Here is a 57671-nt window from a genome sequence, read left to right as displayed (position 1 = left end):
TTGAGGTATTCGCCGCTGGCCTGGCGCACCGGGGCGCCTTCGCGGCTGCCGATACCCAGCATCAGCAAGCTCGGGCCCTGGCGGCCGAGTGCCTGGCTGATGCCTTGGCGTTCCGGGGCGCTCAGCGACGAGCCGATCAGCAGCAAGCGGCCTTGGCCCAGGCCACTCTGGGCCAGCAGGGCCAGGCCCTTTTGCACGGCCAGGTCGGCGCGCTGGCCGGGTTTTGGCATGATCGACGGGTCGATGGACTCCAGCAGGTTGCGGGTGGTGGCCAGGTCATCGGACAGCGGCACCAGGGTGTGCGCCGAGCCGGCGTACACCACCAGCGCGGTCTGGCTGTCGCGGCGGTGTTCGAGCAGGTCGAGGACCTTGCGCCGGGCCTGTTCCAGGCGGTTGGGCGGGCTGTCTTCGGCGAGCATCTGTGGGGTCAGCTCCAGCAAGATCACCAGCGGGTCGGCCGGGCGTTGGCGGCTTTCTTCCACGCGTTGCCAGCTGGGCCCGAGCAGGGCCAGGACCACCAGCGCCCAGGCCAGGCCCAGTGCTATCCACGGCAGCTTGCTGGTGCTGCCGCTGCCACCGCCCAGCAATACGCCATGGAAGGCGGGCGGCAAGATCATCTGCCAGCGCCCGGCGCGCTTGCGCCTGTGCCACAGCTTGTACAGCAGCCAGCCGAGCAGGGGCACGGCCAGCAACCACAGTGGGCGCAGCCATTGGGGCCACAGATCGATCATCGCCGCCTCCTCAGGCGCAGGCGCTTCAGGCGCTGGCGCCATTCCGGGTGCGGCTGCAGGAACCGCGGCTTGCGCAGCAGCCGTTGTAGCAGGTTGTCGGGCCATTGCACGGCCACCACCAGCAGCACGCTGAGCAGCAGGGCCAGGGCCAGGGGCCAGGCGTAGAGGGCCTGGGCCGTGCGTGCCGGGGTCGGTTGCTGGGCTACCGGCTCCAACTGATCAAGGGCGTCGCCGATGGCGTCCAGCTCGGCGCCGTCATGGGCACGGAAATAGGCACCGTGGGTGATGTCGGCGATTTCCTTGAGTGAGGCTTCATCCAGGTCCAGGCTCGGGTTGAGGCCAAGCAGGCCAGGTGTGCCACTGGCGTCGGGGTTGGCGCCGATGCCGATGGTGTAGATGCGTACCCCTTCCTGGGCGGCCAGGCGAGCAGCGGTCAGCGGGTGGATTTGCCCACCGTTGTTGGCGCCGTCGGTGATCAGCACCAGCACCCGGCTTTGGGCCGGCCGTTGGCGCAGGCGCTTGACCGCCAGGCCAATGGCGTCACCGATGGCAGTATTTTTGCCGGCGATGCCGATCTGCGCTTCGTCAAGGAAGGTGCGCACGGTGCGCCGGTCGAAGGTGAGTGGTGCCTGCAGGTACGCCTGGCTGCCGAACAGGATCAGGCCCACGCGGTCGCCTTCACGGTCTTGCAGAAAGTCGCCCATCAGTGCCTTGACCAGATCGAGCCGGCTGATGTCTTCGTTTTGCCACTGCATGTCGGGGAAGTCCATCGACCCGGACACGTCCACCGCCACCAGCAGGTCGCGGCCACTGGCAGCCACCGGTACCGGTTCGCCCAGCCACTGCGGGCGGGCGGCGGCGCATAGCAGCAACAGCCAGATGACCACGAACGGCGCTTGCTGGCGCCAGGTGGGCAGGTTGAGGCGTGCGCGGCGCCCGGCCAGGCTTTCCAGTTCGTTGAGGAAGCCGACCTTGAGCACCGGCTCGCCGCTGTCGGCGGCTGGCAACAGCAGGCGCGCCAGCCAAGGCAGCGGCAACAGGGCGAAGACCCACGGCCAGGCCAGTTCAAACATGCTTGCGGATCCAGGTTTCGACGGCCTGGCTGAGCCCGACAATGGCCTTGTCGTCGAGCTTGCACTCGGGCTTGTAGGCGCCCTCGACCAGCACCATCCAGCGGGTCAGGCCGGCGGCCGGGCAGCGGTTGTCGAGAAATGCCAGCCATTGGCGGCCGTTGAGGGTGTGGCTGTTGGCACCCGGATAATGGCTGCGGCACAGGCGCTTGAGCAGGGCATTGATCTGTTGCAGCCAAGCGCCGGCCGGGGCGCCGTCGTACGGGCGCGGCAGGCGTGCCAGCTCGGCCAGGGCTTCCACACGCACCGGGTCCAGGGGTTGTTCGGCCCGCACGATGCGGCGTTTGCCCGGGCGCCAGCGGCGCAGCCGCCACAGCCCCCAACCCAGCAATGGCAGCACGGCCAGCAGCAGCCACCAGCCGGGTGCCGGCGGCCATAGGCCGACAGGCGTCGGGTCGATCAGCGGATGCAACTGGTCGAGCGGGTTCATGACGCGCTCCGTGGCCGCTGGGCGTTCAGGTATTCGCGCAACTGCTCGATCATGTCGCTTTGGGTGCTAAGTGGCATCAGCACGACGCGCAGCTTCTGGGCCATCAGCTCCCAGCGCTCGATGCGTGCCTCGGCCTGCTTGCGATAAGCCTGGCGCAGGTTGGCGTCCAGGGTGTCGAGCTCCAGCTGCGCACCGCGCTGGGCGAAACGTAACAGGCCGGCGGCGGGCAGGGCGTGGTCGAGCGGGTCGGATACGGGCAATAGCAGCAGGTCGCAGTGACGCGAGAGCATGGCCAGGTGCTGCTCGCACTGTGCGCTCAACGAACGCTCGTCACATATGACAATGGCCAGGCTGCCCGGGCGCAGTACTTCGCGGGCCCGGCGCAAGGCCAGGCCAAGGCTGTCGGCCTGTGGCACGGCTTCGGTGTGCAGCGACTGGTTGACCTTGGCCAGGCGGTTGAGCAGTTGCAGCAGGCTCTGTTTGCTGCGCCGAGGCTTGATCTCGTGGGGGTCGTTGTCGCCGAATACCAGCCCGCCGATGCGGTCGTTGTGCCCCAGTGCGGCCCAGCCGAACAGGGCCGCGGCCTGGGCCGCCAGTACCGACTTGAACAGCAGGCCCGAACCGAAGAACAGCCGCTGGCTTTGCTCGACAAGGATGAAGATCGGCCGCTCGCGCTCTTCGTGGAACAGCTTGGTGTGCGGTTCCTGGGTGCGTGCAGTGACCCGCCAGTCGATGTTGCGCACATCGTCGCCGGCCTGATACACGCGCACCTGGTCGAAGTCCACTCCGCGTCCACGCAGCTTGGAGTGGTGCAGGCCCACCAGCGGGCTGCGTTGGCCGGGCTTGGAAAACAGCTGGATTTCGCGCACGCGGTGGCGCATGTCGATCAGTTCGGCAAGGCCTATGCGGATGCCGGGTTCGGCCAGCTGCGCGGTGGGCATGGGCTCAGGCAACGGCGACGACGTCGAGGATGCGCTGGACCACGCGGTCCTGGTCAATCCCCGCCGCCTCGGCCTCGAACGAGAGGATGATGCGGTGGCGCAGCACGTCGAACAGCACGGCCTGGATGTCTTCCGGGCTGACGAAGTCGCGCCCGGCCAGCCAGGCGTGGGCACGCGCACAGCGGTCCAGCGAGATGGAACCGCGTGGGCTGGCGCCGTAGGCGATCCAGTCGGCCAGCTCGGTGTCGAACTTGGCCGGGGTGCGGGTGGCCATCACCAGTTGCACCAGGTATTCCTCCACCGCGTCGGCCATGTACAGGCCGAGGATTTCCTTGCGCGCGGCAAAGATGGCCTGCTGGCTGACCCGGCGCTCGGGCTTGGTTTCGCCGCCCAGCGCTTCGCCACGGGCCTGCGCCAGGATACGCCGCTCCACGGCTGCGTCGGGGAAGCCGATTTTTACGTGCATCAGGAAGCGGTCGAGCTGGGCTTCGGGCAGGGGGTAGGTACCTTCCTGCTCGATCGGGTTCTGCGTGGCCATGACCAGGAACAGCGGCGACAGGTCGTAGGTGCTGCGGCCCACACTGACCTGGCGTTCGGCCATGGCTTCGAGCAGTGCCGACTGCACCTTGGCCGGGGCGCGGTTGATTTCGTCGGCCAGTACCAGGTTATGGAATATCGGCCCCTGCTGGAACACGAAGCTGCCGGTTTCCGGGCGGTAGATTTCCGTGCCGGTGATGTCGGCCGGGAGCAGGTCGGGGGTGAACTGGATGCGATGGAACTGCGCCTCGATGCCTTCGGCGAGTTCTTTGATAGCCTTGGTCTTGGCCAGGCCCGGGGCACCTTCGACCAGCATGTGGCCGTCGGCCAGCAGCACGATCAACAGCCGTTCGACCAGTTTCTCCTGGCCTAGGATCTGGGAAGAAAGAAAGGTGCGCAGCGCGGTCAGCGCTTCACGGTGTTCCATCGGCGACGGTTCCTGGTATGGGGCCGCAGGCGGGGCTGGAGGCAGCTGCCCTGGCAAGGGGTGATACTTTAATCCATCCGGGGGGGTGGCGACCAATGGCGGCTTGGAAATTTATCCAGCCCTGGGCCATGCAAGTACAGAAATGTCCTGCAAATGGCTGGCCATAGGCTGATGTTCAGCGTCGGCGCCCTGGCGCCTGCTTGTGTTTTTGACGCAAGCAGGCGCACAACGATGATCTTGAGATTTGGCGTGTTTTTCGATGGCACCGGTAATAATCAGCACAATGTGATGCCCACAGAGTCGAACGGCGGCAAGGGCGCCAGTTATACCAACGCCTTGAGCAATGTGGCCCTGTTGCACGCGCTTTATCCGGCAGAGGGGGCGAGCGGCGACGGTGCAATGGCGTTTCTCAGCCGTTATGTCGAGGGGGTGGGCACCCTGGAGGGCGCTGAGGATCATGCGTATGCCTCGGCCACCGGGCGCGGGCGCACCGGCGTCGAAGCGCGAGTCACCGAGGCATTGGAGGGTATCGCCGGCCAGCTGCGGGATTGGGCGCACGCCCATCCGCTCGCAAGACTCGAGGGGGTCGAGTTCGACCTGTTCGGCTTCAGCCGCGGTGCCGCGGCGGTGCGTCACTTGGCAAATCTGCTGCACGCTGACGGGGGCCGGGTGCTGGCCGTCACTTGCGGCATCACGATCAATTTCATAGGTCTGTTCGACACCGTAGCGGCGATCGTTGCGCCGTTGCAGGGCGATTTCGACCCTGCCGACGACCGCCATGGCGGCTTGCGCCTGGGCCTGGGTGAGGGTATTGCCCGGCACGTGGTGCAATTGGTGGCCGGGGATGAGCAGCGGCACAACTTCCCATTGGTGAGCAGTGGTCACGACATCGTGTTGCCGGGTGTGCATTCGAATATTGGTGGTGGTTACCCGAACAGTACGCAAGAGCAGGTACTGCTGTGCAAACCGCAGTCACAGCGTGTGCCGCTGCGCATCCGCGCTGAACAGACCCGCGTGTACAGCACAGTCAGCGCCTTGGTGGCGTCGGCGTTTGGCGGCCTTGGCGCGCGGGTGATTACCTGGGAAGAACCGATTGCCGGTGGGCGGCCTTATGAGGCGCAAAAGCAGGTGTATGCGGCGGTGTACCGGGAGCGGGAGGTGGCGGGTCAGCTTTCACGGGTTTACCTGAGTGTCATGCGCGCGCTGGCGGTGCGTGCGGGGGTGCCGTTTGGGCCGTTGGGCGGGCAGGCTGAGCATGGGTTGCCGTTTGAATTGCTGGAGATCAGCCGCAAGTTGCATGCGTTTGCCCTGGGTGAATGTGAGCAGCCGCGGTTGACCGAGAAGGAGCAGCGGTTGTTGCGTGACAGGTATGTGCACGCCTCGGCGAACTGGAATGCGCTGAAGGGGTTGCGTAACAGTGTGCTGGATGTGCTGTTCATCAATCGGCCAGCGGCAGGCGGTCGAGTGGTGCATCCGAACCCGGTAGCTTTATCAACCTGAACCGGCCTCATCGCCGGCAAGCCGGCTCCCACACGGATCGCGCCGCACTCAAGAAGTGTGGAGTCCTGTGGGAGCTTGCCGGCGAAAGGGCTGCAAGGCAGCCCTAGGGTCTAAGCCAGCTGGCGACGCTTACTGGCTAAATACGCCTCCTGCGCCAGGGTCAGCAGCACGGTCAGCAGCATGAACACCACCGAAGCGATGAAGATGCCCTCAGGCAGGCGCTGGTCGAGCATCCAGCCGAACGCAACCGGCCCGATGGCGCCGCCGATATTGAAGCCGGTCGAGACCAGCCCGAAGGTTTTGCCCTCGGCACCACGTGGTGCTGCTGCCTTGACCAGCATGTCCCGCGATGGTGCGATGACCCCGGTCAGCAAGCCGATGGCCCCGAGCACCACCACCAATGCCCAGCCTTGCACCAGCCCCAGCGCCACCAGCGTCGTCAGCGCCGCCGCCAGGGCAAAGGCCATGGCGGCCACCAGGCCATGGCGGCGGGTGCGGTCAGCCAAGGCCCCGCCGCACAAGACGCCCACTGCACTGCACAGCAGAAAGGCCGTGAGCGCCGTATTCGCCCAGGCCAGGGTCAGGCCTTGGCCCTGGACCAGGGCGGCTACGGAGAACTTCTCGATGGCACTGGTACTCAGGTTCAGCAGGACGAACAGCACCGTCAACACGCCGATCATCGGCGTGAGCAAGCGCACGCGGCCCGGCGCAGCGGCAGCCCCGGCGCCACTTGTGCGGCCATGCCCGGGTACCTGATAGACACCGCTGCCTGGCACCGAGATCAGCAGCAGAGCGGCAACACCCATCACTGCACCCGCTGCCAAGGCTGCCTGTGTACCGAACGCGGCGGCAATGCCGAGAAACACCGCTGGCGTTACCGCCGAACCGAGGAAACCGGCGAACGTATGGATCGAAAACGAGCGCCCCAGGCGGCCTTGCTCGATGCCGTTGGCCAGCAACGCGTAATCGGCAGGGTGGTACACGCCATTGGCGAGGCCCGCCATGGCCATCGTTACCAGCAACACCGCATAGCCGGGGCTGACCGCCAGCAGCAGGAAACTGAGGCTGCCCAGCAACAACCCTGCCTTGAGCACCTTGCGCGCACCGTAGTGGTCGACGGCATAGCCCAGCGGTGCCTGCACCAGGGCAGAGACGATGTTGAACACCGCCAGGGCTACGCCAAGCTCGACGAACCCCACGCCCAGCAGGCCAGGGAGTACGGGTAGCAATGCCGGGATCAGCATGATGTGCACATGGCTGACGAAGTGCACGGCAGCAATTTGTGTAAGTAGCTTGGGGCCAGCGTGGGGCATGCGATACCTGTCGAACGGCGTGGGCACATGGCGCAGGGTAGGGGGGGTGGCAAGCTTTTACCGGGGTGAACGGTTGACGCGAGGCAGGCGCCCGTTCAGCACGGCATAGGCCAGCAGGCCAATGACCAGCCCCCAGAAGGCTCCGCCAATGCCGAACAGGCTGATGTTGGCCGCCGCCGCCAGGAAGGTGATCAGTGCGGCTTCGCGCGAGCGGGCATCGGCCATTGCACTGGCCAGGCTGCCTCCGATGGTGCCCAGCAGGGCGAGGCCGGCCAGGGTGGTGATGAAGGTACCCGGCAGGGCCATGAATACACTCGCCAAGGTGACCCCGAACACCCCCACGAGGATGTAGCAGGCACCGGCAGCAATCCCCGCAACCCAACGCTTGCCCGGGTCCTCATGGGCTTCCTTGCCGGTGCAGATGGCCGCGGTGATGGCGGCGATGTTGAAAGCGTGTGAACCGAATGGCGCCATCAGCAACGAGCCCAGGCCGGTGACCGCGACAATCGGGTTGGCGCTGGTCTTGAAGCCGTCGTTGCGCAGCACCAGCATGCCGGGCATGTACTGGCCGGTGAGGGTGATCAGGAACAATGGCAGGGCCACGCTGAGGGCAGCGTTGAGGGAGAAGGTAGGCGCCGTGAACACCGGTGCGGCGAACTCCAGGCGCAGCGTCGCCAGGCCTGCTTGCCCCTGCAGCAGCAGGTAGCCCAGCCCCAGTATCAGAATGCCCACCACGGCGTAGCGGGCGGTGAAGCGTTTGAAGGCCACGTAGGCCACAATCAGCAGCCCTGCCAGGGCCGGGTCAACCGACAGGCCGGCAAAGGCGCCGATGCCGAACTGCAGCAGGATACCCGCCAGCAGTCCTGCCGCAACGCCTCCGGGGATGACCCGCACCAGGCGCTCGAAGCACCCGGTCAGCCCTAGCACCACGAAGCCGGCGGCCGACAACAAGTAGGCACCGATGGCTTCGCTGTAAGGCACGGTGGCCAGGGCCGTGACCAAAAATGCGGCTGCCGGCGTGGACCAGGCGGTGATCACCGGTTCGCGGCTGTACCAGGACAGCAGCAGGCCGCTGAGGCCGACACCGATCGACACGGCCCAGACCCAGGATGAAGTCAGTTCCGGGCTCAGCCCGGCAACCTTGGCGGCCTGGAACACCAGGATGAAGGTGCCGCCATAGTTGACGATGACTGAAACGAGCCCCGCCACCACGGGGTGGAGGATGTCTGTCAGCCGCAATGGCGTTGAAGGTGTGTGTGCAGGCGCGTCCATGGTTGCCTCTGGTCAAAAGTCAGGTACAGGCACAGCACCAGGCTGTTCCTGCAAAAAAACGCTGCCCGGCAGCGTTATGCCGCCGGGCGGGTTTCACGGTTAATTGGCCAGTTCGGCCAGCAGGCCTTTCAGGTAAGTGCTGCCCTGGGCATCCAGCGGCTGCAGGGGCAGGCGTGGGGCGCCGACATCCTGGCCGAGCATTTTCAGGCCGGCCTTGATGGTGGTGGGCAGGCCGCGGCGGGTGATGTACTCCAGCAGCTCGTACTGGCGGTAGAACAGCGCGCGGGCTTTGCCCAGGTCGCCTTGCTGCACGGCATCCCACAGCGCCAGGTTCAGTGCCGGGATCAGGTTGGGTGCGGCGGTGCACCAGCCTGTGGCGCCGGCCACCAGCGCTTCCAGGGTCAGCGGGTTGCAGCCGTTGTAGAACGCCACCTGGCCAGCGGTGGCCTTGTACAGGCGGTGCATGCGCTGAATGTCACCGGTGCTTTCCTTGACCATGGTCACATTGGGCACCTCGCCGAGGATGCGCAGGATCAGTTCAACCGACAGGTCAGTGCCGCTGGTGCCTGGGTTGTTGTAGAGCATGATCGGGATGTCGATGGCCGCGCCGACAGCCTTGTAGTGGGCGATCACTTCGGCTTCGGTTAGCTTCCAGTAGGAAATGGGCAGCACCATCACTGCCGTGGCGCCGCAGGCCTGCGCCAGGCGCGCGCGCTGCACGGTACGGGCGGTGGTCAGGTCGGAAACGCTGACCACGCTGGGCACGCGGCCGGCAATGCGTGCCTGGCTGAAGCGCACCACGGTTTCCCATTCGCTGTCGGACAGGTAGGCCCCTTCGCCGGTGCTGCCCAGCGGTGCGATGGCGTGCACGCCGTCTGCGATCAGGCTGTCGATGGATGTACCCAGGGCATCCAGGTCGAGCGTGCCGTCAGCCGTGAAGGGAGTGATGGTGTAACCGATAACGCCGCGAATTACAGGTGTAGACATGACCAGGCACCTCTGCCGTTGTTGAGGAAAGAGTACAGCTTCGATCAGCCCAGGCAGTCGCCGTGGGCACGCAAGGCCCGGCGTGCGTAGTAGCTGAACGCGGCGCCGTGACGTTTGGGGGTGGAGATCCAGTCGTGGGCTTCTTTGCCCAGTGCTTCGGGGATGGGGCGGATGTCACCGGCGCCCATGGCCAGCAATTGCATCTTTGCTGCGCGCTCGAACAGCAGGGCAAGTACGCAGGCTTCTTCGATCGAGCCACCGGCAATCAACAGGCCGTGGTGCGAAAGCAGGATCGCACGCTTGTCACCGATCGCCTTCGCGATGATTTCACCTTCCTCGTTGCCCACCGGCACCCCTGGCCATTCCTTGAGGAATGCGCAATCGTCAAATAGCGGGCACAGGTCCATGTGCGAGATGGCCAGCGGCACCTCCAGCATCGACAGGGCAGCGCTGTGCAGCGGGTGGGTGTGGATGATGCAGTTGACGTCGGGGCGGGCCCGGTACAGCCAGCTGTGGAAACGGTTGGCCGGATTGGCCATGCCGCGGCCTTGCAGCACGGTGAGGTCTTCGTCCACCACCAGCAGGTTTGAGGCGGCGATTTCATCGAAGCCCAGGCCCAGTTGCTGGGTGTAGTAGGTGCCAGGTTCCTGCGCACGTGCGGTGATCTGCCCGGCAAGGCCAGAGTCGTGGCCGCCGTCGAACAGGATGCGGCAGGTAAGGGCAAGTTTTTGCCGGGCCGTGTAGGTGTTGTCGGCCAGGGCCGTCAGCATCTGCTGCTGGGCGAGTTTGACCAACTGGTCCTTGGGGGTATGCATGGTGGTCGTCATGGGCGGTACCTGCTTGGAAAAGGGCGGGTACTGGCTGATCGTCGTAGTGGCGCTGCCAGGACACATGGCGATCTTAATGACACATTGTGTCATTTGCAAGCTTTGTGTCATTCCCACGGTGAAGCCCGCAGGCATGCGTGGTACGTTCCGATAGCAAATTCTTCGAGGGGAGTCGCGCAGGCTTCAGGCAGTACCTGTGGGGACAACTGTCTTGCCCAGCAGTTGAAATCGGCGCGATCACTGTGGGAGCGGGCTTGCCCCGCGAACACCGGCGGTGCCGGTGCCATCCACCGCACTGGATTCTTCGCGGGCATGCCCGCTCCCACAGGTAATCGCGCAGGCCTCAGGCATATGCAGTACCCCTGGAGGCAGCTGTCTTGCACAACACCTGAAGGCTGGCGCGATCACTGTGGGAGCGGCTTTAGCCGCGAACACCGGCGGAGCCGGTGCCATTCACCGTGTTGGATTCTTCGCGGGTAAACCCACTCCCACAGGTAGTCGCGCAGGCCTCAGGCATATGCAATACCTGTGGACGCTACTGTCTTGCACAACACCTGAAAGCTAGCGCGGTCATTGTGGGAGCGGGCACGCCCGCGAACACCGGCGGAGCCGGTGCCATTCACCGCGCTGGCTTCAGGCTAATGCAGTACCTCATGCGCCTATGCAAAGGTCGCCCAGCCTGCTTGCCACATCCCTTGGCGGGTACTGCCGGAAAGCATCTGAAATGGCAGTGATCAGCTGCGTGTCCCTGATCGGGTCCAGCCCTGGAAAACGCTTGCCATTACAGTCACCGTCATGGGTAAGCACGGCCTCGACGCTGGCGTTGTTATCCCGATAAACCTGTCTGATCGCCTGGGCTTCCTGGTCTTTGCTGTCTACGCAGCGCAGGGCATGGTGAATGGCCAGTGCCGCGCCAAACGCCAGCGACGGGGTTTCAATACCATGCTTGCGTGCAAGGTCGATGCTGCTGAGGATGCGTTCGTTGCGCTGAAGCTTGCGCAACGGGTCGCGCCCCACCCGGGCACAAGGGTCTTTGAAGGAGGTTGCACAGCGCTCCAGGAAGGTATCGGCAAAACGGCTGACCACTTCTGCCATCTGCGGGTACTCCGCCACCAGTGCTGGCCCGACTTCCTGGCGAATCAGGCGTTCGGCCAGTTCGCTGACACGCGCATCGCCCATACCCTGGCCCACCGAGTCATGGCCCAACAGGCTCGCGTACCAGGCAACGATGGCATGCGGGCCGTTCCACAGGCGGTTCTTTATGACCTGGATCTGGGTGATGTCCGGCACCGTCTTCACCTGGCGCAGGCGTTCGAGCAGCTCGCTGCCGTGCTCTACATACAGCGGCATGTCGGGTTCGCTGTTGAACAGGATCAGGTGCAGCTGGCTCATCGCGCTGCTGGGCTGGGCAAAGGGCCTGAAGCGCCCGATCAGTCGTTCGTATTCAGGCACTGGCGTGGATGCCTTGGTGGCGACTGCCGGCTCGTCTTCCAGGCTGTTCTGGAACATCTGCGACTTGATGCGCAGTTGCCGCACCAGTGCGTCGTTGCTGAGCTTGGAGACGATGCGGCTGACGACTGTTTCGGCGAAATGGGTCTTTTCCAGCACTTGCTCGCTAATTGCCGGCGGGCACAGCAATGCCAGCTCTGCCTGCACATGGCGGCGCACGAACGCGGCGCCGCCCACCTTGTTCAGCACGATCAGCAGCGTCAGGTCACGGCCACGTCGTTCGAAACGTTGCAGCAGCCCTTTGGCAATCACCTTCGCCTGGTTGCGGATGGCCTGCTCGGGCAGGCTCAGGCCGATAATTTCGGCAGTGGTGTACATGCCGATGACTGCGTCGTCATCGTCCATGTCGATCATGCGCACATTGTCGATGGTCTGGTCGAATGATGTAGCACCGTAGCGCACGCTGTAGCGGCCAAAGGCATTGACGCTTTCGCGCAGCATGCGCGAGCGGGTCGCGGCGATGATTTCACGAGGCCGGGTGTAGCCATCCCAATGGGAAAACACCTGTGTCAGGTAACCACCGCCGATGGCGCCGAAGCCGTGAATGCCTACGCTGAACTGGTTCAACGAAGCCGGGAACGGCTCGCTCAATGCCGGCATGCCCAAGTCAGGTACGCACTCGCTAAGGTCGGCGAGAAACTCATGCATGCTGCGGTAGGCTTTGAGCGCGCCAGCCTTGATCTCGGCAGCGGGCGGCTTGATGTCTTCGATCAGGATCGCCTGGCCTTCGGCACGTATGGCTGACAGCATGCCGTTCTCCGAATCCTCGACCATGAAGCATTGGCCCGGCTCGCAATTGAGCGCGCGAGCGGCTTTCAGGAAAATCTCGGGGTGGGGTTTGCCCTGGCTGACTTCATCGCCACAGACAGTGATGTCGAAATACTTCAGCACATTGGCATTGATCAGGTATTCCTCGGCAATGGCACGGCGGCTGGAGGTGGCCACTGCCATGGTCAAGCCCGACTTGCGCAGGCGCTCCAGCACTTCCAGCAAGCCGGCCTTGATGGGTACGCCGTGATTGCGCACATAGTCGAGCTCAAGTTCATCCGCGCGCTTGCGGATCTCGGCGTACGGGAAGTCTTCACCGTTATGCGCCTTGGCCAGGGCTTCGGCCTTGGTCGCGCTCAGGCCCAGCGAGCCGATCAATGTGTCCTCGCTCAGCGCTTTGCCGAAGATTTCCAGCGAGGCTTGCTTCAGTGTCTTGAAGCGCAAGCGTTCGGTGTCGAAGAGGGTGCCATCCATATCGAAGATGGCGCTGAGAATCTGTTTACCTTGAAAGAAAAGCATTGGGTGTTGCCCCTTGTTGTTGCGTCAGACATCCCGCCTGTCACAGGCGAATACGGTGTGAGAGCTGCAGCGTGGGCAGTCAGGTCGGAGGCACACGGTCGACAGGGGGGCGCTCAGGGGTAACGCAGAAGTAAGGCGGGGCGGAGCGGGGAGTGCAGAGGAGGTTTGCAACCTTTGAGGCGAGGCGGGCGGCTGGTTTGGCCTTGAGGTCACGCCCACTGGCTGCAGTCGGTTTTGCAGGCAGTGGGCGCAAATAGCGATGGATACGTGTGATTCCAAGCATAAGGTGCTTTGCTTCCTTTTCGTCATGAGTGATCCTTTTTCAGCCTTGCACGTATGCGCGCCGCCATGCAAGGCTTGGGCTTCCGTTACAAGGTGAACCGCAATGACCCAAGCTACCGATCAGGCCTTTTATGACCGCGCCGATGCGCACATCGACCTGGCCAACCAGCAGATTGAAAAATTCGAAGACCTGGGCAAGGTGAGTGCCTCGCTGACCTTCGGCGCCACGCGTTTCAGCGCCTGGATGAGCGCCCGCAGCTTCAAGAGCGGCGCGGAACTGGCGGCAGCCCGGGAGGAGATTCTGAAGTACTTCTGCGAGCAGTACCGGATGATGCTCGAAGACAACCTGGATGAGCACATCGAGCATTTTGACCACCTGGTACTCGGCAAGGACGCCTGACCTCACCTGCCTGCGCAGCGGCGACTCAACGGTTGGGCCACTGCTGCAAAAGGATCGAAACGAACTTCTCCGCCGCAGGCGACAACGACGCGCCGCGCCGGTACACCAGCCCCAGGGTGCGTGTGACTTGCGGCTCGATCAACGGCACGCTCACCAGCGTCGGGTGATCAGCGTTGGGCATGGCCAGGCTGGGCATGGCCGACACGCCCAGCCCGGCCTCGACCATGCCCAGCGACGTCGACAGGTGTTGCACTTCGTAGAACCATTTGGGCCGCAGGTTGAGCCCGGACAACGCATGGTCCAGCAGCATGCGGTTGCCGCTCAGGCGGCCGACGCCGATCAGGCGGTAATCCGCCAGCTCTGTCCAGGTAACGGAGGCCCGGTTTGCCAGTGGGTGGTCGCGCCTGCAGGCCAGCACAAAGTGCTCTTGCACCAGCGTGACAAACTCGATGTCCGGGTGCTGGCCGCTCATCATGTTGATACCGAAGTCGGCCTCGCCGCGCAACACGGCTTCGAGCCCGTCGTTGGCACTAAGGTCCAGCAGGCGAATGCGGATTTTCGGGTACTGCTCGTTGTAATCGCGGATCACCGACGGCAGGAAGTAGAACGCTGCGGTGGGGATGCAGGCGAGGGTGACCTGGCCGGTCTGGCGCTCGGCCAGCTCGCGGATGCTGAGGATGGAGTCTTCAAAATCATCCAGCAGGCGCCTGGCCTTGGGCAGGAAGTCGCGCCCCACGCTGGTCAGGCTGACCCGGCGGGTGGTGCGCTCCAGTAGCGAGGTGCCCAGGCCTTCCTCAAGCTTCTTGATCCGCCGACTCAAGGCCGGCTGGGACAGGTGAAGCGCCTCGGCGGCCTCGTGGAAACTACCGAGTTCGGCGATTTTCACGAAAGATCTGATGTCTTGCAGCTCATATTCCATAAGAAAGCCCGCTACTGTCGCCGTGCATGATTAATGTTTGAATCGCAATAATGGCTACGATATTTGCATTGGATTGATTTATCCATGCCTGTCACTCTTTTGCTCACAGCATCAATGATGTCCATTGATCAACAAGGGTGCAAAATCATGCAGCGAATTCCTTGCGTACTCATGCGCGGTGGTACCTCTAAAGGGCCGTTCTTCCACGCCTGGGACCTGCCTGCCAATGTGGTCGAACGTGACGAGTTGCTGATCAACCTGATGGGCTCCGGCCACGAACTTGAAATCGATGGCATCGGTGGCGGCAGCCCGCAAACCAGCAAGGTGGCGATCGTCAGCCCTTCGTTGCATCCCGAGGCTGACGTCGATTACCTGTTCGTGCAGGTGATGGTTGCCCAACGCCGCGTCGACACCGCGCCCAATTGCGGCAACATGCTGTGCGCCGTGGGCCCGTTCGCCATCGAACAAGGCCTGGTGAAAGGCCAGGATGGCAAGACGTTGGTCCGCATCCGCAACCTGAACACCGGCACCTTGGTCAATTCGCTGGTGGAAACCCCCGGCGGTATCGTGCGCTACGAAGGCCGCACGGCAATCGATGGCGTACCGGGCACTGCCGCCCCGGTGCACCTGACTTTCCTCGATGCAGTCGGCAGCAAAACCGGCAAGCTGTTCCCTACCGGCAAGGCCACGGATGTGATCGATGGCGTACCGGTAACCTGCATCGACATGGCCATGCCCATGATGGTCGTGCAGGCCAGTCAACTCGGGGTGACCGGATCGGAAACCCCTGCAGAACTCGATGCCAATCACTCGCTGCTCAAGCGCCTTGAAGCGCTGCGGCTGAAAGCTGGCAAAGCCATGGGTCTTGGCGACGTCAGTGGCATGGTAATCCCCAAGCCGGTGCTGGTGTCTGCGCCACGGTACGGCGGCACGTTGCAGGTGCGTTACTTCATGCCGCACAACTGTCACCGTGCGTTGGCCATCACCGGGGCGGTAGGGCTGGCGACTGCCTGCGTCAGCCCGGGCACGGTGATCGCCGACCTGCTTGGCGAGGATGCCCGGCAGTTGACCGAAGTGCGCCTGGAGCACCCGAGCGGCGGCATCGATGTGGCGCTGTCGCGCAGCGGTGTCGACGGCAAGACAACCCAGGTGTCTGTGGTACGAACCGCCCGGCGGCTATTCTCGGGTTTCGTCTATGCCCCTACCTTGCGCAGGCTGGCAGGGTAGCTAGAGGCGGCCCTGCCACCTGCTTTACACATGCACCAAGCGCATCCGCACAATTTCAACAATGGTGATGCCCCATGAAACTCGCCAAATCGCTGTACTTTCAGATCCTCTGCGCCGTCCTGCTGGGCGTAGTGGTCGGCCACTTCTGGGCGCAACAGGCCGTTGCGCTCAAGCCCTTGGGTGATGCCTTCATCAAGCTGATCAAGATGATGATCGCCCCGGTGGTGTTCTGCACCATCGTCACCGGCATTGCCGGGATGACCGACAAGCGCTCGCTGGGGCGCCTGATGAGCAAGACGTTGCTGCTGTTCCTGGGCCTGACGGTGGTGAGCCTGGCGATTGGCCTGGCGGCGGTCTACCTGTTCAAACCCGGTGTGGGCATGAACATCGACCCCGCAACCCTCAGCACCGAAGGCCTCAGCCAGTACACCGCCTCGGCCGCCAAGCTGGGCGTGGTCGATTTCTTCATGCACATCATTCCCGATACGTTCATCGGTGCCTTCAACAAGGGCGAAGTATTGCCGGTTCTGTTCATCGCCGTACTCAGCGGCTTTGCCCTGTCGTCCATGGGGGACAAGGGCAAGCCAGTGCTGGATGTGCTGGAGTCTGCCTCGACCATGGTGTTCCGCATTTTTGGTTACCTGATGCGCTTTGCGCCGGTGGGTGCCTTTGGTGCGCTGGCTTTTACCGTCGGGCAGTACGGCATCACCTCGCTCGGTGCCCTGGCCAAGCTGGTAGGTACGCTGTACATCGCCTGTGCGTTCTTCGTACTGGTCGTACTGGGTAGCATCTGCCGTGCCCATGGTTTCAGCCTGTGGAAACTGCTGCGCTATTTCCGTGAGGAATTCCTGGTGGTGCTTGGGACTTCGTCCACCGAACCGGTGCTACCGCGCATGCTGGAAAAGCTCGAGAAGCTGGGCTGCAAGAAGGGTGTAGTAGGCCTGGTGTTGCCAACCGGGTACTCGTTCAACCTTGACGGCACAGCCATCTACCTGTCGCTGGCAGCCATCTTCATCGCCCAGGCCTGCAACATCGACATCACCCTGGGGCAGACGCTGACCATGCTGGCGATCATGTTGCTGTCGTCCAAGGGCGCCGCCGGGGTGACAGGCAGTGGTTTCGTTGCCCTGGCCTCGACCCTGACCGTGATCCACGATATTCCGCTGGCTGGCCTGGCGCTGCTGATCGGTATTGACCGCTTCATGTCCGAAGCCCGGGCCCTCACCAGCCTTGCCAGCAATGCGGTGGCCACGGTGGTGATCTCGCTGTCAGAGAATGCCTGTGAGCGGGAGACCCTGTTGCGCGCACTCAATGGTGAGCAACCGGTACAGCCAGACTGTGCTGCACCCGAACCGGCCGCCTGGCCCGCCGAGCCAAGCCGCCACGGCTGAACCCCGTTCGCACTACTGAACATTGACTTAAAATTCCACTCAGCGTCGCAGCGATACCGAGTGGGGTTGGAGGCTGCCTGCCCGGCGGGCGGCCACGCACAATAAAAACAAGAGAGAAAGACCATGCTCGCACTCCTGGGCCTGATCATGGTGGTGACGTTCACCTACCTGATCATGAGCAAGCGCCTGTCGCCTATCGTTGCGTTGACCGTTGTCCCGATCGTCTTCGCCGTCATCGGCGGCTTTGCCCCCGAACTGGGCAAGATGATGCTCGACGGCCTGAAGATGGTCGCCCCATCGGCAGCCTTGCTACTGTTCGCCATCCTGTTCTTCGGCCTGATGATCGATGCCGGCCTGTTCGACCCGCTGATCCGCAAGATCCTCAAGCGGGTGAACGGCGACCCGGTCAAGATCGCCATCGGCACTGCACTGCTGTCGCTTCTGGTGGCGCTGGACGGTGACGGCACGACCACCTACATGATCACCTGTGCCGCCATGCTGCCACTCTACAAACGTATCGGCATGAACCCGATGATCCTGGCCACGGTGTCGATGCTGTCGCTGAGCATCATGAGCGGCTTGAGCCCCTGGGGCGGGCCAGCCACGCGGGCCATCGCCGCGCTTGGGCTGGACGCCAGCGAGTACTTCATCCCGATGCTGCCGACCATGATCGGCGGTGCGGCCTGGGTGGTGTTCACGGCCTTCCTGCTGGGGCGTACCGAACGCCGCCGTATCGGCAACATCGCCCTGCAGGCCGGCGGTGGCAACTGCTACATCAAGGAGATCCTCGGCGACAACCCGTACAAACGCCCGCGGCTGGCCTATGTAAACCTGTTGCTGGTAATCGCCGTCATGACCGCGCTGGTGATGGGGCTGATGCATGCCGCCATCCTGTTCATGATCGGCTTCGTCGCCGCGCTGATGATCAACTACCCGCAGCTGGAACTGCAGAAGGAGCGCATTCTGGCGCATTCAGGTAACGCCATGACCGTGGTGCTGCTGGTGTTCGCCGCGGGTATCTTTGCCGGGATCTTCTCGGGCACCAAGATGGTCGACGCCCTGGCGCAAACCCTGGTGGACTGGATTCCCGAAGAATGGAGCCACTGGTTCCCGCTGGTGGTGGCGCTGACCAGCATGCCGCTGACCTTTGTGTTGTCCAACGACGCCTACTACTTCGGCGTGGTGCCGATCCTGGCAAACGCCGCCGCAGCTTACGGCATCGACCCGCTGGAAATTGCCCGCGCCTCGGTCCTCGGCCAGCCGGTGCACCTGATGAGCCCGCTGGTGGCTTCGACGTTGCTGCTGGTGGGCATGGTCGACCGTGACATCGGTGACTTCCAGAAGGCCACCTTCAAGTGGGCCGTGCTCACGTCGCTGGTGATCACCGCGCTGGCCTTGCTCACAGGGGCTTTGTCCTTCTTCGTCTGAGCCCTGCCTGCACGCATTCAAATAACAACAATAGAGTACCGATCATGTCCCGAGCCATGTTCCGTGGGGCCACTTGTGGCCTGCTCTGCGGCTGCTTACCTGTTGCCGGCGCCGCTGGTTTCGTCGATGACAGCAAGCTCAAGCTGCAACTGCGCAACGTCTCCTTCAACGAGAATTTCCGTGACGAGCAGGGCATGAGTGCGCGTGCTGCCGCCACTGCAAAAAGCGAGCGGGTGGAGTGGGCCCAGGGTTTTCTGCTCGACTACCAGTCGGGCTTTACCGCCGGCACGCTCGGGGTCGGGCTCGACGCACTGGGTCTGGTCGGCATAAGGCTCGACTCGGGCCGCGGGCGTAGCGGTACCGGGCTGCTGCCGGTGCATGACGACGGCCGAGCGGCGGACGAATTCGCCAGCGCAGGGGTCACGGCGAAGGCCCGCATCGGGCAGACTGTGGTCAAGCACGGCACCTTGCTGCCCAAGACGCCGGTGCTGGTCTATAACGATGCCCGGCTGTTGCCGCAGACGTACCAGGGCACGCAGCTGACCAGCACGGATATCGAAGGGCTGACACTGACGGCGGGGCACCTGGACCGCTTCAAACAGCGTGATTCATCGGACAGCACTGGCCTGTACCTGGATGGCTATGCGGGCGGCATGTCCGGTGACTTCAACTTCGCCGGCGCCGACTATGCCGTCAGCAAACAACTGCGCCTGAGCTATTTCCATGGCCAGCTCGAGCACTTCTACCGCCAGGACTTCGCCGGCCTGCTACATGAGCTGCCGCTGGCCGGTGGCGTGCTGAGCACTGACCTGCGCTATTTCAAGAGCCGTGACAGCGGTGCCGCCTACGGCGGCGCCATCAATAACGACATGATCAGCGGGCAGGTGGCCTATGCCCATTCCGGCCATGCCCTTGGTGCCGGCTACCAAGTGCTCGACGGTGAGGCAGGGCTGCCCTATATCAGCGGAGCGACGGTGTACTCGTTCAGCAACGTCGGCATCGGCAAGTTTATCGAGCAAGACGAAAAGACCTGGATGGCAAGCTACGCCTACAACTTTGCGGCAGCAGGCGTGCCGGGCCTGACCTTCATGGCGCGATACCTGAGTGGCGAAAATAGCCGCTCCGGTGCCGGGGGCATCAAGGAGTGGGAGCGTGACGCCGAGCTTGCCTACGTGGTGCAGGGCGGGCCGTTGAAAGGGCTGGGTGTGAAGCTGCGTAACTATGTCTATCGTTCGGATTTTGCCCGCGGGCGCGACAGCAACCGCCTTTACCTTACCTACGATATCGCCATCTGGTGATGGCGCGGGCCGGATGGCGTACCCGGCCCTGGCCCTGCTTGCGCAGCCCTGTTCAGCGGCGCAGCAGGCGAGAGACCACCAGCGTGACGGCGGCGGTGATGGCCAGCGCGGCGAACGGTTTTTCCTTCACGAACGAAGACACCGTATCCAGCGTGTCACCATAGGTCTTGGTCAGCTGGCCTGCTGCCTGACGCCCATCGCCTTCGGCTTCCAGCGCAGGATCCTCGATCAGTCGGCCTACAGCGCTCTGCGCCTTGCCTGCCAGGTTCTCTGCTACACCTTCGATCTGTTCACGTTTCATGATGGCTTTGTTCCTTCCTGTGATCGGCTTTGGGTTAACAGCACAGGGTTAGGGCGGTGAAGGGCCGCAATGGTTCCAAGCGTCTGCGTGTCACCTGCAGATCACGCATCGCACATGGCTTGGGAGCGCGAGGCTAACGCGCTTTCTTCTCGAGGATCCGCGCCCCGGTACCTTCCTTGCCCAGCACATCCTCGGGGTTGCGCAGCGGGCAGTCTTCCAGCGACAGGCAACCGCAACCGATGCAGTTGTCCAGGCTGTCGCGCAGCGCCTCCAGCGTGCGGATTCGGGCGTTCAGGTCTTCGCGCCATGCGGTGGACATCTCGCCCCATTGCGCCGCCGTAAGCTTGCTGTTTGGCGCATAGCGGCTGAACGCCTGCTTGATTTCCTCCAGCGGAATACCCGTGCGCTGCGCCACCTTGATGATCGCCAGTGTACGCAGCACCAGCGAGGGATAGCGCCGCTGGTTGCCGGCCGTGCGGACGCTGGCGATCAGCCCCTTGGTCTCGTAGAAGTGCAGCGCAGACACCGCCACGCCGCTGCGCTTGGCCACTTCACCCACTGTGAGCATCCGCGTGTTGTCCGCTGCCATGTCTGTTGACCTCAAGTTAAGTTGAGCTCTTATAGTCCTGCCCGATCTTCCCCGCAACCGCTTTCCCTGTGATCGGAGCTGTGCATGAACAAACGGACGTTACTGGCCTGGGCTGGCGCTGTAGCCGGTGTGCTGGCTGCTTGCTATGCGTTAGTGGGTAGCGGTTCGGCGCCACCCGCTGCGGCGGCGTGGCCGGCGACCAAGGTGGCGCTTGCCACGGCCGAGCAGGTGCCGTTGGCGCGGCAGAACTTTGCTTCAGGGGAACTGGAAGCGGTCAACCAGGTACAGGTGGCGGCCGAGACGGCGGGGCGCGTTACCCGCATCGCCTTCGAGTCGGGGCAGGCGGTCACTGCCGGGCAGTTGCTGGTGCAGCTCAACGACGCACCGGAGCAGGCCCAGCGGGTGCAGTTGCGGGCCAGGCTGCGTAACGCCGAAGTGGTGCTGCAGCGCAGCCGCAAGCTGCGGGCGATGAATGCCGTGTCGCAAGAGCTGCTGGACAACGCCGCCACCGCCGTGGACGTGGCCAGCGGGGAGTTGCAGCATGTCGAAGCGCTGATCGCGCAGAAGGCCATTCGCGCACCGTTTACCGGCAAGCTGGGCATTCGGCGGGTGCATCAGGGCCAATACCTGGGCGCCGGCGAGGCCATCGTCAGCCTGGCCGACATCAGCCAGTTGCATGTGAATTTTGCCTTGGGCGAGCAGGCCGCCCCCGAAGTGCACGTCGGGCAAGTGCTGGCACTGACGCTGGACGCAGTACGCGGGCAAGGCTTCAAGGCCCGGGTGGTGGCGGTGGATCCGGTGGTCAGCAAGGCGCGCCTGGTGCAGGTGCAGGCAGCCTTGCCGAACCCGGACGGGCAGTTGCAGCCGGGCATGTACGCTGGCGTGCGCCTGGATGCTGTGCAGCCGTCGACTGTATTGGCTGTGCCAGAAACCGCGATCACCTACGCCGCCTATGGCCAGACAGTATTCGTTGCCACTCAGGACTCGGCGCATGGTACCCGGGTCAGCAGGGTGCGGGTCACCACTGGTGAGCGCTGGGAGGGGCGGGTGGAGGTTACCTCCGGCCTGGCGCCCGGTGACCGGGTGGTGGTGTCTGGCCAGTTGAAGCTCAGCGACGGCATGTCGGTCGAGCCGGTGGCGCAGGACAGCTTGCAGGCAAACCTCGGAGGGGGGCAGCCATGAAGTTTACCGACCTCTTCGTGCGCCGCCCGGTGCTGGCGCTGGTGGTCAGCAGCCTGATCATCCTGATGGGGCTGTTTGCCATGGGCAAGTTGCCGATCCGTCAGTACCCGTTGCTGGCAAGCTCCACCATTACCATCAGCACCGAGTACCCCGGCGCTTCGGCCGAGCTGATGCAGGGCTTTGTGACCCAGCCGATCACCCAGGCGGTGTCGTCGGTGGAGGGCATCGACTACCTGTCCTCGTCGTCGCAGCAGGGGCACAGCCTGATCACCTTGCGCATGGTGCTCAACCGCGACTCGACCCAGGCGCTGGCCGAGACCATGGCCAAGGTCAATCAGGTGCGCTACCGCCTGCCGGAAAAGGCTTACGACCCGGTGGTGGAGCTGTCGGCAGGCGACTCCACCGCCGTGGCTTATGTGGGTTTTGCCAGTGACAGCCTGTCGATCCCGGAGCTGAGCGATTACCTGTCGCGGGTGGTGGAGCCGCAGTTCTCAGGCATCGACGGCGTGGCCAAGGTGCAGTCGTTCGGTGGGCAGCGGCTGGCCATGCGCCTGTGGCTGGACAGCGAACAGATGGCCGGGCGCGGGGTGACGGCAGCGGACGTGGCGCAGGCGGTGCGGGCCAACAACTACCAGGCGACGCCGGGCCAGGTGCGTGGGCAGTACGTGCTGGCCGATATCCAGGTGGACACCGACCTGACCCGGGTCGAGGACTTCCGCGAGCTGATCATCCGCAACGATGGCACCGACCTGGTGCGCCTGCGCGATGTCGGCACTGTCGAGCTGAGCGCGGCTGCCACCCAGACCAGCGCTACCATGGACGGCAAGCCTGCCGTGCACCTGGGGCTGTTTCCCACGCCGGCCGGCAACCCGCTGGTGATTGTCGAAGGCATTCGCCAGCTGCTGCCGCAAATCCAGCAGACCCTGCCGCCTGGGGTGAAGGTGGCGCTGGCCTATGAGACTGCGCGCTTCATCGATGCTTCGATCCATGAGGTGCTGCGCACCCTGGTGGAGGCGATGCTGATCGTGGTGCTGGTGATCTGGCTGTGCCTGGGTTCGCTGCGCAGTGTGCTGATCGCAGTGGTGGCCATCCCGCTGTCGATGCTCGGTGCCGCAGGCCTGATGCTGATGTTCGGCTTCAGCCTCAATCTGCTGACCTTGCTGGCGATGGTGCTGGCCATCGGCCTGGTGGTGGACGATGCCATCGTGGTGGTGGAGAACGTGCACCGGCATATCGAAGAGGGCAAGTCGCCGGTTGCTGCGGCATTGGCCGGGGCGCGGGAAATCGCCGGGCCGGTCATTGCCATGACCCTTACCCTGGCGGCTGTGTATGCGCCGATCGGGCTGATGGGCGGGCTGACCGGCACGCTGTTCCGCGAATTTGCCCTGACCTTGGCGGGGGCGGTGATCGTGTCCGGCATCGTGGCGCTGACCCTGTCGCCGGTGATGAGCTCGTTGCTGTTGCAACCCGGGCAACAGCATGGCGCGATGGCCAACATGGCTGATCGGTTGTTTGCTGCGTTGACCGCGGCCTATGGACGAGTGCTGGCCTACTCCCTGGCGCATCGCTGGATCAGCGCGGGTGTGGCGCTGCTGGTGTGCCTGAGCCTGCCCTGGCTTTACCTGCTGCCCCAACGCGAGCTGGCGCCGCCCGAGGACCAGGCGGCGGTGCTTACCGCCATCAAGTCGCCGCAGCATGCCAGCCTCGAATATGCGGAACGCTTTGCGCTGAAGCTTGACCAGGTGATGAAGTCCATCGCCGAAACCACCGACACCTGGATCATCAACGGCACCGACGGCCCGGCCGCCAGTTTCGGGGGTATCAACCTCAGCGCCTGGCAGGCGCGCGAGCGTTCCGCCGCACAGGTGCAGGCGCAGTTGCAGCAGGCCGTGGCGGATATCGAAGGCAGCAGCATCTTCGCCTTCCAGGTCGCTTCGCTGCCGGGCTCCAGTGGCGGCCTGCCGGTGCAGATGGTGCTGCGCAGCGCCCAGGATTACCCCGAGCTGTACCAGACCATGGAAGTGCTCAAGCAACGCGCCCGCGACAGCGGCCTGTTTGCCGTGGTGGACAGCGACCTCGACTACAACAACCCGGTGGTCAAGGTGCGCGTCGACCGGGCCAAGGCGGCCAGCCTGGGCATCAGCATGCAGGCCATTGGCGAGTCGCTGGGTGTGCTGGTGGGCGAGCAATACCTCAACCGCTTTGCGTTGTTCGGGCGCTCCTATGATGTGATCCCGCAGAGTATCCAGGACCAGCGCCTGACGCCTGCGGCGCTGAACCGCCAGTATGTGCGCGCCAAAGATGGCAGCCTGGTGCCGCTGGCCACGGTGGTGCACCTAAAGATCGAAGTGGCGCCCAACCGCCTGCTGCAGTTCGATCAGCAGAACGCCAGTACCCTGCAGGCCATCCCGGCGCCGGGGGTGTCGATGGGCAACGCCGTGGCCTTTCTCGAACAGCTCACCGCCGAACTGCCGCCGGGCTTCAGCCACGACTGGCAATCGGAATCTCGGCAGTATGTGCAGGAGGGCTTTGCCTTGATGTGGGCGTTTCTTGCTGCCCTGGTGGTGATCTACCTGGTGCTGGCGGCGCAGTACGAAAGCCTGGTTGACCCACTGATCATCCTGGTGACTGTGCCGCTGTCGATCTGCGGTGCGCTGCTGCCGCTGGCGCTGGGCTGGGCCACGCTGAACATTTACACGCAGATTGGCCTGGTGACCCTGATCGGCCTGATCAGCAAGCACGGCATCCTGATGGTGGAGTTCGCCAACGAGATCCAGGTGCGCGACAACCTCGACCGTGCTGCCGCCATTGTCCGTGCCGCGCAGATACGTTTGCGGCCGGTGCTGATGACCACTGCGGCGATGACCTTTGGTGTGCTGCCGCTGCTGTTCGCCAGCGGCGCCGGGGCCAACAGCCGCTTCGGGCTGGGGGTGGTGATCGTGTGCGGGATGCTGGTGGGCACCTTGTTTACCTTGTTCGTGCTACCGACCATCTATGCCTGGCTGGCGCGCGATCACCGGGTGACCACGGTGCGGGGGCAGCAGTTGCTGGAGGCCGATCGGGTGTTGGGCATGTGAAGTGAGGGAACAGGAATATCGGGGCTGCTTCGCAGCCCATCGCCGGCAAGCCAGCTCCCACACGGGTTGTGCCGGGCTTGAAGGCTGTGCAGTCCTGTGTGAGGGGGCCCCTCAGGGACCGCGCTATATTTGAGACAAATGCTGTACCTGTGGGAGCTGGCTTGCCGGCGATGGGCCGCATAGCGGCCCCGGTTGCACGATCAGGACGGTGAGCGATCCCGGCGAATCTGGGTCACCAGGGTGAAGCGATCATCCGGGTGCACGGTTTCGGAAACCGCCATCAAATCACCGTTTTCCTCGCGGTACTGGCGGATGATTTTCAACCCCGGTGAACCCGCCTCGGCCTTCAGCGCTTTGGCCATCTCTGTCGTCAGCAGCACTGCCCGCACCTGCTGGTCGACCACCGCGATCGCCCGGCCATAGTGCTGCTCGATCAACCCGGCAATCAGCTGGTCGGGGTGCTCGCGGGCCCGTTCGATGACCTCGGCATAGTCGCGCTGTGCGTACACATCGGTCCAGCACAGCGGCGCGGCATTGTGCAGGCGGTCGACGCGGATGCTCGACACGCAGAAGTAATGCTCGCCCGGTACCAGCCCCAGCCGCGCCGCTTCGCTCAGTTCGGCGACGAAATGGCGCACGTTCTGGATTTCCCGCTGCTGGGTTTCGGCCAGGTGGGCCAGGTCGGCCACGCTGGCCAGCGACTGCGAGTAGCCGCCGCGCGGGCTGCTGGCCTCCACCCGGGTGCCCACGCGCTTGCGCCGTGACACCAGCCCCTGGTTGAGCAGCTGGTCGATCGCGGCGCGCACCGTGTGCCGGCTCACATTGTAAAGGTCGCACAGCTCGAACTCGGTCGGCAGCAGGCTGCCCACCGGGTAGCGGCCGTTGGCGATGCCTTCCATCAAGTCCTTTGCCACGGTGGAGTAGCGCGTCGGGTTCATGCCTCTGGTCTGTCTCGCACATTTCATCGGTAGGCAGTGTAACAGCGGCAGGGACATGTTCGGCACCGCCGAAATGCGTGCGGTGCCGGGCCTTGCGCCGGGTGCGGCGCTCTAAGCGCATGCTCCTGCAGGGAGATGTGTCGGCATCACAGTTGGTGTTTTGACCGTAACAGCAATGCCGCTACTGCACACCCGACCAACGCCAGGCACGCCAGGTAGAACGCATCACTGTAAGCCATCAGGTAAGCCTCCCGCCGAATCGTCCCGGCCAGCCCCTCCAGCATCTGCTGCTGGTGCGGCAACCAGCTCTGTACCGTCTGGTTGATGCGCTCTTGCACGCCAGGCTCGAACACTGTCACCTGCTCGTGAATACGCTCACTGTGAAAGCGCTCACGGGTGGCAACCAGTTGCGTCAACCCGGCCGTGCCTATGGCTCCCCCCAGGTTGCGCAGCATGGAGAACACCGCCGAGGCCGAGCCGGCTTCACGCTTGTCCAGCCCGGCCACCGCCAGCACCGACAACGCCACCATGATGAATGGCTGGCCAATTCCGCGCACCACCGTGGACGGGATGATCACGTTGTCGGCGCTGTCGGCGCTCAGGCTCGCCCCCAGCCAGCAGCCCAGGGCCATGATCAGAAAGCCGCTGGCGACCATGAATTTGGCGCTGGTCCAGCCCATCAGCCGGGGCATCAACGGCGCCAGCAGTAGTTGCACCACGCCATAGGCGATCAGCGCCACGCCGACATCGTGCGCGCTGAAACCCTGCAGCTGCGACAGGTAGTTGGGCACCAGGAATACCAGGCCGAACGTTGCGGCGCCAAAGATGAACATGGCCACGCTGGCGACGCCGAAGTTGTAGCGCCCGAGCAAGCGCAGGTTGATGAACGCGCGCTGGCCGAACAGCTGGGTCACCACGAACACCACCAGGGCAATGGCGGCGACTACACTCATGGCGACGATGAATGGCGAGCCGAACCAGTCCAGCCGGCCGCCTTCTTCCAGCACGATCTGCAAGCCACCCAAGCCGATCACCATGGCGGCGATACCCAGCCAGTCACCTTTGCGTAGCGGCTCAAGCTTCATGGGCTTGGCCTCGATCGACCAGGCGATGGCGAACAGCAGCGCAATGCCGGGGAACAGTTGCAGATAAAAGATCCAGCGCCACGAATAGGCATCGGTCAGCCAGCCACCAATCGAGGGCCCGGCCGCCTGCGCCACGCTGTTGGCCAGGCTGAAAAGCGCCATGCCCATGGCCATCTTGCTGGCCGGCAGTTCGGTGATGATCAGCTGGAACGACAGGGGAATCAGCACCGCGCCCGCAGCACCCTGGATCACCCGGATGGCAATCATCGCCTCCAGGTTGGGCGCCCAGGAACAGGCCACCGAAGCTATCAGGAATATGAGTGAGCCGGTCCACATCACCCGCCGCAGCGAGAACACCTCCACCAGCCAGGCCGTCAGCGGAATCATCACGATTTCCGCCACCAGGTAGGAGGTGGAAATCCATGAACCTTCCTCGAAGCTGGCACCCAGCGAGCCGCGGATTTCCGGCAGCGCGGCGCTGGTGACATGCACGTTCATGCCGGCCATGAAACAGCCGAACAAGCCGCCGAGCACCGCCACCCAGGCGCGCAGCGAGACGGGTTGTTCAGTGCGCATCGGCCACCTCTGCGGGGCGGGTGTCGACCGTGCTCACCACCGACATGCCGGGCAGTACCTGCGGGCCATCCAGCGGTGTGTCCAGCAGAATGCGAACCGGGAAGCGCTGGACAATCTTGGTGAAGTTGCCGGTGGCATTGTCCGACGGCAGCAATGCGAAGACATTGCCAGAGGCCGGCGAGAAGCTGGCCACATGGCCGTGCAGTGGCTGGCTGGCGAAGCTGTCGACGCGGATTTCTACCGGCTGCCCCGGGCGCATGTTGGCCAACTGGGTTTCCTTGAAGTTGGCCACCACATAGGCCTGCTGCAGGGGCACCACGGCCAGCAGCGGCTGGCCCGGCACCACGTACTGGCCGGCGCGTACGCGGCGTTGGCCGACCACGCCCGTGATCGGTGCGCGGATCACGGTGTCCTGTTCGTCCTGCTCGGCCAACTGTTGGCGGGCCTGCGCGCGGGTCAACGCTGCCGCGCGCTGTTGCAGTTCGGCGTCAGCCTGCGCTGATCGGGCCTTTGCCATGGCCAGTTGTGACCGTTGTTGGCGCAGCGCGGCCTGGGCACCTTGCAGCGCGGCTTGCGCCTGGGTGGCATGGGCGCTGGCGGTTTCCAGGCGCTGCACGGTCGCGGCGTCGTCTCGCACAAGGCCACGGTAGCGTTGCATGTCCAAGTCACTGCGCCGCTGTTCGGCAATGGCACTGCGCATGGCAGCTTCAGCCTGCAGGATGGCTTGTTGTTGCAGGTTGATACGCTCGCTGGCCACCTGCTGGCGGGCCTGGGCGGCCACCAGTGTCGCCTGCGCCTCGGCCACACCTGCCCGGGCCTGGTCAAGGCGGGCGCGGTAGTCGCGGCTTTGCAGGCGTACCAGTACATCGCCGGCTTTCACGGGCTGGTCGTCAGCCACTGCTACCTCGGCCACGTAACCGGCCACGCGTGGGCTCAGGGCCACCCAGTCGGCGCGGACGTAGGCGTCGTCGGTGGTCTCCAGGTAGCGGCCGGTGGTGAGCCAGTAGCTGGTGAAGGCCAGCAGGGCGATTGCTGCCAGGCTACCGCTGGCGGTGCAGGCCAGGCGACGACGGGCTTTGGCCCGCTGTTCACTTTCGACGGGTGCGGTTCGTTCTACGGCAACATTCATGTCCGGTTTCCATGCTTGATTTTTGGGGCTGCTGTGCAGCCCTTCGCGGGCACGCCCGCTCCCACAGGGATGGCGTTTTCTTCGGGCGCTGCGCAGTTCCTGTGGGAGCAGGCGTGCCCGCGGAGGGGCCGCTAAGCGGCCGCATTTGTTATTACCTCGAGCTACCATCGCCCGCCCAAGGCGCGGAACAGGTTGACCTGCGCCTGCGCCAGGCGCCCTCGGGCTTCTACGTGGCTGCCCCGCAGGCGGATCAGTTCTCGCTCGCTGTCCAGCAACGCCAGCCCGTCTACGGTGCCGGCGCGGTAGTTGCCCTGGGCCAGGGCATAACCGCGCTGGCTGTGCGCCAGGGCTGCATCCAGTGCCTGCAAGCGTTGCTGTTCGCCGTCGTAGCGGGCCAGCGCCTGGCGCACGTCCTTGAGCGCGCTCAGCGCCATGCCGCGATAATGGGCAACCTGCGCCTGCTGCAAGGCCTCGGCTTTGTCGACCCTTGCGCGGTTGGCTTTGATATTGGGGAATTCCCAACGGATCAGCGGGCCAATGCCAAACATCACCGCGCGGCTGTCACCAAGGTTGGCAAGGTCATGGTCCGAGGACGTCAGCGAAGCGCCGAAGATGACCTTCGGATACAGGTCGGCCCGGACGATGTCGGTTTCCAGGCTGGCCGCCTGCAGCTCCCGTTCGGCCTGGCGCACATCCGGCCGGCGTTCGAGCAAGTGCCAGCCATCGCCGGCCGGTAGTGGCGCCGACAGCGTGGGGATGGTTGTGCAAGTTGCGGTGTCGGCCAGCGAGGCCTGGCCACTGAGCATGCCAAGTTCGTAAAGCGCCATCTGCCGCCGGGCTACAAGCATCGGCAGTTGTGCACGCACCTGTTCCCGCAAGCCCAGCAGGCGCTCGCTGTCGAGGGCAGTGGCCACGCCGGCCTGGCGCTGGCGTTCGCTCAGTTGCACGCTGTGGTCGAGTGTTTGCAGGGACTGCTTAGCCTCGTCCAGGCGCGCCGTGTAGACGCACTGGTCGATGTAGGCGCGGCTGGTCTGGGCGACCACTTGCAGGCGCACCAGGTCCAGCGCCGCAGCGCTGGCTTCGGCCTGGGCCCGGGCGCGCTCGATGGCAGCACGCACCTGGCCCCAGACATCCACCTGATAGGCCAACTCGATACCTGGGTTGAATTGCCATTGAGCCGGCGCTTGGCTGTCGGTCGCCTCGGCCAGGGTCTGGTCATCGGCGGTCTTGCCATAGGTGGCGGCAAAGCCCATCGAGGTTGACGGCCAGCGCCTGGCATCGAACTCGCCGATCCCGGCCAGCATGGCCTGCACATTGGCCTCGGCCTGTGCCAAGTCCTGATTGTGCGCCAGCGCTTGCTGTACCCAGTGGTTAAGTTGCGGGTCCTGGAACAGCGCCCACCATTGTTCGGGCAACGGTTGCCGGCTGACACCGGCTGGCACACTCGCCAGCGGGTTGGCCAGCAGCGCTGCAGGTGGCTCGGCAGGTGCGGGTTGCCGGGTGCACGCCGCCAGCACGCCGAGCATGGCGAGTACGGCAAACCGGGCAGGGAAGGGAAATGAAGGCAGTAAGGGCATCACACATGTCGCTCAAGGGTGGTGATGCGAGGTTAACGAGGGGATAGCGCACGCCGCTGCCGCAAGCGGGACAACCCTGCGCGCAAGTGGGACAACCTGGGGTTCAGTACCCGCGCGCGGTACTGTTTTGCCAATCGCTCGGCGCGTAGCCGAGGATGCGCTTGAACATGGCGGCAAAGGCGCTGGCGCTCTGGTAGCCGTGCTCCAGCGCCACGTTCAGGATCGGCTGGCCATCGGCCAGGCACTGCTGGCTGAGCATCACCCGGGCACGGGCGCGCCATTCGCCATACGACATGCCCACCTCGCGCTGGAACAGCCGTGCCACGCTGCGGGCGCTCATGTTCAGTTGCGCGCCGCATTGCTCCAGGGTCAGGTCCTGGGCCGGGTCCTGCAGGAAGCGCTCGCACCAAGTGCGCAGCCGCGCCTGGTGCGGCAACGGCACAAAGGCATCGATACGCCTGGCAGTGGCCAACTCAAGCTGGATCAGTGCCCGCACGTGCTCGCCGTCACGCAGGTCGAGCATGCGTGACGCGGCCAGGATCAGTTCGTGCAGCAGGCCGGACACAACGATGACCTGGCAGCGGTCGATGCGCGCATCGAGCAGCAGGGTGCGCATGCTGACCACGCCTTCCATGCGGATGGCATGGCTGACCCCGGCGGGCATCCACAACGCATGCCCGCCGGGGATCACCCAGCTACCGCCTTCGCTGCTGACCCGCATGACGCCGCTGGCTGCGTAGATCAGCTGGTCTTCGGCGTGGCAGTGGCTGGCCACTTCTTCGCCGTGTCCGTAGTCCATTTCCAATGCTTGCATGCGGGGTATCCTCGGTATTGGATCCGATTATACGGCGGCTTATTGGTGCTGGATTGCGAAGATTGGTGGTTCGGCGCAATTATTCAGCGCCTGTGCAATCGAGCGCCGCCCGCGCGGCGCGCGATTGCTCAGGCGCTGAACATGTCGCGGCAAGCACCTGGTGGCCCTGACCCGATCCCTTGGCAGCTCCGGCGACCGGGCATGAGAACCCGACAGTCAAGCTAGCAGCACCTTCATGGTGGCCGTACGTTTGCGACACACGGCTCGATGGACCGGTCTATCGCGGTATGTGCCTTATGGTCACGCCTTGGTGGGCAAGCTCATGTGCAGCAAGGGGAACGGCCGGCCTTCGCCATCCAGCGGCGAGCGGCCGGTCTGGACGAAGCCGTAGTGCTCGTAGAACCCTGTTGCCTGGGGGTTCTGCTCGTTGACATCGACACTCATCGCGTTACGCGACTGGCGGCCAAAATCCAGCAGCGCCCGGCCAATACCTTGGCCATGTCGCTCGGGGTCGACGAAGAGCATTTCCACGTGGTTTTCATTGAAACCGATGAAGCCCAGCGGCTGGTCATCGGTGTCTACTGCAACCCACAGCTCGACGGCCGGGAAGTACACGTCGCGCAGCTGTGGCAACAGCGCGTCGATGTCGGACGGTTGCAGAAAGTGGTGTGTGGCGCGTACGGCGCGCAGCCAGATGTCGAGCAGCTGCGGGGAGTCTGCAGCAATGCCTTGGCGAATGATCATGAGGTCATCCTGAATGTATAGATGGCAGATGGGCGCGCCCAAAGGTGGCGGCCATGCAGGTGTCGGCACCATGAATGACCGCTTCGCGATTTAACGCCTGGGCGGTGCACGGCGGGGGAAGCCGGAAGAGAAGTTGGCGGAAGGTTACCCGGATTGCGCAGTGTGGGGCAATGCAGCCTGAGTCAGATTTTCCGGTGTTGACTCGACCGCAACCCGTATCGATGCTGGAATTGAGTCCGCACGTCATGGCCATGGCCGGGAGCCCCAATGAACCGCAACGAACTGCGCAAAGCTGATATCAACCTGATGGTGGTGTTCGAGGCCCTGATGCAGGAGCGCAACCTCACCCGTGCTGCGGAAAAGCTGTTCGTCGCGCAGCCCACGGTCAGCGCCGCGCTGGCCAGGTTGCGGGCTATGTTCAATGACCCGTTGCTGATCCGCGTGGGCAACCGCATGGAACCGTCGGCCAGGGCCGAGGAGGTCATCAAGTACCTCACCCCGGCGCTGGATGCGATGTCCACCGCCCTCAGCCTGACCCATGATTTTGAGCCGCTGACCAGCAAGATGACCTTCCGCATCGGCTTGTCCGATGATGTCGAGTCGGGGCTGTTGCCGCCGTTGCTGCGGGCGCTGCGGGTGGAGGCGCCGAATGTGGTGGTGGTCGTGCAGCATGTGGATTACTGGCGCATTCCAGACTTGCTGGCAGCAGGCGATGTGACGGTCGGCATCAGCCAGACCAAGGGGCTGCCGGCCAACGCCAAGCGCAAGGTGCTGCGCACGATGCAGGGCAGGGTGGTGCGGGCCGACAAATCAGCCACCCCACTGACGCTGGATGAGTTCTGCGCCCGCCCGCACGTTCAGGTATCGCCCACCGCCAATACGCAAGGTGTGGTCGATGACTGGCTGAAGGATATCGGCCGCGAACGCAAGGTGGTGTTGTCGGTACCGCAGTTCAGCTCGTTGCCGGCGATTCTGGCGGGTACCGACCTTCTGGCCTGCTGCCCCGACTATGCCGCCCACGGCATGGAGCGTTGGGGCAACCTGCAGGCCGAGACGCTGCCGTTCGAGACGGCTGCGCTGGAGCTGGCCATGGTCTGGTTGAGCACTACCGACAGCGACCCGGCCGAACGCTGGCTGCGCAGCCGCCTGCAGCAATACATGAGCGGCGAGCGTGAAGTGGCGATCGGGCTTTAGTCGCGATCACTGTGCGAGTGCTCCAGAGCCTTTCTCAAATGCAGCAACGCTCGCTGAAAGACTGGATGGCAATCGTTATAGGGCAGATCGTCGAACGCGGCCCAGAAGAATGTGAACAGGTGGCCATGGTCATCCTGTGTCTGGTGGGACCAGTGCTCGGGCAGGGCATCTTCCACCTGGCACAGGTGAAACGACCACACTTGCCCAAGATGGTTAGCATCCCAGCAGCCCAGGTCTTGTTTGACCGTGGCTTTGGCGATGCCGGACTCCTCGGCCAGTTCGCGCAAGGCAGCAGTGGCAGGGGTTTCACCTTTTTCGATGGTGCCTTTAACCAACTGGACGCCGGCCTGAGGGTGGCGAAACAGCAGTATCTGCGCAGGCAGCGAGGATGAAAGGACTACGGGGCAAGCCTTGTTGGGGCGCATGGAGGTTTCCATTTCAGTCAATGCGGTGCGCAGTCGCTCAAGAATGCGCTGCGCAACAGGGTTATGGCTTCGTCCACTGAGTACCCTTCTATCGCCGGTGGTTCAGGGCGCTCACAGAACTCACGCCAGACGTATAGCATCAACTCGGCGCCATCGGTTTGCGGTTGCACGCTATCGGTCCAGCCGAATGCCAGCAGCGCCCGGTATCGTTCGTCTGCCCAGAACAGCGCTCCGACCCAAGGGTAAACAGGAATGAAATGGGAGTGGATGGCATACCCCCCGCGTCATGGCCATACCGGCTTATGTACAAACGCGCCGGTTGCAGCTCACGCCTTCCTGTGGCAAAGCGGGCAGGTTACAGCAGGGCTGGTAACCTGTCGCAATGGCATGAAGCGTTTATGGATGGGCGCTGCGCTTGGCCGTTTTTTTCGTCGGGCGCTTGCCAGGCTTGAGTTGCCAGCGATCGGCGTTGGCGAGCAAGCGTTCTTGAATGGCTGGCGGGTAGTCGCTTAGCGTGGTCACCGGTGGCACTGGCTTGCCGGGCATGCCGGCCTCGCGGATCATTTTCGGCCAGCGCGGTCGCCAGCATAGCAACAGGCTGAGCCAATGACCGGTGCCGATGATGACGAACGCGGGCCAGACCATGAGCAGGATGACCTTGAAAAGCCAGCTGCTTTTGCGGAAGAAACGCCCAAGGCCTTCGAACTGGGCGCTGAATGCCTGGATGGGTGAGGGTAGCTGGGTGCTCAGGCGGGGGCGGGGGACGGCGTGTGGGCCTTCTTCCATGTAGCGGCGGATGAATTCCCACTCATCACGCAGTTCGCTGCCGCCTTGGCCTTGTTTGCCCAGCAGGGCCATTTCCATATGTGGGAGGCCGGTGCGGCGGGGGTGCCAGACAAGACCGAGTCGCATGCCCACGCTGAGTGGGTCATCTTCTGGGTCGATGGCTGTACTTCCGGTTGTTTTCCATGGGAAAGTGACGATGCCGCCGCAGTAGCCGGGGCGGTGGAGGTGGACCTGTTGAGTTTTTCGATTGAATCGAATGAGCAGATGGCGGCTGGTAAGCATTTCCAGTCGCGAGATTTTTACGCCGTACTTCAGGTAAAAATACAATGCTGCTCCTGAGGCTGAAGACAAGAGAGCAGTAAGTAAGGCTGCTATAAAGGAGAATGAATAAGGGTGGGTGATATCAAGCCAGATGGAACCGACAGCTATGCCGGTTCCGAAAATTATTCCAGGCAGCACTCCGCTGATCGTGACTAGCGTAATAAGGCCGCGCTTCTCTTCGGAACCGCCACAGCGCATTTCCATGTGGGTTTCATTGAATGCATAAACAGGGCCGCGTAGGAGGGGTGTTTCACTTACCTGGCAAAAGTGAATCTCTTCATTCAGGTCGCCTTCATAAAAATCTTTATTTGCGCGCTTCTCTGCAGGGGTCATCCCTGCTTCGTACGTTCTACGTGCAGCTGCTGACTGGGTTGCCATCTGCCAGAATCCCCATTCGATAAGATACATTATAAAACCTCGCCGATAGCAAGATGTAGGGCGCTCAGCTCTTCTTGCTCTTCATAGGGCTTAATATTTTTATGAGTCCGGAAGCTGCTGCGTTTGCACCACTTCTCTAACGCGTCATCTTCCAAAATATAGATTATGAGTGTCAGGATGAGTCCGATCCAGAATGCGCCTAAGACTAAACGTGCAAGTAGTAAGCGAGCAGCTTGTGTTCCCAGTTTGTTGGCGAGCGCGCCCATGGATGTTGTCATCATTCTCACAAATTTTGTTTTGGCATTCTGAGATAGATGGTCAAAAAGAGGTTTTGCGATTGCAATGGCTGTTCCTGCTTCCGCCAACGAGATTGTAATAGTTGCCAATGCCCGCGATGCGTATGCGAGTGCCAGCGTTCTGGGTTTTTTTGTACTTTGTTCGGTAAAATTTTGCTTGCGGTATATTAACTGCTGAGCCGCATCGGCGAAGTCCCACCAGGCGAGTACGAAACCCCCTGCCCCAGCTAAACTGGCTCCCCATAGTTTCAAACGGCCTAAAGTGGCCGCTGCTCCTCTTCCAGTCACACTGTTTGCGCCGTAACGCGTCACCACCTGATCCACATAGCTGGCTCCAATTTCAAAGCCCGCCGCAGCCGTAGTCATCGCGGCGGCCATGAGCTCGGTCTTGATGCGCGCATCACTGTCAGGCAGCTCGCGAGCCTTGAAGGCCATTAGCATGCCTTCCAGCAGGCAGACCAGACCGGCGGCACGCACTTTATAGAAGTCGCTCTTCTGACCGTCAGCCTGCATCAAGCCTTCAGCCCAGGCATGATCCAGATAGCGCGCAAGCTGGCCACCGCTGCGTTGTGGGTCAATGGGTTGCCCGCTGCGCGCAGCGTCGCTCAGACGAATGTCGACCGCCGTCTCATGCACCGACGCAAACAACGTCACGCGCAGACCGTGGTGCAGCGCTCGGTCTGCACTGTTGGGGGCGCCGGTTCGGAGTATCTGTCGCCCTAGCGCCACATACCACGCATGCAGGCCGATGCTGGCGGTGTTGTTGCTCTTCTGCAATTCCTCGTACAGCGAGTTGATACGCCCGAACGCATTCGCAGCGATGTGTGCCTGCCGGGCGAGCGATTCACGCAGTTCGAACGACGACTCTGCGGGTGGTTCGGCCTTGGCGGCTTCCAGCAGCGCCGCAAGCTCCTCTCGGAGATCATCCTGGTTGTAGCTGATACCGCGTATTGCCAGGTTGCCCCGGTCGGCCACGTCGCTACGCCACCAGTGGTCCAGCACCTTGGTGCCCCATTCACTCAACTCCATGCCGATCACGCACTGGCCGGTCTGCTCGGCAAAGGCCAGGCCGTTGATGAGGTCGGCGTTGTCGTAACGGTCCAGCGCTTGCAGCAAACGTTCGCTGACTACCCATCGGGCATGGTCCCTGGCGCGGTCTTCTGCCGCTTGCTGGGCGTGTTGCATGGCCTGTTCAAAGGCTTCGAGCTGATCGTGCATGGCCTGACGGTCGACCAGGTGGCCGTATTTCTGGGCGAACTTCTTGCTGAACTCGCCAGCCTCCTGACGGGCCTGGACTTTGGCGCGGACATCGCGCTCGAACTGCGCCAGGTGAGGCTTCATGCGCTCGTCATGGGCATCGGCCTGCTGCCTGGCCCGTTCGGAAAATGCGTAGATCTCCGCGTGCACGTAGGGTTGGTTGCGTATGTTTTCAGCCATGACTTCGCGCTTGACGACCTGCTCGGCCATCATCTGCGGGTAGAGCTTTTCGATCTCCAGGAACGACTGCGCGACCAGCAGCTTGCGCTCGTTGTCCACGCCAGGCTCCACGGTGCGTTCCAGCCACCTGGTCTTCACATCATCGACAGCGGCATTGCGCCAGGCGTTGAGCTCCTGGGTGATGCCGATGGCGTCTTCGATGACGATGGCGGCGCCACGGGGCTTGCTCTGGTTCATTAGCGGCGCCAGCGCTTGCCGTGAGGCGTGCGGCGAGACGATCTGGTCATTGTTGAACGGCTGCAGGTCCAGTAGCGCCTGCAGATCTGTGTCGTCCTGGGCCTTGAAGTCGGCTACCCAACTCAGTTGGTCATGCTTGAGCACGTGGGGCTGCGGTGGGGCGTCGGAGGGCTGGATGAAGCGGGCAATATCGATCGCAGGCAGGCTGCTGCGGTACTCGTCTTCAAGCAGGCGGTAGTTGTCGAGCATGCGCGGGGTCAGCGGGGAAGGGCTGAACAATGGGCGCAGCTCCTGGATGTCATCCAGGTCATAGAGGGTGATGGTCCAGCCGAAGCTGCGGATGATCTCATCAAGATTGCCGGCGCTGGGGGCGGGCTCCCAGGGGGCGTCGGCGCTGATGTACAGCAGGGAGCCGTTGGGTGCGACGCGGTACTGGCTGTGCCACTCGTAGGCAGGGGCGCTGTGGCGTTTTATCAGCAGGTAGAGAAAGCCCTCCCGCAACGGGCGGATGGCGTAGCTGGAATGCGTCATCTCGCCGACGTCCGAGAATGGGCTGAGATAGCTTGGCAGTTTCGGCAGGCGGGCGCGTTGTGCCGGGTTGCCGCCGATGGCGGCGTAGCGCAGGGGCAACAGTTCGAAGCGGCGGGTGCAGTTGGCGACGGGGCTGTTGCGCAGGGCGGGGCGGTAGCCGGTGGTGATGCGCCGACACAGTTCGAGGGTTTCGTTCAATGAATCCATGGATGTGCTCCAGTGAGCAGGAGTGATCATCAAATGCATGCAACGCGCTGCATTCGACCCGAACCTGGACCCTAGCGAGGAATCACTTCTTGCTGGAGCTTTGCGCTTCCGATACGTGCGTAGGAGATTTCTGAAAATGCGGTGGTCTTGACGTCGGTAGGTGTTTTCACCGGCTATCACGTCCACGAAAAGGCTTCTCGTCACGCTACGGAAAGTCGGTGGGAGAGCGAACCTGACAGATTTTTTGTAGGCGACCTGGCAAATCAAAAGGGCCGCAAAGCGGCCCTGATGCATTTCAGAACGCCCCTTGCAACGTCACCATGAAGTTGCGTGGCTCACCATAGAAGTTGCCCCACGCCGGCGCACCGATGGTGGCGTAGTACTTCTTGTCGAACAGGTTGTTGCCGTTGAGGGCGACCGTCCAGTTCGGGTCGATGCGGTACTGCACGCGGCCGTTCCACACGGTGTAGCCCGCCTGCTCGACGCGGGTAGTGCCGGTAGTGCGGAAGTTCTCGCTCTGGCTGTTCAGGCCGGCGCCGACGGTGAAGCGCTCCAGTGCACCGCCCAGCTGGTAGTCACCCCACACCTTTAGCATGTGCCGTGGGATGAAGCTGGAGGTGAAGGTCAGCTCGGTGGGGTCGGTGTCTTCGATGGTGTTCAGGTACTTGGTCTGGGTGTAGGTGTAGCCTGCCAGTAGTTGCAGGCGCTCGATTGGCGAGCCGCTGATCTCGGCCTCGAAGCCCTGGGCACGCACCTTGCCGCTGTCGGTGTAGCAATAGCCGTCGCCAGACGGGCAGGCTTCGTTGTAGTCGGTTTCCGCGCGATGATTCTCGATGGTGCGGAACAAGTTGAACGAGGTGTTCAGCGCGCCGTCCAGCAGCTCGCCCTTGATGCCGATCTCGTAGTTGGCACCGGTCTTGGGCTGTAACGCCTGCCGCTCGGCATTCACCTTGTCGCTCTGCGGCTGGAAGATGTCGGCGTAGCTGGCGTAGGCGGTCCACTGGTCGTTCAGGTCGTACAGCACGGCGGCGAACGGCGTGACCTGGCCGTTTTCCTGGCTGCGGTTATTCACCCAGTAATCGTAGAACTGGGTATAGGAGTCGCTCTTGTTGCGGTACCAGCTGACCCGCGCGCCCAGCACCAGGGTCAGCGGCTCTGCCAGCTTCAGCCGCAGGTTGGCGTAAGTGCCGTACTGGGTGGTGGTGGAGTCGGTTGGCACGCTGCCGCCGCGGGTCGGGTTGACCAGGTAATCGCCCTTGGACGGTTGTGGGAAGTTCGCGGTCGGGTTGAACGGGTTCTGCTTGGCGTTCAGCAGCATAAGCGCGAAGTAGTCATGGGTTTTCTGCCGGCTGGCGTTGGCACCGATGATCAGCTCGTGCTGGAGGCCGAACGCCTCGAACTTGCCATCGACATAGCTATCGAAGCCGTAGTCGTCCTGGTCGTAGTCGAAACGACCGGCTCGCACGTTCATGCTGGCGGTGCTGGCGCCGACCGGTACCGTGCCTTCGGAGTAGGCGTATTCGATGTCCTGGTTGTTGTGGGTGTAGATCGAGGCGAAGTTCAGCGTCCAGTCTTCGTTGAAGCGGTGCTTGAGGTCGGCGAAACCGGTAACACGCTGGCTTTGCAGGTCGTTCCAGCTGGCCCCCAGGCAGGTGGAGCGCGACAGCTTCAGGTCACTGCCATCGGCGTAGCGTGGCAGGCCGGAATAGCACGGTGTGGCATCGACATCCTCGTAGGCCAGGCCAAAGCCCAGGGTGGTGTCGAGGGTGACGTCCCAGTCGATGGCGCCGTACAGTATCTGGTCCTGGCGCTTGGCTGTGTCATAGAAGTACTGGCGATCCTGCAGCGACGCCACGGCGCGCCCCCGCACGGTTCCTGACTCGTTTAACGGGCCGCCTACATCCACCTGGCCGCGGTAGTTGTCCCAGCTACCGGCAGACAGGGTGACGGTGGTGGCGGCTTGTTCCTGGCCACGCTTGCGCACGAAGTTGACGCCGCCGGCGGAGGAGCCGGAGCCCTTCATCATGCCCGCCGCGCCCTTGAGGATTTCGACGCGGTCGTAGAACGCCATGTCGCTGGAAAAGCTGTTGGCCTGTACGTAGTTGCCACCCACATCCAGCGGCACGCCGTCGTACTGGTACTGGCCGTCCAGGTTGAAACCACGGGAGTAGAAGTACTTGCCGCCCATGGGCGAGTCGTACACGGTGATGCCTGGGGTCTTGTCCAGCACCTGTTCCAGCGTGTTGAGGTTCTGGTCGTCGAGCATCTTGCGGGTCATCACGGTGACCGACTGCGGGGTTTCCTTCAGCGTGTGCACGCCCTTGCCGATAGTCACTGCGTGGGCGGTGTACGACTGGGTGCCCTCGCTGGTGGCGTCCAGCCGGTTGGCGTCGATGTTCATCGGCCCCAGCTCCATGGCCGAGCCGTTGTCTGCAGGCATCAGCACATAGCCGCCATTGCCCTGGCGCTGAGCCTGCAAGCCACTGTTGGCCAGCAGGCGGATCAGCCCTTCATCGACGCTGTAGCTGCCTTCCAGGCCTGCGCTGCTCAGATTGCGCGTTTGTGCGGTGTCGAACGAAATGGTCACGCCCGCCTGCACGCCAAACTGGGTGATGGCATTGCCCAACGGGCCGGCAGGGACGTGGTAGGCGGTCCGGCTTTGGGCCATGGCCTGGGCAGGCATCAGCAGCAGCCCCGGCGCGCTGGCCAGGGCCATGCCGAACACTACCAGGCGCACGGCCTGGCTCAGCTTGGTTGCAGGGGTGGGGTGCAGATGGGGCATTGCGTGATCCTTCCGTGTCATGGCAGAAAGTCGCTGTCGTCGCGGCTTGTGTCAGGGACGGGCGAGAATCGAAATCAGCAAGGTCTGGGTGAAATTATTTTTGGGGCCGTTAATCAGGCGGGTTCCACGCTCACCCAGTAACGGCTGATATAGCGCACCTTCACGGGCAGGGTTTTGGGCAGGTTGGCCAGTGCAATATCGGTATCGTCGATGCGGAATGCACCGGAAATGCTCAAGGACCGGATCGAGGAGGCGCAGCGCAGCACCCCTTGCCGGTAACGCCCCAGTTCCTCGACAAAGTCGCCCAGCTGCCAGTCGTTCACACTCAGCATGCCCTGCAGCCAGGCTGTCGAATCCACGGGCAGGGCATGTGCGCTGGCGAAGTCGTCGCGGTCAAAATTCACTTGCTGGCTGGCCTGCAGTTGCAGCACCCGATCAGGGTGGTGCTGCGGGCGTACTTCGACAGCGCCCTGCAGCACGCCCACGCGCGTCTGCCGGGCAAGTTTGCGGATGCTGAACTCGGTACTACGGGTGAGCACGCTGCCGTCCTCGGTGTGCACGATGAACGGGCGCTGCTGAAGGCCATTGATCGGGCGCACCAGGATTTCCCCCTGGTACAGCTGGATCGCCCGTACCTTGGCGTCGTAGCGCACATCCAGCGCGGTATTCACGTTCAGCTCCAGCTGTGAGCCATCCTCCAGATGCATGGCGCGCCGTTCGCCGCCACGGGTGCGTTGCTGGGCCAGCATTGCGCGATAGGGCACCTGCTCGGCTGCCAGCCAGCCACCGCCGCCCATGGCCAGCAACAGGCTCAGCACCTTCAGCACATCGCGCCGCTGTGCTTGTGCCGCGCCCAGGCTGGACAGCGCTGCCTGTGGCGGCACCATGGCCCATTGCTGCTGCAGTTTTTCTACCCGCGCCCAGGCGGCAGCATGTTGCGGGCTGGCCTGCAGCCACTGCCGCCAGGCGTAGGTGCGGGCCTCGTCGCTGGCGCCATCGTTGAGCTGCACATACCAGGTGGCAGCGGCTTCGAGTGTCTTGAGATCCATCGCCCTCAGCCTTCGACTGCCAGCAGGCAGCGGGTCATCGCCTTGATCAGGTGGTTCTTCACGGTGGTAACCGACACGCCGAAGCGCTCGGCCGCAGCACCGTAGGTCAAGCCTTCCAGTTGAACGGCGAGGAAGATGGCGCGGGTTTTGGCGCCGAGTTCATCGAGCAGGGTGTCCACGGCCACCAGCATTTCGATGATCGACAAGCGCACTTCCGGCGATACCTCTACCGGCTCCGGGCGCAAGGCCAGGGCTTGCAGGTAGGCTTTTTCGATGGCGCGGCGGCGGGCTTTGTCGATCAGCAGCGCGCGGGCGATAGCGCTGAGGTAGCTGCGCGGCTCGCGGATCGGCAACGGGTTGCGCGCGGTCATTACCCGCAAGAACGTGTCGTGGGCCAGGTCGGAGGCATCGGCGGCGTTGCCCAGGCGGGCGCGCAGCCAGCCCTTCAGCCAGCTGTTGTTTTCGCTGTACAGCTGGTGCAGGGCCTGGGGATCGAGCGTCGACATGCGTCAAGACCGCAATATTAATGGGAATTGATCGCATTGTCGTAGTAGGGCAGGCTGATTGCAAGGATCGAGTGCATGCACACATCCTTGTGGGAGCGGGCGTGCCCGCGAAACAGGCAACACGGTGGATGGCACCGGCTCTGCCGGTGTTCGCGGGCATGCCCGCTCCCACTGAGGTTGCGCCAGCTTCTGGATCTTGAGCAAGGCAGTTGCTCACACAAAGGCAGCGCGCGCACATTGAATACGTTGTTAGAACCCGGCCTCCAGGCTCAGCAGGTCCTGCACCGTCTGCCGCCGGCGAATCATTCGCAGCGTCCCGTCTTCGATCAGGAACTCCGGCAGCAACGGCCGGCTGTTGTAGTTCGACGACATCGATGCACCGTAGGCGCCGGCATCATGGATCACCAGCAGGTCGCCCACCTGAGCCTGGGGCAGGTCCTGCGGGGTCAGTTCCTGGTCATCCTGGGTGAACACGTCACCCGATTCGCACAATGGCCCGGCCACAACAGTCGGCTGCCGTGGGCGGTCCACCGGCTGGCCGTTTGCGTCGAGCAGGGTCATGCCGTGGTAGGCGCCGTACATCGCCGGCCGCATCAGGTCGTTGAAGCCGGCGTCGATCATGACGAAGGTATTGCGGCCCACTTGCTTGACGGCACGCACTTCGGCCACCAGATAGCCCGACTCGGCCACCAGGAAGCGCCCTGGCTCGATTTCCATGCGTACGGGGTGGCCCAGCATTGCTTCGATTTCCTTGCGTGCCACCGCCCAGGTCTGGGCGTAGCGTTGCAGGTCGACCGGCTTGTCGGTGCTGCGGTAAGGGGTGGACAGCCCGCCGCCGATGGAGAACGCCTCGATATCCACGCCCAGGCGACCGACCAGTTCGATCATCGAGCGGGCCACCTGCTCCAGGTGCTGATAGTCCACCCCGGAACCAATGTGCATGTGCACGCCTACCAGGTGCAGGCCATTGGCCTTGATGCACGCGAGCGCCTCGTCCAGTTCTTCGTGCCAGATGCCGTGCTTGCTGTTTTCGCCGCCGGTGTTGGTCTTGCGGCTGTGGCCATGGCCGAAGCCCGGGTTGATGCGGATCCACACGCGGTGGCCGGGCGAGCGTTCACCCAGTTGGCGCAGCATGTCGATGGAGCCGGCGTTGACTTCGATCTTCTCTGCCACCACGCGCTCCAGGGTTGGCCGGTCCAGCGCGTCGCAGGTCAGCACCACGCCGGCAGGGTCACCGTCCACGCTCGCACCCGCAGCGAAGGCCCGCTCCATTTCACCCAGCGACACGGCATCCAGCACCAGGCCGTGGGCGCGCATCAGGCGCAGCACATGCAGGTTGGGGTTGGCTTTCTGGGCGAAGCGTACGGTGTCAAATACGTTCAGCTGTTCGACACGCTCGGCGATGGTGCTGGCGTCGTACGCCCAAAGGGGCGAGCCGTGCTGGCGAACCGCCTCGGCCAGAAGGGTGAAGGGTGCGGTCATGGTGGCGTTACTCGTATAAGGAAGGGCACGAGGATGAATCAAAGCGGGAATTCAGAAAAATAGCTATTTTTCTGCCAGTCATTCATATCTGATATACCCATTGTCGACTCACCGGGTGCTGCCGTGAAACTGTCCGTCCGCCACATTGAAGTGTTCCGCGCCATCATGGCCGCTGGCAGTGTCACCGGTGCGGCGCGCTTGCTGTTCACCTCGCAGCCCACTGTCAGCCGCGAATTGGCGCGGCTGGAGCAGGTGACTGGCCTGAACCTGTTCGAGCGCGAGGGTGGGCGCCTGGTGGCGACGGCCCAGGCGCTGCTGTTGATCGAAGAGGTCGAGCGTGCCTACGTCGGGCTGGAGCGCATTGATCGCTTTGCCCAGGCCATCCGCAATTTCGAGCAGGGACGGCTGGCCATCACCTGCCTGCCGCTGTTCTCCCAGACCTTGCTGCCCAAGGCCTGCCAACGCTTCCATCAGCAGCACCGCGGTGTGAGCGTGAGCATCGTGGCGCAGGAGTCGCCGTTGCTGGAGGAGTCACTGGTTGCCCAGCAGCATGATCTTGGCCTGACCGAAATCGAGCAGATACCGCGCGGCGCTTATGGCGAATTACTGTTCAGCGCCAACATGGTGTGCGTGCTGCCCGAGCATCACCCTTTGCAGGCCAAGGCCGAGCTGGAGCTAAGCGACTTTCATGAGGTCGATTTCATCAACCTGGCCAGCCTGGACACCTACCGCCAGCGCCTGGACCAGCACTTTCGCGCGGCGGGGGTGAACCGCCGCACGGTGATCGAGACCACCAGTGCCGCCTCGGTGTGCGCCATGGTCAGGCAAGGCCTTGGGGTGGCGATCATCAACCCGCTGAGCGGCCTGGAGGCGGCCCAGGGCGGTTTGCCGATCCGCAGGTTGCGGGTGTCGGTGCCCTACCAGGTCATGCTGATACGCCCCGACCATCGGCCGGCTTCGGCAGCGGTGGAGCCGTTTTGCGAGGCGCTGCGGGTGCAGGCTAAAGCGATGCAGGCAGCATTGCGCTAGCGCCTGACTCTCCCAAGGGGTTTTGTGCTGCCTGTACCGGCCTCATCGCCGGCAAGCCAGCTCCCACACCGACCACCTCTGCCTCAAGCCATGTGCAGTACCTATGGGAGCTGGCTTGCCGGCGATGAGGCCGGTACAGGCAACAAAGGTCGGCCCTGTGTGCAATCTGCGGTTCAGAGTTCGCAGACGAAGGTCCCGGTCCCGGTCAGGATGTTTTCCAGGGTTTGCTTCACTTCGTCCAGGTCGCTCAGGTCGCTGGTAAGGGTGATCTCCAGCACCTCGTCCCCCTTCAGCGCATCCTGGTCGCCGGCCGCCACTTCGATCAGCAGGCGCTTGGCACTCAGCGTCACTTTCAGCCCATCCAGCGTCGACGGCTCGTCATCCAGGGTCAGGTCGACGGTGTCTTCGTCGGGGTAGCGGGTAAGCAGGAACATCTGTCCCTTGTCGCTGTGGCAGCACAGGGTCGCCATGTTGTCTTCCTCGTCATCGCAAGGGGTGGCGAACAGCAGGGCGGTGTTGATTTGCATGAGCAGGCTCGGATCAAAGGAAACGGAAGGGAATTCTGACAGTCTTGCGTACAGGCATAAACGTAAAGTTACCGCCCCTTGACCGAAATTGTCGCAGCGCTGCAAGCGTTGATGACCGATCAGTCGTTAAGCTTCGCCGAGCCCTGGGCGTGCCCGCGCACGTTCAACGCCTGGTTTTACCGTCCGCCTTGCCACGGGTTGGCTATCGTTGATCCGTACACGGCGCACGCAGCGACGCTTCAACTATTACAAAGCCCAAGCGGAGTACCACAGATGGCGTTCTTCACCGCAGCCAGCAAAGCCGACTTCCAGCATCAACTGCAAGCGGCCCTGGCGCAGCACATCAGCGAACAGTCCCTGCCACAAGTGGCGCTGTTCGCCGAGCAGTTCTTCGGCATCATCTCTCTGGACGAACTCACCCAGCGCAGGCTTTCCGACCTGGCCGGCTGCACCCTGTCAGCCTGGCGCATCATCGAACGTTTCGACCCCGAATACCCGCAAGTACGCGTATACAACCCCGATTACGAACGCAATGGCTGGCAGTCGACCCATACCGTGGTCGAGGTGCTGCACCACGACCTGCCGTTTTTGGTCGACTCTGTGCGCACCGAGCTCAACCGCCGCGGCTACAGCATCCACACCCTGCAGACCACCGTGCTCAGCGTGCGCCGCGGCGCCAAGGGCGAACTGCTGGAACTGCTGCCCAAGGGCACCCAGGGCGAAGGCGTGCGCCATGAGTCGCTGATGTATCTGGAGATCGACCGCTGCGCCAATGCTGCCGAGCTGACCGTGCTGACCCGCGAGATCGAGCAGGTGCTGGCCGAGGTACGGGTGGCCGTGGCCGACTTCGAGCCGATGAAGGCCAAGCTGCGTGAAGTGGTGGCGCAGGTTGAACAGACCGCCTTTGGCCCAGCCCAGAACGAGAAGGGCGAGGTCAAAGCGTTCCTGGAGTGGTTGCTGGACAACCATTTCACCTTCCTGGGCTATGAAGAATTCACCGTCAAGGGCGACGCCGACGGCGGCCAGATGGTCTACGACGAGCAGTCGTTCCTCGGCCTGCCGCGCCGCCTGCGTGTGGGCCTGACGGCCGAAGAGCTGCGCATCGAAGACTACGCCGTGGCTTACCTCAACGAACCGCTGCTGCTGTCGTTTGCCAAGGCCGCGCTGCCCAGCCGCGTGCACCGCCCGGCCTACCCGGACTACGTGTCGATCCGCCAGCTGGACGCCGACGGCAAAGTCATCAAGGAACACCGCTTCATGGGCCTGTACACCTCGTCGGTGTATGGCGAGAGCGTGCATGCCATTCCGTATATCCGCGTCAAGGTGGCTGAAGTCGAGCGCCGCTCGGGCTTCGACGCCAAGGCTCACCTGGGCAAGGAACTGGCCCAGGTACTGGAAGTACTGCCGCGCGACGACCTGTTCCAGACGCCGATCGACGAGCTGTTCACCACCGTCATGGCGATCGTGCAGATCCAGGAACGCAACAAGATCCGCGTGTTCCTGCGCAAGGACCCGTACGGCCGCTTCTGCTACTGCCTGGCCTATGTGCCGCGGGAGATCTACTCCACCGAAGTACGGCAGAAGATTCAGCAAGTGCTGATGGAGCGCCTGAAGGCCAGCGACTGCGAGTTCTGGACCTTCTTCTCCGAATCGGTGCTGGCACGCGTGCAGCTGATTTTGCGCGTAGACCCGAAAAACCGCATCGACATCGACCCGCAGCAGCTGGAACGCGAAGTTATCCAGGCCTGCCGCTCGTGGCATGACGACTATTCGACGCTGGTGGTCGAGAACTTCGGTGAAGCCCAGGGCACCAACATCCTGGCCGATTTCCCCAAGGGCTTCCCGGCCGGCTACCGTGAGCGCTTCGCCGCGCACTCGGCAGTGGTCGACCTGCAGCACGTGCTGAACCTGTCGGAAAGCAAGCCGCTGGCGATGAGCTTCTACCAGCCGCTGACCCAGGTTGGCGAGCGTATCCTGCACTGCAAGCTGTACCACGCCGATACGCCCCTGGCGTTGTCTGACGTGCTGCCGATCCTGGAAAACCTCGGCCTGCGTGTGCTCGGCGAGTTCCCGTACCGCCTGCGCCATGCCAATGGTCGCGAGTACTGGATCCACGACTTCGCCTTCACCTACAGCGAAGGCCTGAGCCTGGATATCCAGCAGCTCAACGACACCCTGCAGGACGCCTTCATTCACATCGTGCGCGGCGATGCCGAGAACGACGCCTTCAACCGCCTGGTGCTCACTGCCGGCCTGCCATGGCGCGACGTGGCGCTGCTGCGCGCCTACGCCCGTTACCTGAAGCAGATCCGCCTGGGCTTCGACCTGGGCTACATCGCCAGCACCCTGAACAACCACACCGACATCGCCCGCGAGCTGACCCGGTTGTTCAAGACCCGCTTCTACCTGGCCCGCAAGCTCACCCAGGAAGACCTGGACGACAAGCAGCTGCGCCTGGAACAAGCGATCCTGACCGCGCTGGACGACGTGCAGGTCCTCAACGAAGACCGCATCCTGCGCCGCTACCTGGACCTGATCAAGGCTACCCTGCGCACCAACTTCTACCAACCGGATGCCAACGGCCAGAACAAGTCGTACTTCAGCTTCAAGTTCAACCCCAAGCTGATCCCCGAACTGCCCAAGCCGGTGCCCAAGTTCGAAATCTTCGTCTATTCACCGCGCGTCGAGGGCGTGCACCTGCGCTTTGGCAACGTCGCCCGTGGCGGCTTGCGCTGGTCCGACCGCGAAGAGGACTTCCGTACCGAAGTACTGGGCCTGGTAAAAGCCCAGCAGGTAAAAAACTCGGTCATCGTGCCGGTTGGCGCCAAGGGCGGCTTCCTGCCGCGCCGCCTGCCACTGGGTGGCGGCCGTGATGAGATCGCCGCCGAGGGCGTGGCGTGCTACCGAATCTTCATTTCCGGCCTGCTCGACATCACCGACAACCTCAAGGACGGCGGCGTGGTGCCACCGGCCAACGTGGTGCGCCATGACGATGACGACCCGTACCTGGTGGTGGCGGCCGACAAAGGCACGGCAACCTTCTCCGACATCGCCAACGGCATCGCCATCGACTACGGCTTCTGGCTGGGCGACGCCTTTGCCTCGGGCGGTTCGGCCGGTTACGACCACAAGAAGATGGGCATTACCGCACGCGGCGCCTGGGTGGGCGTGCAGCGCCACTTCCGCGAGCGCGGCATCAACGTGCAGGAAGACCCGATCACCGTGATCGGCGTGGGCGACATGGCCGGCGACGTATTCGGCAACGGCCTGCTGATGTCCGACAAGCTGCAACTGGTGGCAGCCTTCAACCATCTGCACATCTTCATTGACCCGAACCCGGAGCCTGCGTCCAGCTTTGCCGAGCGCAAGCGCCTGTTCGACCTGCCGCGTTCGGCCTGGAGCGACTACGACACCAGCATCATGTCCGAAGGCGGCGGGATCTTCCCCCGCAGCGCCAAAAGCATCGCCATCAGCCCGCAGATGAAAGAGCGCTTCGCCATCGAAGCCGACCGCCTCACCCCGACCGAGCTGCTCAACGCGCTGCTCAAGGCACCGGTCGACCTGCTGTGGAACGGCGGCATTGGTACCTACGTGAAGGCCAGCACCGAAAGCCACGCCGATGTCGGCGACAAGGCCAACGACGCGCTGCGGGTCAACGGCAACGAACTGCGCTGCAAGGTGGTGGGCGAGGGCGGCAACCTGGGCATGACCCAGCTTGGCCGGGTCGAGTTCGGCCTGAACGGCGGCGCCACCAACACCGACTTTATCGACAACGCCGGCGGCGTGGACTGCTCCGACCACGAGGTCAACATCAAGATCCTGCTCAACGAAGTGGTGCAGGGTGGCGACATGACCGAGAAGCAGCGCAACCAGCTGCTCGGCAGCATGACCGACGAAGTGGCCGGCCTGGTGCTGGGCAACAACTACAAGCAGACCCAGGCGCTGTCGCTGGCGGCTCGCCGTGCCCGTGAGCGGATTGCCGAGTACAAGCGCCTGATGGCCGACCTGGAAGCCCGTGGCAAGCTGGACCGCGCCATCGAGTTCCTGCCGTCCGAAGAGCAACTGGCCGAACGCCTGGCTGCTGGCCATGGGCTGACCCGCGCCGAGCTGTCGGTGCTGATTTCGTACAGCAAGATCGACCTCAAGGAACAGCTGCTGAAATCGCTGGTGCCGGACGACGACTACCTGACCCGCGACATGGAAACCGCCTTCCCGCCGTCGCTGGTGAGCAAGTTTGCCCACTCCATGCGCCGCCACCGCCTGAAGCGCGAAATTGTCAGCACCCAGATTGCCAACGACCTGGTCAACAACATGGGCATCACTTTCGTCCAGCGCCTGAAGGAGTCGACTGGCATGAGCCCGGCCAACGTGGCCGGGGCCTATGTGATCGTGCGCGACATCTTCCACCTGCCGCACTGGTTCCGCCAGATCGAGGCACTGGACTACCAGGTGCCGGCAGAAATCCAGCTCACCCTGATGGACGAACTGATGCGCCTGGGCCGCCGTGCCACGCGCTGGTTCCTGCGCAGCCGCCGCAACGAGCAGGACGCCGGGCGTGATACCGCGCACTTTGGGCCGAAGATCGCGCAACTCGGGCTCAAGCTCGATGAGCTGCTCGAAGGCCCGACCCGCGAACGCTGGATGGTGCGCTACCAGGGCTTTGTCGACGCGGGTGTGCCAGAACTGCTGGCGCGCATGGTGGCGGGTACCAGCCACCTGTACACCCTGCTGCCGATCATCGAAGCGGCCGACGTCACCGGTCACGACCCCGCCCAGGTGGCCAAGGCGTTCTTCGCCGTGGGCAGCTCGCTGGACCTGACCTGGTACTTGCAGGAAATCAGCAACTTGCCGGTGGAGAACAACTGGCAGGCGCTGGCCCGCGAAGCCTTCCGCGACGACATCGACCTGCAGCAGCGGGCGATCACCATTTCGGTGCTGCAGATGGCCGATGCGCCGGATGACATGGACGCCCGCGTGGCACTGTGGGCCGAGCAGCATCGGGTGATGGTAGAGCGCTGGCGTGCCATGCTGGACGACCTGCGCAATGCCACCGGCACCGACTATGCGATGTACGCGGTGGCCAACCGCGAGCTGGTCGACCTGGCCATGAGCGGGCAGGCGACGGTGGTGCCGTCCTGAGCTTGAGCTGAAATGAAAAGCCCGGCAGAGATGCCGGGTTTTTTTATCCCTGAGCTGGCCTCTTCGCGGGCATGCCCGCTCCCACAGGTATCACACCGGGTTCGAGATTGGCGCAAGACCTGTGGGAGCGGGCGAGCCCGCGAAAGGGCCGGTACAGGCTTACTTGAACCTGCGCTCCACCCCTTTTTCCACCAGGATCTTCGCCGAAATCTCTTCCACCGAAAAATGCGTGGAATTGATGTTGGGTATGTTCTCCCGGCGGAACAGGCTCTCTACCTCACGCACTTCGAACTCGCACTGGGCAAAGCTGGAATAGCGGCTGTTGGGCTTGCGTTCATGGCGGATGGCGGTGAGGCGGTCTGGGTCGATGGTCAGGCCGAACAGCTTGCTGTGGTGCTTTTTCAGCACAGCCGGCAGTTGCAGGCGCTCCATGTCGTCTTCGGTCAGCGGATAGTTGGCGGCGCGGATGCCAAACTGCATGGCCATGTACAGGCAGGTGGGGGTCTTGCCGCAGCGTGACACACCTACCAGAATCAGGTCGGCCTTGTCGTAGTAGTGGGTGCGCGCACCGTCGTCGTTGTCCAGGGCGAAATTCACCGCCTCGATGCGTTCCATGTAGTTGGAATTGCCGCCGATCGAGTGCGATTTGCCCACGGAATACGACGAATGGGCGGTCAATTCCTGCTCTAGCGGGGATAAAAACGAAGAAAAGATGTCGATCATGAAGCCGTTCGACGTCGCCAGGATCTCCCGGATGTCCTGGTTGACGATGGTGTCGAAGATGATCGGCCGCACCCCGTCACGCTCGGCCGCAGCGTTGATTTGCTGGACCATGGTCCGCGCTTTGTCTGGCGAATCGATGTACGGACGGGTGAATTTGTTGAACGGAATGCTCTCGAATTGCGCGAGCAAACTCTGGCCCAGGGTTTCGGCAGTGATACCGGTGCCGTCGGAGATGAAGAACGCGGTTCGTTTCATTTGCGATCTGGGCCTTAAGCTGATGACGATTCTTGGATATGATAAGTTCGGTTTGCCGAATGCGGCTGTCGGCATTCTCACTTATTTTCCAGGTACAGGCCACAAACGCCCGGCCAAGTCACCGAAGACAGGCGGGCGCCTTTTTGAGCTTTTCCAACACAGTTAGTGGAGAGATCACCTTGGTAGAGTACGTAGTTTCCCTCGATAAGCTCGGCGTCCATGATGTAGAGCATGTGGGGGGCAAGAACGCATCCCTGGGCGAGATGATCAGCAACCTTGCCGGTGCTGGTGTATCGGTGCCGGGCGGCTTTGCCACTACGGCGCAGGCGTACCGCGATTTTCTCGAACAGAGTGGTCTGAACGACAAGATTCACGCCGCGCTCGACGCGCTGGATGTGGATGACATCAATGCCCTGACCAAAACCGGCGCCCAGATCCGCCAGTGGGTCATGGAAGCCGAGTTCCCTGCGCGTCTGGATTCGGAAATCCGAACCGCCTTCGCCGAAATGGCCGCTGGCAACGACAACATGGCCGTTGCCGTGCGTTCCTCGGCCACCGCCGAAGACTTGCCGGACGCCTCGTTCGCCGGCCAGCAGGAAACCTTCCTCAACATCCGTGGCGTCGACAACGTGATCCGCGCGGCCAAGGAAGTGTTCGCCTCGCTGTTCAACGACCGCGCCATCGCCTACCGCGTGCACCAGGGCTTCGACCACAAGCTGGTGGCCTTGTCGGCCGGCGTGCAGCGCATGGTCCGCTCCGAAACCGGCACTGCAGGCGTGATGTTCACCCTCGACACCGAGTCGGGCTTCCGCGACGTGGTGTTCATCACCGGCGCCTACGGCCTGGGCGAAACCGTGGTGCAGGGTGCGGTCAACCCTGACGAATTCTACGTGCACAAGCAAACCTTGCAGGCCGGCCGCCCGGCCATCCTGCGTCGCAACCTGGGCAGCAAGGCCATCAAGATGGTCTATGGCGAAGAAGCCAAGGCCGGCCGTTCGGTCAAGACAGTCGAAGTCGACCGTGCCGAGCGTGCGCGCTTCTGCCTGAGCGACGACGAAGTCAATGAACTGGCCAAGCAGGCTATGATCATCGAGCAGCACTACCAGCGCCCGATGGACATCGAGTGGGCCAAAGACGGTGACGACGGCAAGCTGTACATCGTGCAGGCACGCCCGGAAACGGTGAAGAGCCGTTCCAGCGCCAACGTCATGGAACGCTATCTGCTGAAAGAAAAAGGCACCGTACTGGTCGAAGGCCGCGCCATCGGCCAGCGCATCGGCGCCGGCAAGGTGCGCGTGATCAACGACGTCTCGGAAATGGACAAGGTCCAGCCGGGCGACGTGCTGGTCTCCGACATGACCGACCCTGACTGGGAACCGGTGATGAAGCGCGCCAGTGCCATCGTTACCAACCGCGGCGGCCGTACCTGCCACGCGGCGATCATCGCCCGTGAGCTGGGTATTCCGGCCGTGGTCGGTTGCGGCAACGCCACCCAGCTGCTGAAAGACGGCCAGGGTGTGACCGTGTCCTGCGCCGAAGGCGACACCGGTTTCATCTTCGAGGGCGAGCTGGGCTTCGACATCAAGCAGAACTCGGTTGATGCCATGCCGGAGCTGCCATTCAAGATCATGATGAACGTCGGCAACCCCGACCGTGCGTTTGACTTTGCCCAGCTGCCCAACGCCGGTGTCGGCCTGGCGCGCCTGGAATTCATCATCAACCGCATGATCGGTGTGCACCCCAAGGCGCTGCTCAACTACGCAGGCCTGCCGCCAGAGCTCAAGGACAGCGTCGACAAGCGTATTGCCGGCTACAGCGACCCGGTCGGCTTCTATGTCGAGAAGCTGGTCGAAGGCATCAGCACCCTGGCTGCGGCCTTCTACCCGAAAAAGGTCATCGTGCGCCTGTCGGACTTCAAGTCCAACGAGTACGCCAACCTGATCGGCGGCAAACTGTACGAGCCGGAAGAAGAAAACCCGATGCTGGGCTTCCGCGGTGCTTCGCGTTACATCAGCGAGTCGTTCCGTGACTGCTTCGAGCTCGAGTGCCGTGCACTGAAACGTGTACGCAACGAGATGGGCCTGACCAACGTCGAGATCATGGTACCGTTCGTGCGTACCCTGGGCGAAGCCAGCCAGGTCGTCGACCTGCTCGCCGAAAACGGCTTGTCCCGTGGCGACAACGGCCTGCGCGTGATCATGATGTGCGAACTGCCGTCCAACGCCATTCTGGCTGAGGAGTTCCTTGAGTACTTCGACGGCTTCTCGATCGGCTCCAACGACCTGACCCAGCTGACCCTGGGCCTGGACCGTGACTCGGGCATCATCGCCCACCTGTTCGACGAGCGTAACCCTGCGGTGAAGAAGCTGCTGGCCAACGCCATTGCCGCGTGCAACAAGGCCGGCAAGTACATCGGCATCTGCGGTCAGGGTCCATCGGACCACCCGGACCTGGCCAAGTGGCTGATGGAGCAGGGCATCGAGAGCGTGTCGCTGAACCCGGACTCGGTACTCGAGACCTGGTTCTTCCTGGCCGAGGGCCAGGGCGCAGCCTGACGAGGTAAAACGCGGGGGGACGTCTGGCGTACCCCCGCCTGGTTTTTTCCAGGGCGTGTTCCAGTAATGGTTCCCGCCCTTTTTTGTGCACCAAGCAACCTTATGCAAAGCAGCAGCACTCTATTTCCCGTGGCCCTGCTCAGTGCCGAGCGGCGCGGCGACCTCAGCGAAGACGTGTACCGGATCAAGGCCGGCAATGGCCCTGACCCTAGCGTCGAGCTTGCCCTTACCCGTCTGGGGCTGGCCGATCAGGGCCAGCCTCTGGGTGTGCCGGTCATTCTTCTGCACGGCAGTTTTTCCAATCGGCGTTTCTGGTACTCGCCCAAAGGAGTTGGCCTGGGTGCGTATCTCGCCCGTGCCGGTTTCGATGTGTGGATCCCGGAAATGCGCGGCCACGGCCTGTCGCCACGTAACCACGCCTGGCAGCACAACAACGTAGCCGCCTATGCCCGTGATGACCTGCCGCTGATTGCCGCGTTCGTGCGCGAGCAGTCGGGCCAGGCGCCACACTGGATTGGCCATTCCCTGGGCGGCACTACTCTGGCGGCAGCCTTGGGTGGTGGCTTTCTTGCTGCCGGGGAGGTGGCCAGCGTTGCGCTGTTCGGTACCCAGATCAGCCGCGTCTACTGGCCGCTGAAAGTGCCACCGCTGGCCTGGGGCGCGAAGCTGGTGCTCAAGCGCTGGGGGCAGATTTCCGGGCCACGTTTCAAGCGTGGACCAGAGGACGAGCCCATCGGCCTGGCGCTGGAGAGCATGCGCTGGCACGGCCTGTTCGGGCGCTTTGGCGACAAGCAGAGCGACTGGTGGGCGGGGCTGGCAGAGGTGGATGTGCCGCTGCTGGCGGTGGCCGGCGCGGGGGACTTCCAGGACCCGGTGTGGGCCTGCCGAAAGCTGTTCGAGCAGTTGGGGGGGGAGCGCAAGCAGTTCCTGCGGCTGGGGCGTGAAGAAGGCTTCGACGCCTTCGGGCACGTCGACATGCTGGTGAGCAAGGCCGCGCAGGTGCAGGTGTGGCCGCTGGTGGAGCGCTGGTTGCGCAACCCGCTGTTGCCGGTGCATGCGTCCGCTGTGGCGGTAGAGCCTTTGCCAGCCAGCTGATCCTGCATTAGCTGTGCCGGCCTCTTCGCGGGCACGCCCGCTCCCACAGGGATCTCGAAGCACTCAAGCCTTGCGATATCCCTGTGGGAGCGGGCGTGCCCGAGAAGGGGCCGGTACAGGATGAATACAAATGACTCCCACAGGGATCTCGAAGCACTCAAGCCTTGCGATATCCCTGTGGGAGCGGGCGTGCCCGCGAAAGGGCCGGTACAGGATGAATACAAATGACTCCCACAGGGATCTCGAAGCACTCAAGCCTTGCGATATCTCTGTGGGAGCGGGCGTGCCCGCGAAAGGGCCGGTACAGGATGAATACAAATGACTGCCCGGTCCCGGATGACTGCGACAGCCTCCAAGGTGTAGCCTTGGCCGATACCCGCTTTCGTTGTGACTGACAGGAGCCTCCCATGCAGCATTACGTAACGCCCGACCTGTGTGACGCCTACCCGGACCTGGTACAAGTGCTGGAACCGATGTTCAGCAATTTCGGCGGCCGCGACTCGTTCGGTGGCCAGATCGTCACCATCAAGTGCTTCGAAGACAACTCGCTGGTCAAGGAGCAGGTCGAACTCGACGGCAAGGGCAAGGTGCTGGTAGTGGACGGCGGTGGCTCGCTGCGCCGCGCGCTGCTGGGCGACATGCTCGCTGAAAAGGCCGCCAGAAATGGTTGGGAAGGCCTGGTGATCTACGGCTGCGTGCGTGATGTAGACGTATTGATCCAGACCGACGTCGGCGTACAGGCCCTGGCCAGCCACCCGATGAAAACCGACAAGCGCGGCATCGGCGACCTCAACGTGGCGGTGACATTCGCCGGTGTGACCTTCCGCCCGGGCGAGTACGTATATGCCGACAACAATGGCGTGCTGGTCTCGCCAAGCCCGCTGAAAATGCCGGAGTGATGCGCCGCACGCGCTGATGGAGCTTTGATGTTCGAGGAAGACAACGCGCAGTGGGGGCTGGTGCATGCCCTGGTGCTCGATGGTAAAGGCGGCGCGCGCTCGATTGCCCGTACTGAACTGGACGACCTGCAGCTGCAACCGGAGCAGAGCCTGTGGCTGCACTGGGACCGCAGCCATCCACAAACCCGCACCTGGCTGCTGCATGACAGCGGCCTGAGCGAGTTCGCCTGCGAGCTGCTGCTGGAAGAAAACACCCGGCCGCGCCTGCTGCCCATGGCTGACGAACAGCTGTTGCTGTTTTTGCGTGGGGTCAACCTCAACCCGGGCGCAGAGCCCGAAGACATGGTCTCGGTGCGCATCTTCGCACAGGCGCAGCGGGTCATCTCGCTGCGCTTGCGGCCATTGCGCGCCAGTGACGAGATGCTTCAGTTGCTGGAGCAGGGCAGGGGGCCGAAGTCGGCGTCCGAGCTGTTGCTGCTGATGGGCGAACTGCTGACTGAAAAGGTCCAGGGCCTGGTCAGCGACCTGTCCGAACTGGTCGACCTGGAAGAAGAAAAGGTCGAATCCGACGAACGGTACACTCCGGAGAACGGCAGCCTGCAGCAGATCCGCCGGCGTGCAGCGGGCCTGAGGCGTTTCCTGGCCCCGCAGCGGGAGATCTACGCCCAGCTGTCACGCAGCAAATGGAGCTGGTTTGCCGATGCCGATGCCGATTACTGGAACGAGCTGAACAACAGCCTGATCCGCTACCTCGAAGAGCTGGAACTGACCCGCGAGCGTGCCGCACTGGTGCTGGAAAGCGAAGACCGCCGGCGAAGCGAGCGGATGAACCGCACCATGTACCGCTTTGGCATCATCACCTGCATCTTCTTGCCCATGAGTTTCGTTACCGGGTTGCTGGGCATCAATGTCGGCGGTATCCCGGGGGCAGAAAACCCCTATGGCTTCCTGTTCGCCTGCATCGTCGTGCTTGGGCTGGCGGTGGGGCAGTGGTGGATGTTCCGGCGGTTGCGATGGGTCTAGGTGTTCATTTTGAAACATTCGTCCCAATCGGATGTGTGACCCATTGCCCGGCCATCTCGTCTCTTGCTGACACTGCGCGAGGTGCCCATGCACGATCCGTTTGAAGAATCCCTGCGTGACCTGCTCAAGGCGTCACCCTCCGGCAATGACCGCGATGACCGGGATGACGCTGCCTGCCTGGGTCGCGTGCTGAAAACCGCCAACCGCCAGGTTGGCGCGGGCGATCTGTTCAGCCTGCTTGGCCGCTGGAGCCAGGCGCTGCTGATTGCCGTCAATAATGGCTCGGCGCATGTCGCGCCGGTGCGTCGACACTCTTCCCGCAACGCTGCCACCGGCAGCAAAGCAGATAAGGCCGATTGAATATGGAACTCGATCTCTGGACCCAGAGCCTGGTCGCCGCGATGACTGCACTTTGGACCAAGGTAGCGAACTTCATCCCCAACCTGTTCGGCGCGCTGGTCGTGGTGCTGCTCGGTTTCGTGGTGGCCAAGCTGCTCGACACGCTATTGTCCAAACTGCTGGCCAAGCTTGGCCTTGACCGCCTGATGGCCGGCACCGGCCTCACCAAGATGCTCGGCCGGGTTGGCATCCAGGTGCCGATCTCGACCTTGATCGGCAAGATTGTCTACTGGTTCGTGCTGCTCATCTTCCTCGTCTCGGCCGCTGAGTCGCTAGGCCTGGAGCGGGTTTCCGCGACCCTCGACATGCTCGCCCTGTACCTGCCAAAAGTGTTCGGCGCCGCCTTGGTGTTGCTGGCCGGCGTGCTGCTGGCGCAGGTGGCCAACGGGCTGGTGCGCGGCGCCGCCGAAGGCATCGGCCTGGAATATTCGGCAGGCCTTGGGCGTATTACCCAGGGCCTGGTGATCATCATCAGCATCTCGGTTGCCATCAGCCAGCTGGAGGTGAAAACCGACCTGCTGAACCACGTGATCGTCATCGGGCTGATT

The 57671-nt window shown here is 63.3% G+C and carries 45 protein-coding genes (2 of these 45 cut by a window edge); 17 read left to right on the top strand and 28 right to left on the bottom strand.

Annotated features, from left to right (window positions below; genetic code table 11):
- The 5 genes in view from PP4_RS19140 to PP4_RS19120 are tightly spaced (at most 4 nt apart) and all read right to left on the bottom strand, a layout consistent with a single transcriptional unit that may run on beyond the window.
- A protein-coding gene (locus tag PP4_RS19140; RefSeq protein ID WP_016500834.1) for a vWA domain-containing protein crosses the window boundary here: on the bottom strand, positions 1-731 show its 5' end (the start). 988 nt of this gene lie to the left of the window's left edge; the window shows 731 of its 1719 coding nt (coding positions 1-731); it begins with the start codon at positions 729-731; the stop codon falls past the left edge of the window.
- Complete coding sequence (locus PP4_RS19135) at positions 728-1804, bottom strand: vWA domain-containing protein (RefSeq protein WP_016500833.1); 1077 nt, start codon at positions 1802-1804, stop codon at positions 728-730. The genes PP4_RS19140 and PP4_RS19135 overlap by 4 nt, the downstream gene beginning before the upstream one ends.
- On the bottom strand, positions 1797-2291 hold the full coding sequence (locus PP4_RS19130) for a DUF4381 domain-containing protein (protein WP_016500832.1): 495 nt from the start codon (positions 2289-2291) through the stop codon (positions 1797-1799). The genes PP4_RS19135 and PP4_RS19130 overlap by 8 nt, the downstream gene beginning before the upstream one ends.
- Entirely contained in the window at positions 2288-3232 is a 945-nt protein-coding gene (locus PP4_RS19125; RefSeq protein WP_016500831.1) for a DUF58 domain-containing protein, read from the bottom strand. The genes PP4_RS19130 and PP4_RS19125 overlap by 4 nt, the downstream gene beginning before the upstream one ends.
- Before the next feature lie 4 nt (positions 3233-3236).
- Positions 3237-4196, bottom strand: coding sequence for an AAA family ATPase (locus PP4_RS19120; protein WP_016500830.1), 960 nt, complete (start codon positions 4194-4196; stop codon positions 3237-3239).
- A 231-nt stretch (positions 4197-4427) separates the two neighbouring features.
- Between PP4_RS19120 and PP4_RS19115 the strand changes: the two genes are divergently transcribed.
- Positions 4428-5696, top strand: a complete 1269-nt coding sequence (locus tag PP4_RS19115; protein ID WP_016500829.1) for a T6SS phospholipase effector Tle1-like catalytic domain-containing protein — start codon at positions 4428-4430, stop codon at positions 5694-5696.
- 110 nt (positions 5697-5806) lie between these two features.
- Here the strand turns inward: PP4_RS19115 and PP4_RS19110 are convergent, their stop codons facing one another.
- The 5 genes from PP4_RS19110 to mtlD all read right to left on the bottom strand — a co-directional run bounded on the left by PP4_RS19110 (position 5807) and on the right by mtlD (position 12891).
- Positions 5807-7009 (bottom strand): MFS transporter, encoded by a 1203-nt coding sequence (locus tag PP4_RS19110; RefSeq protein ID WP_016500828.1) that lies wholly within the window; start codon positions 7007-7009, stop codon positions 5807-5809.
- A 57-nt stretch (positions 7010-7066) separates the two neighbouring features.
- Complete coding sequence (locus PP4_RS19105) at positions 7067-8281, bottom strand: benzoate/H(+) symporter BenE family transporter (protein ID WP_016500827.1); 1215 nt, start codon at positions 8279-8281, stop codon at positions 7067-7069.
- Positions 8282-8380: 99 nt separating this feature from the next.
- Complete coding sequence (locus PP4_RS19100; protein ID WP_016500826.1) at positions 8381-9268, bottom strand: dihydrodipicolinate synthase family protein; 888 nt, start codon at positions 9266-9268, stop codon at positions 8381-8383.
- A 44-nt stretch (positions 9269-9312) separates the two neighbouring features.
- The gene (locus PP4_RS19095; protein ID WP_012271240.1) at positions 9313-10095 is read right to left on the bottom strand and encodes an aldolase; all 783 of its coding nucleotides are present in this window, start codon (positions 10093-10095) and stop codon (positions 9313-9315) included.
- Positions 10096-10746: 651 nt separating this feature from the next.
- Positions 10747-12891 (bottom strand): bifunctional mannitol-1-phosphate dehydrogenase/phosphatase, encoded by a 2145-nt coding sequence (gene mtlD, locus PP4_RS19090; RefSeq protein ID WP_016500825.1) that lies wholly within the window; start codon positions 12889-12891, stop codon positions 10747-10749.
- 385 nt (positions 12892-13276) lie between these two features.
- Here mtlD and PP4_RS19085 point away from each other — a divergent pair, with 385 nt between their 5' ends.
- Positions 13277-13573 carry a DUF3144 domain-containing protein gene (locus PP4_RS19085; protein WP_016500823.1) on the top strand — a complete coding sequence of 99 codons (297 nt, stop codon included), beginning with the start codon at positions 13277-13279 and terminating at the stop codon, positions 13571-13573.
- Between the two features lie 25 nt (positions 13574-13598).
- Here the strand turns inward: PP4_RS19085 and PP4_RS19080 are convergent, their stop codons facing one another.
- Positions 13599-14492: a LysR family transcriptional regulator gene (locus PP4_RS19080; protein ID WP_016500822.1), complete on the bottom strand. Its 894-nt coding sequence runs from the start codon at positions 14490-14492 to the stop codon at positions 13599-13601.
- A 147-nt stretch (positions 14493-14639) separates the two neighbouring features.
- On the opposite strand from PP4_RS19080, the gene PP4_RS19075 reads away from it, so the two are divergent.
- The 4 genes from PP4_RS19075 (at position 14640) to PP4_RS19060 (ending at position 19836) form a co-directional block, all read left to right on the top strand.
- Positions 14640-15719 (top strand): 4-oxalomesaconate tautomerase, encoded by a 1080-nt coding sequence (locus PP4_RS19075; RefSeq protein WP_080642807.1) that lies wholly within the window; start codon positions 14640-14642, stop codon positions 15717-15719.
- A 74-nt stretch (positions 15720-15793) separates the two neighbouring features.
- Positions 15794-17110 (top strand): dicarboxylate/amino acid:cation symporter, encoded by a 1317-nt coding sequence (locus PP4_RS19070; RefSeq protein ID WP_016500820.1) that lies wholly within the window; start codon positions 15794-15796, stop codon positions 17108-17110.
- Between the two features lie 123 nt (positions 17111-17233).
- Positions 17234-18538 (top strand): CitMHS family transporter, encoded by a 1305-nt coding sequence (locus tag PP4_RS19065; RefSeq protein WP_016500819.1) that lies wholly within the window; start codon positions 17234-17236, stop codon positions 18536-18538.
- Between the two features lie 44 nt (positions 18539-18582).
- Positions 18583-19836: an OprD family porin gene (locus PP4_RS19060; RefSeq protein WP_016500818.1), complete on the top strand. Its 1254-nt coding sequence runs from the start codon at positions 18583-18585 to the stop codon at positions 19834-19836.
- A 52-nt stretch (positions 19837-19888) separates the two neighbouring features.
- Here the strand turns inward: PP4_RS19060 and PP4_RS19055 are convergent, their stop codons facing one another.
- Both PP4_RS19055 and soxR read right to left on the bottom strand, forming a co-directional pair.
- Complete coding sequence (locus tag PP4_RS19055) at positions 19889-20137, bottom strand: CsbD family protein (protein WP_016500817.1); 249 nt, start codon at positions 20135-20137, stop codon at positions 19889-19891.
- Positions 20138-20270: 133 nt separating this feature from the next.
- Positions 20271-20726, bottom strand: coding sequence for a redox-sensitive transcriptional activator SoxR (gene soxR / locus PP4_RS19050; protein WP_016500816.1), 456 nt, complete (start codon positions 20724-20726; stop codon positions 20271-20273).
- An 84-nt stretch (positions 20727-20810) separates the two neighbouring features.
- Here soxR and PP4_RS19045 point away from each other — a divergent pair, with 84 nt between their 5' ends.
- Together PP4_RS19045 and PP4_RS19040 are read left to right on the top strand one after the other, a co-directional pair.
- Positions 20811-21908 (top strand): efflux RND transporter periplasmic adaptor subunit, encoded by a 1098-nt coding sequence (locus PP4_RS19045; RefSeq protein WP_016500815.1) that lies wholly within the window; start codon positions 20811-20813, stop codon positions 21906-21908.
- The gene (locus tag PP4_RS19040; RefSeq protein WP_016500814.1) at positions 21905-24985 is read left to right on the top strand and encodes a MexW/MexI family multidrug efflux RND transporter permease subunit; all 3081 of its coding nucleotides are present in this window, start codon (positions 21905-21907) and stop codon (positions 24983-24985) included. The genes PP4_RS19045 and PP4_RS19040 overlap by 4 nt, the downstream gene beginning before the upstream one ends.
- Positions 24986-25185: 200 nt before the next feature.
- Here PP4_RS19040 and PP4_RS19035 read toward each other — a convergent pair whose 3' ends face one another.
- From PP4_RS19035 to PP4_RS19010, 6 genes are all read right to left on the bottom strand, one after another.
- Positions 25186-25923, bottom strand: coding sequence for a GntR family transcriptional regulator (locus tag PP4_RS19035; RefSeq protein WP_016500813.1), 738 nt, complete (start codon positions 25921-25923; stop codon positions 25186-25188).
- 146 nt (positions 25924-26069) lie between these two features.
- Positions 26070-27584, bottom strand: coding sequence for a DHA2 family efflux MFS transporter permease subunit (locus PP4_RS19030; RefSeq protein WP_016500812.1), 1515 nt, complete (start codon positions 27582-27584; stop codon positions 26070-26072).
- Positions 27574-28713 (bottom strand): HlyD family secretion protein, encoded by a 1140-nt coding sequence (locus tag PP4_RS19025; protein WP_016500811.1) that lies wholly within the window; start codon positions 28711-28713, stop codon positions 27574-27576. Before PP4_RS19025 ends, PP4_RS19030 begins: the two co-directional genes overlap by 11 nt.
- A 161-nt stretch (positions 28714-28874) precedes the next feature.
- Positions 28875-30290, bottom strand: coding sequence for an efflux transporter outer membrane subunit (locus PP4_RS19020; protein WP_080642806.1), 1416 nt, complete (start codon positions 30288-30290; stop codon positions 28875-28877).
- Positions 30291-30393: 103 nt separating this feature from the next.
- Complete coding sequence (locus tag PP4_RS19015) at positions 30394-31104, bottom strand: AraC family transcriptional regulator (RefSeq protein WP_016500809.1); 711 nt, start codon at positions 31102-31104, stop codon at positions 30394-30396.
- 300 nt (positions 31105-31404) lie between these two features.
- Entirely contained in the window at positions 31405-31848 is a 444-nt protein-coding gene (locus PP4_RS19010; protein WP_016500808.1) for an acetyltransferase, read from the bottom strand.
- Positions 31849-32115: 267 nt separating this feature from the next.
- On the opposite strand from PP4_RS19010, the gene PP4_RS19005 reads away from it, so the two are divergent.
- Complete coding sequence (locus PP4_RS19005) at positions 32116-33042, top strand: LysR substrate-binding domain-containing protein (RefSeq protein ID WP_016500807.1); 927 nt, start codon at positions 32116-32118, stop codon at positions 33040-33042.
- Here the strand turns inward: PP4_RS19005 and PP4_RS19000 are convergent.
- The 7 genes from PP4_RS19000 to lysA all read right to left on the bottom strand — a co-directional run bounded on the left by PP4_RS19000 (position 33039) and on the right by lysA (position 43479).
- Positions 33039-33467: an NUDIX hydrolase gene (locus PP4_RS19000; protein WP_016500806.1), complete on the bottom strand. Its 429-nt coding sequence runs from the start codon at positions 33465-33467 to the stop codon at positions 33039-33041. The two genes, PP4_RS19005 and PP4_RS19000, sit on opposite strands and share 4 nt — an antisense overlap.
- A gap of 396 nt (positions 33468-33863) precedes the next feature.
- Entirely contained in the window at positions 33864-34982 is a 1119-nt protein-coding gene (locus PP4_RS28160) for a DUF6708 domain-containing protein (RefSeq protein ID WP_016500805.1), read from the bottom strand.
- A complete protein-coding gene (locus PP4_RS18990; RefSeq protein ID WP_016500804.1) occupies positions 34982-37660 on the bottom strand; it encodes a T6SS effector BTH_I2691 family protein in 2679 nt (892 codons plus the stop codon). The genes PP4_RS28160 and PP4_RS18990 overlap by 1 nt, the downstream gene beginning before the upstream one ends.
- A gap of 295 nt (positions 37661-37955) precedes the next feature.
- Positions 37956-40442 carry a TonB-dependent siderophore receptor gene (locus PP4_RS18985; RefSeq protein WP_016500803.1) on the bottom strand — a complete coding sequence of 829 codons (2487 nt, stop codon included), beginning with the start codon at positions 40440-40442 and terminating at the stop codon, positions 37956-37958.
- 113 nt (positions 40443-40555) lie between these two features.
- A complete protein-coding gene (locus PP4_RS18980) occupies positions 40556-41491 on the bottom strand; it encodes a FecR domain-containing protein (protein WP_016500802.1) in 936 nt (311 codons plus the stop codon).
- Between the two features lie 5 nt (positions 41492-41496).
- The gene (locus tag PP4_RS18975) at positions 41497-41997 is read right to left on the bottom strand and encodes a sigma-70 family RNA polymerase sigma factor (RefSeq protein ID WP_016500801.1); all 501 of its coding nucleotides are present in this window, start codon (positions 41995-41997) and stop codon (positions 41497-41499) included.
- A gap of 249 nt (positions 41998-42246) precedes the next feature.
- A complete protein-coding gene (lysA, locus tag PP4_RS18970; protein ID WP_016500800.1) occupies positions 42247-43479 on the bottom strand; it encodes a diaminopimelate decarboxylase in 1233 nt (410 codons plus the stop codon).
- 123 nt (positions 43480-43602) lie between these two features.
- Here lysA and PP4_RS18965 point away from each other — a divergent pair, with 123 nt between their 5' ends.
- Entirely contained in the window at positions 43603-44508 is a 906-nt protein-coding gene (locus tag PP4_RS18965; protein ID WP_016500799.1) for a LysR family transcriptional regulator, read from the top strand.
- 173 nt (positions 44509-44681) lie between these two features.
- On the opposite strand, the gene PP4_RS18960 is transcribed toward PP4_RS18965, so the two are convergent.
- Positions 44682-45035, bottom strand: a complete 354-nt coding sequence (locus tag PP4_RS18960; protein WP_016500798.1) for a hypothetical protein — start codon at positions 45033-45035, stop codon at positions 44682-44684.
- 273 nt (positions 45036-45308) lie between these two features.
- Between PP4_RS18960 and PP4_RS18955 the strand changes: the two genes are divergently transcribed.
- Positions 45309-50174: an NAD-glutamate dehydrogenase gene (locus PP4_RS18955; protein ID WP_016500797.1), complete on the top strand. Its 4866-nt coding sequence runs from the start codon at positions 45309-45311 to the stop codon at positions 50172-50174.
- Between the two features lie 159 nt (positions 50175-50333).
- On the opposite strand, the gene ppsR is transcribed toward PP4_RS18955, so the two are convergent.
- The gene (ppsR, locus tag PP4_RS18950; RefSeq protein WP_016485587.1) at positions 50334-51152 is read right to left on the bottom strand and encodes a posphoenolpyruvate synthetase regulatory kinase/phosphorylase PpsR; all 819 of its coding nucleotides are present in this window, start codon (positions 51150-51152) and stop codon (positions 50334-50336) included.
- 179 nt (positions 51153-51331) lie between these two features.
- On the opposite strand from ppsR, the gene ppsA reads away from it, so the two are divergent.
- From ppsA to PP4_RS18920, 6 genes are all read left to right on the top strand, one after another.
- Positions 51332-53707, top strand: coding sequence for a phosphoenolpyruvate synthase (ppsA, locus tag PP4_RS18945; protein WP_041167818.1), 2376 nt, complete (start codon positions 51332-51334; stop codon positions 53705-53707).
- 66 nt (positions 53708-53773) lie between these two features.
- Positions 53774-54802: an alpha/beta fold hydrolase gene (locus PP4_RS18940; RefSeq protein ID WP_041167817.1), complete on the top strand. Its 1029-nt coding sequence runs from the start codon at positions 53774-53776 to the stop codon at positions 54800-54802.
- Positions 54803-55209: 407 nt separating this feature from the next.
- On the top strand, positions 55210-55701 hold the full coding sequence (gene rraA / locus PP4_RS18935) for a ribonuclease E activity regulator RraA (RefSeq protein WP_016500794.1): 492 nt from the start codon (positions 55210-55212) through the stop codon (positions 55699-55701).
- A 27-nt stretch (positions 55702-55728) separates the two neighbouring features.
- Positions 55729-56724, top strand: a complete 996-nt coding sequence (locus PP4_RS18930) for a zinc transporter ZntB (protein WP_016500793.1) — start codon at positions 55729-55731, stop codon at positions 56722-56724.
- Positions 56725-56811: 87 nt separating this feature from the next.
- Positions 56812-57084, top strand: a complete 273-nt coding sequence (locus PP4_RS18925) for a hypothetical protein (RefSeq protein WP_014591816.1) — start codon at positions 56812-56814, stop codon at positions 57082-57084.
- A 2-nt stretch (positions 57085-57086) separates the two neighbouring features.
- Positions 57087-57671, top strand: the 5' portion of a protein-coding gene (locus tag PP4_RS18920) for a mechanosensitive ion channel family protein (RefSeq protein ID WP_016500792.1). Its footprint extends 240 nt past the window's final position; the window shows 585 of its 825 coding nt (coding positions 1-585); the start codon lies at positions 57087-57089; its stop codon lies off the right edge, out of view.

The sequence above is a fragment of the Pseudomonas putida NBRC 14164 genome, from assembly GCF_000412675.1.
GTDB lineage: Bacteria > Pseudomonadota > Gammaproteobacteria > Pseudomonadales > Pseudomonadaceae > Aquipseudomonas > Aquipseudomonas putida.
The sequence above is the reverse complement of the archived record's forward strand: the minus strand, read 5'-3'. Positions and strand labels throughout refer to the sequence as shown.

Bases quoted from the DNA above. Each gene is read 5' to 3' on its own strand.
- PP4_RS19135 (WP_016500833.1), bottom strand. From the start codon at position 1,804: ATGTTTGAACTGGCCTGGCCGTGGGTCTTCGCCCTGTTGCCGCTGCCT.
- PP4_RS19130 (WP_016500832.1), bottom strand. From the start codon at position 2,291: ATGAACCCGCTCGACCAGTTGCATCCGCTGATCGACCCGACGCCTGTC.
- PP4_RS19125 (WP_016500831.1), bottom strand. From the start codon at position 3,232: ATGCCCACCGCGCAGCTGGCCGAACCCGGCATCCGCATAGGCCTTGCC.
- PP4_RS19120 (WP_016500830.1), bottom strand. From the start codon at position 4,196: ATGGAACACCGTGAAGCGCTGACCGCGCTGCGCACCTTTCTTTCTTCC.
- PP4_RS19115 (WP_016500829.1), top strand. From the start codon at position 4,428: ATGATCTTGAGATTTGGCGTGTTTTTCGATGGCACCGGTAATAATCAG.
- PP4_RS19110 (WP_016500828.1), bottom strand. From the start codon at position 7,009: ATGCCCCACGCTGGCCCCAAGCTACTTACACAAATTGCTGCCGTGCAC.
- PP4_RS19105 (WP_016500827.1), bottom strand. From the start codon at position 8,281: ATGGACGCGCCTGCACACACACCTTCAACGCCATTGCGGCTGACAGAC.
- PP4_RS19100 (WP_016500826.1), bottom strand. From the start codon at position 9,268: ATGTCTACACCTGTAATTCGCGGCGTTATCGGTTACACCATCACTCCC.
- PP4_RS19095 (WP_012271240.1), bottom strand. From the start codon at position 10,095: ATGACGACCACCATGCATACCCCCAAGGACCAGTTGGTCAAACTCGCC.
- mtlD (WP_016500825.1), bottom strand. From the start codon at position 12,891: ATGCTTTTCTTTCAAGGTAAACAGATTCTCAGCGCCATCTTCGATATG.
- PP4_RS19085 (WP_016500823.1), top strand. From the start codon at position 13,277: ATGACCCAAGCTACCGATCAGGCCTTTTATGACCGCGCCGATGCGCAC.
- PP4_RS19080 (WP_016500822.1), bottom strand. From the start codon at position 14,492: ATGGAATATGAGCTGCAAGACATCAGATCTTTCGTGAAAATCGCCGAA.
- PP4_RS19075 (WP_080642807.1), top strand. From the start codon at position 14,640: ATGCAGCGAATTCCTTGCGTACTCATGCGCGGTGGTACCTCTAAAGGG.
- PP4_RS19070 (WP_016500820.1), top strand. From the start codon at position 15,794: ATGAAACTCGCCAAATCGCTGTACTTTCAGATCCTCTGCGCCGTCCTG.
- PP4_RS19065 (WP_016500819.1), top strand. From the start codon at position 17,234: ATGCTCGCACTCCTGGGCCTGATCATGGTGGTGACGTTCACCTACCTG.
- PP4_RS19060 (WP_016500818.1), top strand. From the start codon at position 18,583: ATGTCCCGAGCCATGTTCCGTGGGGCCACTTGTGGCCTGCTCTGCGGC.
- PP4_RS19055 (WP_016500817.1), bottom strand. From the start codon at position 20,137: ATGAAACGTGAACAGATCGAAGGTGTAGCAGAGAACCTGGCAGGCAAG.
- soxR (WP_016500816.1), bottom strand. From the start codon at position 20,726: ATGGCAGCGGACAACACGCGGATGCTCACAGTGGGTGAAGTGGCCAAG.
- PP4_RS19045 (WP_016500815.1), top strand. From the start codon at position 20,811: ATGAACAAACGGACGTTACTGGCCTGGGCTGGCGCTGTAGCCGGTGTG.
- PP4_RS19040 (WP_016500814.1), top strand. From the start codon at position 21,905: ATGAAGTTTACCGACCTCTTCGTGCGCCGCCCGGTGCTGGCGCTGGTG.
- PP4_RS19035 (WP_016500813.1), bottom strand. From the start codon at position 25,923: ATGAACCCGACGCGCTACTCCACCGTGGCAAAGGACTTGATGGAAGGC.
- PP4_RS19030 (WP_016500812.1), bottom strand. From the start codon at position 27,584: ATGCGCACTGAACAACCCGTCTCGCTGCGCGCCTGGGTGGCGGTGCTC.
- PP4_RS19025 (WP_016500811.1), bottom strand. From the start codon at position 28,713: ATGAATGTTGCCGTAGAACGAACCGCACCCGTCGAAAGTGAACAGCGG.
- PP4_RS19020 (WP_080642806.1), bottom strand. From the start codon at position 30,290: ATGCCCTTACTGCCTTCATTTCCCTTCCCTGCCCGGTTTGCCGTACTC.
- PP4_RS19015 (WP_016500809.1), bottom strand. From the start codon at position 31,104: ATGCAAGCATTGGAAATGGACTACGGACACGGCGAAGAAGTGGCCAGC.
- PP4_RS19010 (WP_016500808.1), bottom strand. From the start codon at position 31,848: ATGATCATTCGCCAAGGCATTGCTGCAGACTCCCCGCAGCTGCTCGAC.
- PP4_RS19005 (WP_016500807.1), top strand. From the start codon at position 32,116: ATGAACCGCAACGAACTGCGCAAAGCTGATATCAACCTGATGGTGGTG.
- PP4_RS19000 (WP_016500806.1), bottom strand. From the start codon at position 33,467: ATGCGCCCCAACAAGGCTTGCCCCGTAGTCCTTTCATCCTCGCTGCCT.
- PP4_RS28160 (WP_016500805.1), bottom strand. From the start codon at position 34,982: ATGTATCTTATCGAATGGGGATTCTGGCAGATGGCAACCCAGTCAGCA.
- PP4_RS18990 (WP_016500804.1), bottom strand. From the start codon at position 37,660: ATGGATTCATTGAACGAAACCCTCGAACTGTGTCGGCGCATCACCACC.
- PP4_RS18985 (WP_016500803.1), bottom strand. From the start codon at position 40,442: ATGCCCCATCTGCACCCCACCCCTGCAACCAAGCTGAGCCAGGCCGTG.
- PP4_RS18980 (WP_016500802.1), bottom strand. From the start codon at position 41,491: ATGGATCTCAAGACACTCGAAGCCGCTGCCACCTGGTATGTGCAGCTC.
- PP4_RS18975 (WP_016500801.1), bottom strand. From the start codon at position 41,997: ATGTCGACGCTCGATCCCCAGGCCCTGCACCAGCTGTACAGCGAAAAC.
- lysA (WP_016500800.1), bottom strand. From the start codon at position 43,479: ATGACCGCACCCTTCACCCTTCTGGCCGAGGCGGTTCGCCAGCACGGC.
- PP4_RS18960 (WP_016500798.1), bottom strand. From the start codon at position 45,035: ATGCAAATCAACACCGCCCTGCTGTTCGCCACCCCTTGCGATGACGAG.
- PP4_RS18955 (WP_016500797.1), top strand. From the start codon at position 45,309: ATGGCGTTCTTCACCGCAGCCAGCAAAGCCGACTTCCAGCATCAACTG.
- ppsR (WP_016485587.1), bottom strand. From the start codon at position 51,152: ATGAAACGAACCGCGTTCTTCATCTCCGACGGCACCGGTATCACTGCC.
- PP4_RS18940 (WP_041167817.1), top strand. From the start codon at position 53,774: ATGGTTCCCGCCCTTTTTTGTGCACCAAGCAACCTTATGCAAAGCAGC.
- rraA (WP_016500794.1), top strand. From the start codon at position 55,210: ATGCAGCATTACGTAACGCCCGACCTGTGTGACGCCTACCCGGACCTG.
- PP4_RS18930 (WP_016500793.1), top strand. From the start codon at position 55,729: ATGTTCGAGGAAGACAACGCGCAGTGGGGGCTGGTGCATGCCCTGGTG.
- PP4_RS18925 (WP_014591816.1), top strand. From the start codon at position 56,812: ATGCACGATCCGTTTGAAGAATCCCTGCGTGACCTGCTCAAGGCGTCA.